Annotated in this window: 62 protein-coding genes and 3 tRNA genes (1 of these 65 running past the window's edge); 47 read left to right on the forward strand and 18 right to left on the reverse strand. The window is 67.8% G+C overall.

Annotation, left to right across the window (positions count from 1 at the left end):
• The 7 genes from KBY66_RS10155 to KBY66_RS10185 form a co-directional block, all read left to right on the forward strand.
• Window positions 1–368 (forward strand): phycocyanin subunit alpha (locus KBY66_RS10155; RefSeq protein ID WP_255089283.1); only part of this gene is annotated, 368 nt, incomplete at its 5' end.
• 233 nt (window positions 369–601) lie between these two features.
• Window positions 602–1516 (forward strand): phycobilisome rod-core linker polypeptide, encoded by a 915-nt coding sequence (locus KBY66_RS10160; protein ID WP_255089393.1) that lies wholly within the window; start codon window positions 602–604, stop codon window positions 1514–1516.
• Between the two features lie 164 nt (window positions 1517–1680).
• The gene (locus KBY66_RS10165; protein WP_255089285.1) at window positions 1681–1857 is read left to right on the forward strand and encodes a hypothetical protein; all 177 of its coding nucleotides are present in this window, start codon (window positions 1681–1683) and stop codon (window positions 1855–1857) included.
• Between the two features lie 132 nt (window positions 1858–1989).
• On the forward strand, window positions 1990–3126 hold the full coding sequence (locus KBY66_RS10170; protein WP_255089287.1) for an FAD-dependent oxidoreductase: 1137 nt from the start codon (window positions 1990–1992) through the stop codon (window positions 3124–3126).
• 202 nt (window positions 3127–3328) lie between these two features.
• Window positions 3329–4186: a HEAT repeat domain-containing protein gene (locus KBY66_RS10175; RefSeq protein ID WP_255089289.1), complete on the forward strand. Its 858-nt coding sequence runs from the start codon at window positions 3329–3331 to the stop codon at window positions 4184–4186.
• A 30-nt stretch (window positions 4187–4216) separates the two neighbouring features.
• On the forward strand, window positions 4217–4855 hold the full coding sequence (locus KBY66_RS10180; protein ID WP_255089291.1) for a HEAT repeat domain-containing protein: 639 nt from the start codon (window positions 4217–4219) through the stop codon (window positions 4853–4855).
• Window positions 4852–5337 (forward strand): low molecular weight protein-tyrosine-phosphatase, encoded by a 486-nt coding sequence (locus KBY66_RS10185; protein WP_255089292.1) that lies wholly within the window; start codon window positions 4852–4854, stop codon window positions 5335–5337. The genes KBY66_RS10180 and KBY66_RS10185 overlap by 4 nt, the downstream gene beginning before the upstream one ends.
• On the opposite strand, the gene KBY66_RS10190 is transcribed toward KBY66_RS10185, so the two are convergent.
• Window positions 5334–6929, reverse strand: a complete 1596-nt coding sequence (locus KBY66_RS10190) for a bifunctional pantoate--beta-alanine ligase/(d)CMP kinase (protein ID WP_255089293.1) — start codon at window positions 6927–6929, stop codon at window positions 5334–5336. The two genes, KBY66_RS10185 and KBY66_RS10190, sit on opposite strands and share 4 nt — an antisense overlap.
• 45 nt (window positions 6930–6974) lie before the next feature.
• The gene (locus tag KBY66_RS10195) at window positions 6975–7529 is read right to left on the reverse strand and encodes a septal ring lytic transglycosylase RlpA family protein (protein WP_255089294.1); all 555 of its coding nucleotides are present in this window, start codon (window positions 7527–7529) and stop codon (window positions 6975–6977) included.
• A 426-nt stretch (window positions 7530–7955) separates the two neighbouring features.
• Between KBY66_RS10195 and purM the strand changes: the two genes are divergently transcribed.
• Both purM and KBY66_RS10205 read left to right on the forward strand, forming a co-directional pair.
• Entirely contained in the window at window positions 7956–9035 is a 1080-nt protein-coding gene (purM, locus tag KBY66_RS10200; protein WP_255089296.1) for a phosphoribosylformylglycinamidine cyclo-ligase, read from the forward strand.
• A gap of 71 nt (window positions 9036–9106) precedes the next feature.
• A complete protein-coding gene (locus tag KBY66_RS10205) occupies window positions 9107–9772 on the forward strand; it encodes a hypothetical protein (RefSeq protein WP_255089298.1) in 666 nt (221 codons plus the stop codon).
• A gap of 1 nt (window position 9773) precedes the next feature.
• On the opposite strand, the gene KBY66_RS10210 is transcribed toward KBY66_RS10205, so the two are convergent.
• Complete coding sequence (locus KBY66_RS10210) at window positions 9774–9899, reverse strand: hypothetical protein (protein ID WP_255089299.1); 126 nt, start codon at window positions 9897–9899, stop codon at window positions 9774–9776.
• Window positions 9900–10222: 323 nt separating this feature from the next.
• Here KBY66_RS10210 and KBY66_RS10215 point away from each other — a divergent pair, with 323 nt between their 5' ends.
• Window positions 10223–10732, forward strand: coding sequence for a hypothetical protein (locus tag KBY66_RS10215; protein WP_255089301.1), 510 nt, complete (start codon window positions 10223–10225; stop codon window positions 10730–10732).
• A 26-nt stretch (window positions 10733–10758) separates the two neighbouring features.
• Here the strand turns inward: KBY66_RS10215 and KBY66_RS10220 are convergent.
• Window positions 10759–10829, reverse strand: a tRNA-Cys gene (locus KBY66_RS10220).
• Window positions 10830–10872: 43 nt separating this feature from the next.
• Here KBY66_RS10220 and KBY66_RS10225 point away from each other — a divergent pair.
• Both KBY66_RS10225 and KBY66_RS10230 read left to right on the forward strand, forming a co-directional pair.
• Window positions 10873–12117, forward strand: coding sequence for a lipid-A-disaccharide synthase-related protein (locus KBY66_RS10225; protein WP_255089302.1), 1245 nt, complete (start codon window positions 10873–10875; stop codon window positions 12115–12117).
• A 27-nt stretch (window positions 12118–12144) separates the two neighbouring features.
• Window positions 12145–12402, forward strand: a complete 258-nt coding sequence (locus KBY66_RS10230) for a hypothetical protein (protein WP_255089304.1) — start codon at window positions 12145–12147, stop codon at window positions 12400–12402.
• Window positions 12403–12465: 63 nt separating this feature from the next.
• On the opposite strand, the gene KBY66_RS10235 is transcribed toward KBY66_RS10230, so the two are convergent.
• Window positions 12466–13137, reverse strand: coding sequence for a ribonuclease D (locus KBY66_RS10235; RefSeq protein WP_399225262.1), 672 nt, complete (start codon window positions 13135–13137; stop codon window positions 12466–12468).
• A gap of 52 nt (window positions 13138–13189) precedes the next feature.
• Between KBY66_RS10235 and KBY66_RS10240 the strand changes: the two genes are divergently transcribed.
• Together KBY66_RS10240 and KBY66_RS10245 are read left to right on the forward strand one after the other, a co-directional pair.
• A complete protein-coding gene (locus tag KBY66_RS10240; protein WP_255089306.1) occupies window positions 13190–13744 on the forward strand; it encodes a cofactor assembly of complex C subunit B in 555 nt (184 codons plus the stop codon).
• A 12-nt stretch (window positions 13745–13756) separates the two neighbouring features.
• Complete coding sequence (locus KBY66_RS10245; RefSeq protein ID WP_255089307.1) at window positions 13757–14671, forward strand: dehydrogenase; 915 nt, start codon at window positions 13757–13759, stop codon at window positions 14669–14671.
• Here the strand turns inward: KBY66_RS10245 and hemF are convergent.
• Window positions 14598–15656 carry an oxygen-dependent coproporphyrinogen oxidase gene (hemF, locus tag KBY66_RS10250; protein ID WP_315855503.1) on the reverse strand — a complete coding sequence of 353 codons (1059 nt, stop codon included), beginning with the start codon at window positions 15654–15656 and terminating at the stop codon, window positions 14598–14600. The genes KBY66_RS10245 and hemF overlap by 74 nt on opposite strands.
• Window positions 15657–15819: 163 nt before the next feature.
• Between hemF and KBY66_RS10255 the strand changes: the two genes are divergently transcribed.
• From KBY66_RS10255 to KBY66_RS10290, 8 genes are all read left to right on the forward strand, one after another.
• Entirely contained in the window at window positions 15820–16902 is a 1083-nt protein-coding gene (locus KBY66_RS10255; RefSeq protein ID WP_255089308.1) for an Mrp/NBP35 family ATP-binding protein, read from the forward strand.
• Between the two features lie 5 nt (window positions 16903–16907).
• A complete protein-coding gene (gene rodA / locus KBY66_RS10260) occupies window positions 16908–18185 on the forward strand; it encodes a rod shape-determining protein RodA (RefSeq protein ID WP_255089309.1) in 1278 nt (425 codons plus the stop codon).
• A complete protein-coding gene (locus KBY66_RS10265; protein ID WP_255089310.1) occupies window positions 18179–19582 on the forward strand; it encodes a sensor histidine kinase in 1404 nt (467 codons plus the stop codon). The genes rodA and KBY66_RS10265 overlap by 7 nt, the downstream gene beginning before the upstream one ends.
• Window positions 19583–19731: 149 nt before the next feature.
• Complete coding sequence (locus KBY66_RS10270; protein WP_255089312.1) at window positions 19732–20163, forward strand: photosystem I reaction center subunit II PsaD; 432 nt, start codon at window positions 19732–19734, stop codon at window positions 20161–20163.
• A gap of 89 nt (window positions 20164–20252) precedes the next feature.
• The gene (locus KBY66_RS10275; protein ID WP_255089314.1) at window positions 20253–21776 is read left to right on the forward strand and encodes an anthranilate synthase component I family protein; all 1524 of its coding nucleotides are present in this window, start codon (window positions 20253–20255) and stop codon (window positions 21774–21776) included.
• Entirely contained in the window at window positions 21773–22927 is a 1155-nt protein-coding gene (gshA, locus tag KBY66_RS10280; RefSeq protein WP_255089316.1) for a glutamate--cysteine ligase, read from the forward strand. The genes KBY66_RS10275 and gshA overlap by 4 nt, the downstream gene beginning before the upstream one ends.
• Window positions 22924–25965, forward strand: a complete 3042-nt coding sequence (gene ppc, locus KBY66_RS10285; protein ID WP_255089318.1) for a phosphoenolpyruvate carboxylase — start codon at window positions 22924–22926, stop codon at window positions 25963–25965. Before gshA ends, ppc begins: the two co-directional genes overlap by 4 nt.
• A gap of 7 nt (window positions 25966–25972) precedes the next feature.
• Window positions 25973–26449 carry an N-acetyltransferase gene (locus tag KBY66_RS10290; RefSeq protein ID WP_255089320.1) on the forward strand — a complete coding sequence of 159 codons (477 nt, stop codon included), beginning with the start codon at window positions 25973–25975 and terminating at the stop codon, window positions 26447–26449.
• Window positions 26450–26451: 2 nt separating this feature from the next.
• Here the strand turns inward: KBY66_RS10290 and KBY66_RS10295 are convergent.
• Window positions 26452–26525: transfer RNA gene (locus KBY66_RS10295), tRNA-Arg, on the reverse strand.
• 81 nt (window positions 26526–26606) lie between these two features.
• Between KBY66_RS10295 and recF the strand changes: the two genes are divergently transcribed.
• Both recF and speD read left to right on the forward strand, forming a co-directional pair.
• A complete protein-coding gene (recF, locus tag KBY66_RS10300; protein ID WP_255089321.1) occupies window positions 26607–27764 on the forward strand; it encodes a DNA replication/repair protein RecF in 1158 nt (385 codons plus the stop codon).
• A 26-nt stretch (window positions 27765–27790) separates the two neighbouring features.
• The gene (gene speD / locus KBY66_RS10305) at window positions 27791–28273 is read left to right on the forward strand and encodes an adenosylmethionine decarboxylase (protein ID WP_255089322.1); all 483 of its coding nucleotides are present in this window, start codon (window positions 27791–27793) and stop codon (window positions 28271–28273) included.
• A 28-nt stretch (window positions 28274–28301) separates the two neighbouring features.
• Here speD and larE read toward each other — a convergent pair whose 3' ends face one another.
• Window positions 28302–29198, reverse strand: coding sequence for an ATP-dependent sacrificial sulfur transferase LarE (gene larE / locus KBY66_RS10310; protein ID WP_255089323.1), 897 nt, complete (start codon window positions 29196–29198; stop codon window positions 28302–28304).
• Window positions 29199–29243: 45 nt separating this feature from the next.
• Between larE and KBY66_RS10315 the strand changes: the two genes are divergently transcribed.
• Entirely contained in the window at window positions 29244–30395 is a 1152-nt protein-coding gene (locus KBY66_RS10315; RefSeq protein WP_255089325.1) for a cob(I)yrinic acid a,c-diamide adenosyltransferase, read from the forward strand.
• Window positions 30396–30420: 25 nt separating this feature from the next.
• Here the strand turns inward: KBY66_RS10315 and moeB are convergent, their stop codons facing one another.
• Together moeB and KBY66_RS10325 are read right to left on the reverse strand one after the other, a co-directional pair.
• Window positions 30421–31593 carry a molybdopterin-synthase adenylyltransferase MoeB gene (gene moeB / locus KBY66_RS10320; protein ID WP_255089327.1) on the reverse strand — a complete coding sequence of 391 codons (1173 nt, stop codon included), beginning with the start codon at window positions 31591–31593 and terminating at the stop codon, window positions 30421–30423.
• 47 nt (window positions 31594–31640) lie between these two features.
• The gene (locus tag KBY66_RS10325; protein ID WP_255089329.1) at window positions 31641–32150 is read right to left on the reverse strand and encodes a M67 family metallopeptidase; all 510 of its coding nucleotides are present in this window, start codon (window positions 32148–32150) and stop codon (window positions 31641–31643) included.
• Between the two features lie 101 nt (window positions 32151–32251).
• Here KBY66_RS10325 and KBY66_RS10330 point away from each other — a divergent pair, with 101 nt between their 5' ends.
• Window positions 32252–32599, forward strand: coding sequence for a CAAD domain-containing protein (locus KBY66_RS10330; protein ID WP_399225260.1), 348 nt, complete (start codon window positions 32252–32254; stop codon window positions 32597–32599).
• 28 nt (window positions 32600–32627) lie between these two features.
• On the opposite strand, the gene KBY66_RS10335 is transcribed toward KBY66_RS10330, so the two are convergent.
• Window positions 32628–33542 carry a fructosamine kinase family protein gene (locus KBY66_RS10335; protein ID WP_255089331.1) on the reverse strand — a complete coding sequence of 305 codons (915 nt, stop codon included), beginning with the start codon at window positions 33540–33542 and terminating at the stop codon, window positions 32628–32630.
• Between the two features lie 96 nt (window positions 33543–33638).
• Here KBY66_RS10335 and crtD point away from each other — a divergent pair, with 96 nt between their 5' ends.
• Window positions 33639–35117, forward strand: coding sequence for a C-3',4' desaturase CrtD (gene crtD / locus KBY66_RS10340; RefSeq protein WP_315855502.1), 1479 nt, complete (start codon window positions 33639–33641; stop codon window positions 35115–35117).
• A gap of 45 nt (window positions 35118–35162) precedes the next feature.
• Here crtD and KBY66_RS10345 read toward each other — a convergent pair whose 3' ends face one another.
• Window positions 35163–36029, reverse strand: coding sequence for a prephenate/arogenate dehydrogenase (locus tag KBY66_RS10345; protein WP_255089332.1), 867 nt, complete (start codon window positions 36027–36029; stop codon window positions 35163–35165).
• 42 nt (window positions 36030–36071) lie between these two features.
• Between KBY66_RS10345 and KBY66_RS10350 the strand changes: the two genes are divergently transcribed.
• The 3 genes from KBY66_RS10350 to KBY66_RS10360 all read left to right on the forward strand — a co-directional run bounded on the left by KBY66_RS10350 (window position 36072) and on the right by KBY66_RS10360 (window position 38212).
• On the forward strand, window positions 36072–37502 hold the full coding sequence (locus tag KBY66_RS10350; protein ID WP_255089333.1) for a helicase: 1431 nt from the start codon (window positions 36072–36074) through the stop codon (window positions 37500–37502).
• 29 nt (window positions 37503–37531) lie between these two features.
• Window positions 37532–37780, forward strand: a complete 249-nt coding sequence (locus KBY66_RS10355; protein ID WP_255089334.1) for a DUF2839 domain-containing protein — start codon at window positions 37532–37534, stop codon at window positions 37778–37780.
• Window positions 37781–37864: 84 nt separating this feature from the next.
• A complete protein-coding gene (locus tag KBY66_RS10360) occupies window positions 37865–38212 on the forward strand; it encodes a DUF1815 family protein (protein WP_255089335.1) in 348 nt (115 codons plus the stop codon).
• Window positions 38213–38230: 18 nt separating this feature from the next.
• Here KBY66_RS10360 and recA read toward each other — a convergent pair whose 3' ends face one another.
• From recA to KBY66_RS10380, 4 genes are all read right to left on the reverse strand, one after another.
• Entirely contained in the window at window positions 38231–39403 is a 1173-nt protein-coding gene (gene recA / locus KBY66_RS10365) for a recombinase RecA (protein ID WP_255089336.1), read from the reverse strand.
• A 131-nt stretch (window positions 39404–39534) separates the two neighbouring features.
• Complete coding sequence (locus KBY66_RS10370; RefSeq protein WP_255089338.1) at window positions 39535–40284, reverse strand: HAD family hydrolase; 750 nt, start codon at window positions 40282–40284, stop codon at window positions 39535–39537.
• Between the two features lie 25 nt (window positions 40285–40309).
• Window positions 40310–40381: transfer RNA gene (locus KBY66_RS10375), tRNA-Gln, on the reverse strand.
• Between the two features lie 40 nt (window positions 40382–40421).
• Window positions 40422–41837, reverse strand: coding sequence for an AAA family ATPase (locus tag KBY66_RS10380; RefSeq protein WP_255089339.1), 1416 nt, complete (start codon window positions 41835–41837; stop codon window positions 40422–40424).
• Between the two features lie 296 nt (window positions 41838–42133).
• Here KBY66_RS10380 and KBY66_RS10385 point away from each other — a divergent pair, with 296 nt between their 5' ends.
• Entirely contained in the window at window positions 42134–44446 is a 2313-nt protein-coding gene (locus tag KBY66_RS10385; RefSeq protein WP_255089341.1) for a hypothetical protein, read from the forward strand.
• Here the strand turns inward: KBY66_RS10385 and KBY66_RS10390 are convergent.
• Together KBY66_RS10390 and ndhN are read right to left on the reverse strand one after the other, a co-directional pair.
• Window positions 44427–45470: an LdpA C-terminal domain-containing domain gene (locus KBY66_RS10390; RefSeq protein ID WP_255089345.1), complete on the reverse strand. Its 1044-nt coding sequence runs from the start codon at window positions 45468–45470 to the stop codon at window positions 44427–44429. The genes KBY66_RS10385 and KBY66_RS10390 overlap by 20 nt on opposite strands.
• Window positions 45457–45918: an NAD(P)H-quinone oxidoreductase subunit N gene (ndhN, locus tag KBY66_RS10395; protein ID WP_255089347.1), complete on the reverse strand. Its 462-nt coding sequence runs from the start codon at window positions 45916–45918 to the stop codon at window positions 45457–45459. The genes KBY66_RS10390 and ndhN overlap by 14 nt, the downstream gene beginning before the upstream one ends.
• Before the next feature lie 448 nt (window positions 45919–46366).
• Here ndhN and rplC point away from each other — a divergent pair, with 448 nt between their 5' ends.
• The 16 genes from rplC to rplR all read left to right on the forward strand — a co-directional run.
• On the forward strand, window positions 46367–47014 hold the full coding sequence (gene rplC, locus KBY66_RS10400; RefSeq protein WP_255089348.1) for a 50S ribosomal protein L3: 648 nt from the start codon (window positions 46367–46369) through the stop codon (window positions 47012–47014).
• Window positions 47015–47025: 11 nt separating this feature from the next.
• On the forward strand, window positions 47026–47661 hold the full coding sequence (gene rplD, locus KBY66_RS10405; protein WP_255089349.1) for a 50S ribosomal protein L4: 636 nt from the start codon (window positions 47026–47028) through the stop codon (window positions 47659–47661).
• The gene (locus tag KBY66_RS10410; RefSeq protein ID WP_255089351.1) at window positions 47654–47956 is read left to right on the forward strand and encodes a 50S ribosomal protein L23; all 303 of its coding nucleotides are present in this window, start codon (window positions 47654–47656) and stop codon (window positions 47954–47956) included. Before rplD ends, KBY66_RS10410 begins: the two co-directional genes overlap by 8 nt.
• A gap of 15 nt (window positions 47957–47971) precedes the next feature.
• On the forward strand, window positions 47972–48835 hold the full coding sequence (rplB, locus tag KBY66_RS10415; protein WP_255089352.1) for a 50S ribosomal protein L2: 864 nt from the start codon (window positions 47972–47974) through the stop codon (window positions 48833–48835).
• Window positions 48836–48870: 35 nt separating this feature from the next.
• The gene (gene rpsS, locus KBY66_RS10420; protein WP_255089353.1) at window positions 48871–49146 is read left to right on the forward strand and encodes a 30S ribosomal protein S19; all 276 of its coding nucleotides are present in this window, start codon (window positions 48871–48873) and stop codon (window positions 49144–49146) included.
• 13 nt (window positions 49147–49159) lie between these two features.
• Window positions 49160–49522, forward strand: a complete 363-nt coding sequence (rplV, locus tag KBY66_RS10425) for a 50S ribosomal protein L22 (protein WP_255089354.1) — start codon at window positions 49160–49162, stop codon at window positions 49520–49522.
• A 19-nt stretch (window positions 49523–49541) separates the two neighbouring features.
• Complete coding sequence (gene rpsC, locus KBY66_RS10430) at window positions 49542–50270, forward strand: 30S ribosomal protein S3 (RefSeq protein ID WP_255089355.1); 729 nt, start codon at window positions 49542–49544, stop codon at window positions 50268–50270.
• A 16-nt stretch (window positions 50271–50286) separates the two neighbouring features.
• Entirely contained in the window at window positions 50287–50760 is a 474-nt protein-coding gene (rplP, locus tag KBY66_RS10435) for a 50S ribosomal protein L16 (RefSeq protein ID WP_255089356.1), read from the forward strand.
• A 2-nt stretch (window positions 50761–50762) separates the two neighbouring features.
• Complete coding sequence (gene rpmC / locus KBY66_RS10440; RefSeq protein ID WP_255089357.1) at window positions 50763–50978, forward strand: 50S ribosomal protein L29; 216 nt, start codon at window positions 50763–50765, stop codon at window positions 50976–50978.
• A 17-nt stretch (window positions 50979–50995) separates the two neighbouring features.
• Window positions 50996–51247 carry a 30S ribosomal protein S17 gene (gene rpsQ, locus KBY66_RS10445; protein WP_255089359.1) on the forward strand — a complete coding sequence of 84 codons (252 nt, stop codon included), beginning with the start codon at window positions 50996–50998 and terminating at the stop codon, window positions 51245–51247.
• A 12-nt stretch (window positions 51248–51259) separates the two neighbouring features.
• Window positions 51260–51625: a 50S ribosomal protein L14 gene (gene rplN, locus KBY66_RS10450; RefSeq protein WP_255089360.1), complete on the forward strand. Its 366-nt coding sequence runs from the start codon at window positions 51260–51262 to the stop codon at window positions 51623–51625.
• 1 nt (window position 51626) lies between these two features.
• Window positions 51627–51983: a 50S ribosomal protein L24 gene (gene rplX, locus KBY66_RS10455; protein ID WP_255089361.1), complete on the forward strand. Its 357-nt coding sequence runs from the start codon at window positions 51627–51629 to the stop codon at window positions 51981–51983.
• A gap of 101 nt (window positions 51984–52084) precedes the next feature.
• Window positions 52085–52624: a 50S ribosomal protein L5 gene (gene rplE / locus KBY66_RS10460; protein ID WP_255089362.1), complete on the forward strand. Its 540-nt coding sequence runs from the start codon at window positions 52085–52087 to the stop codon at window positions 52622–52624.
• An 18-nt stretch (window positions 52625–52642) separates the two neighbouring features.
• Window positions 52643–53044 carry a 30S ribosomal protein S8 gene (gene rpsH / locus KBY66_RS10465; RefSeq protein WP_255089364.1) on the forward strand — a complete coding sequence of 134 codons (402 nt, stop codon included), beginning with the start codon at window positions 52643–52645 and terminating at the stop codon, window positions 53042–53044.
• Between the two features lie 13 nt (window positions 53045–53057).
• Entirely contained in the window at window positions 53058–53597 is a 540-nt protein-coding gene (rplF, locus tag KBY66_RS10470) for a 50S ribosomal protein L6 (RefSeq protein ID WP_255089365.1), read from the forward strand.
• A gap of 32 nt (window positions 53598–53629) precedes the next feature.
• On the forward strand, window positions 53630–53651 hold the 5' portion of the coding sequence (gene rplR, locus KBY66_RS10475; protein WP_255089366.1) for a 50S ribosomal protein L18. 344 nt of this gene lie beyond the right edge of the window; the window shows 22 of its 366 coding nt (coding positions 1–22); it begins with the start codon at window positions 53630–53632; the stop codon falls past the right edge of the window.

Raw genomic sequence — 53651 nt, forward strand, 5'->3', positions numbered from 1 at the left:
CCAAGGCCCTCACCGCCAACGCTGACGCCCTCGTCAACGGCGCCGCCCAGGCCGTCTACAACAAGTTCCCCTACACCACCCAGCAGCAGGGCCCCAACTACGCCTCCACCCCGGAAGGCAAGGCCAAATGCTCCCGTGACATCGGCTACTACCTCCGGCACATCACCTACTCCCTGGTGGCTGGTGGCACCGGCCCCCTCGACGAGTACCTGATCGCCGGTCTCGATGAGATCAACCGCGCCTTCGAGCTCTCCCCCTCCTGGTATGTGGAAGCCCTGAAGTACATCAAGGCCAACCACGGTGTCTCCGGTGACCCCGGTGTGATCGCCAACAACTACATCGACTACGCCATCAACGCCCTCGTCTGAGCCCCTCGGGGAACCAGATCGCCGTTCGGCAGCCAGGGGCCCCATCAGGGGCCCTTTTTTGTGGCGCGCCCTGGTTGGCCATGGGCGGGAGATTGCTGGGCAATCACCTGAGCTTCCCCGCCATCACGAATCATGGATCTCAGGGAATCCTGACGAAGCTGCTGATTAGCGTGGATGCTCCACGGCTCCGCTGAGCGAGATCCGTGGCACGTTCCTTTCTCCACGCCCACCCCATGGCATTACTTCAAGCGCCTTATCTTGGCATTGAGCGATTCGCCAATGACCGTGACAAGGAAAACTGGGCCAATGCCTCTGAACAGGATAAAAACACCATCATTCGCTCCGTGTATCGCCAGGTACTCGGACAGCAGTATCTCATGGACAATGAACGGCTCAGCGGAGCCGAATCGCTGTTTCGGAACAACTACCTCACAGTCAGTGAACTTGTTCGCACGGTTGCAAAGAGTGGCCTGTATCGCTCGCGGTTCTTTGAGAACTGCAACGCATACCGTTTCATCGAGCTCAACCACAAGCATCTCCTTGGCAGGGCTCCCCAGAACAAAGCCGAGATGCTGCATCATTTCACCATTCTGCAGGACCAAGGCTACGACGCAGAAATCGATTCCTACATCGACAGCTCCGAGTACCAGAACCGCTTCGGCCCGGATGGAGTTCCCTATCTTCATGGCTGGGACTATTCGATCGGCCACGAGGGGCGCCAGTTCTCCTGGCTGATGCAACTCGCCCGGGGTGCCGGGGCCTCCGTGCGGGGTGATGCCGCCGGCAATCAGTTCCGGCTCGGCAATGCCCTTCATCAGGATCGTGCCGTGTCGGTGGTAGGTCCGAATGCTTCCGGAGGTTCCTTCCGCGCCAGGATTGGCTCAGGTTCGGGTGATGGAGACATCGGCACCCCCCGCCGCTCCCCTTCCCAAGCCCATCGCCAGGAGGGGCTCTGTGGTGCTTCCGGCAGCCGTGGCACCAGCGATGGAAGCCGGAGGATCGTGACGATCTCGGTGAGCGGACTGGCGTGCAACGACGTTGTCCGCAGCGCTGATTATGTGATGCGCGTGCCCTACACCCGCATGAATGAGGCCCTGCGGCGGGTCAACCGGATGGGTGGGACGGTAAGAAACGTCACAGTCAACTAACCCTCTGGCCGGTGTGATCAAACCATGGGGCAGGGCCTCCTGCTCCATGGTTCCCACCTTGGGACTGGGTCCAGTGGGATCAAGTCCCTCGCGATGGCGGCTCTCAAGGGACTTGCGACCCACCTGGCATCATTCCAACCACTCAAGGGGACGTAAACCACACCATGATCGTGGCCGCAGATCCAGGCAACGAAGCCAGTGGCAGCGAGGCTCCGGTGGCCGGGCAGCGCCGTTACGTGGCCTACCGCGCCCAGAAGGATCCGGCCCGCGGCATGCTCAGCCGGTTCCATGACAAGGAGTGGACCGAGGCCTACATCCACGGGGTGCTCTTCGACCTCTGAGGTTCAGCCGGGTTCGCTGGCAGCCCCCTCGCTCGCCCCTATGCCGTGATCACCGGGAAGGGCGGTGTCAACCCTGACGTTTGTTGACGTTTTGTTTCGTTACGGTTGATTTCCATCGGCTTCGCGACGCGCATGACTGCCGCTCCACCCCTGCGCATCGCCATCGCCGGCGCCGGCAGCTCGGGCATGCTCCTGGCCATCCTGTTGGAGCGCCAGGGCCACCAGGTCAGCCTGTTCGAGCGGGCGGCGGCCCCCCGCACCGAGGGCTGCGGGATTCTGCTGGTGAGCGCTGGTGTCCGGGCGGTGGCCGAGGCAGGTGTGCCCGGCCTTGCCGAGCGCCTGATCGCCGCCGGCCAGCCTGTGCGCAGCTATCACTTCCGCAACCTGCTGGGCGGCACGATCAATGTGGCGGAAGCGGACCAGGCCCCTCACGAATTGCCCAGCCTGTTGATCCACCGCACCGCCATCCTCGAAACCCTTTGGGGTGAGCTCGGTCCTGGCCTCTTCCATGGCGGTTGCGCCGTGGAATCCTGCCATCAAGACGGAGCTGGGGTGCGGCTGGGACTCGCCGATGGCCTTGGCTGGGAGGGTGATCTGTTGATCGGTGCCGATGGGATTTTCTCCCAGGCGGCAGCCGCGGCGGTGGCTCCCGAGCGGCACCTGAACTATCTGGGGGATCGGGTGTGGCGCGGCGTGGTGCCCGACGACGGGTTCTGCCAGGAAGGGGAGTTTTTCGTCTACGCCCGGGGCAGGGGCATCTATGCCAACTTCTTCCACCTGGGCCCTGACGCGGAAGGCGTCGCCCGCACCCACTGGGGGTTCTTCAACGAGGAGGAGTTGCCGGTGGATCGCGGCGAGCAGCGCCGTCTCCTGCAGGAGCCGATTCCAGCCGAAGCCCTCGCCAAGTTATCGGCCCAGGCCGCTGCCGTGATTGCCTCCACCCCGCCGGAGCGGGTGGTGGCCAACTGGTCCTTCGACCTCGATCCCTTGCCCCGCCTTGTCAAGGGCCGGATCGGGCTGATCGGCGATGCGGCCCATGCGATGAGTTCATCCCAGGCCCGGGGCATGACGGCGGGCCTGGAAGATGCGGTGTACCTCGCCCGGGCTCTCGCCAACACGCCGGGCGACCCGACGGAAGCCCTGCGGGTCTACGGCGCCGAGCGGCTGCCTGTGGTGCACGACTACCAGTTCCGCAGCCGCGAGGTGAGCAACAGGATCGGTCGAAGCCGCCGCCCCCACAATCAGCGCCCGGAGCCCGTGGCGGTCTGAGGGCGGCACGCCGCGATCATCGAGGTTCAACGTGGGAACCGCCGTGCAGCACGAACCGAGAGGCCCAGCATCTTGACCCGCGTCCATGGCGAATTGGCTCCAACGGATTTCGGTGGCTGCTGATTTGTCCTCCCTTCCTGCTGGCTGAGCGCCTCGGGGCCCTTTCGATGGCAGCATCGACACCACCTTGAGAACAGCGGCCATGGTCGTCGCCGGAGATCCAGCCAGCAGCCCCGTTGCGGGTGGAGCGCCGATCACGGAGGAGGAGGCCCTCGTCCGCCTGCGGCAGACGGACGACCAGTCGCTGCAGTACTACGCCGCCTGGTGGCTTGGCAAGATGCGCAGCCGCCACCCCGACACCCTTCCCTTGCTCTGTGCCGCCCTGGGCCAGCGACAGCCCCGTGAGCCGGCGGCGGGGGTGGAGCACAACGCCGTGGCCCGCAATGCGGCCCGCGCCCTCGGCAAACTGGGGGAAGCTTCTGCCGTGCCAGCCCTGCTCGCGGCCCTCGAAGACGAGGACGACGGCCTGCGGGAAGCGGCTGCCCGAGCCCTGGGAGATCTGGGGGCGGCTTCAGCGATCGCACCGCTCTGCAGAAGGCTGGCCAGCGGCCCTGCTGGAGCAGGAGCCCTAAGAACCGGCAACAGCCGGCTTGAGGAGCCCTGTGAGGCCATGCTGGAAGCCCTCGGGGAGATCGGCCAGGCCCACCCCGAGGTGATCGCGGTGATCAGGCCCTTCGTGGCCCACGAGCGCCCCCTGATCCGCAGTGCGGCCTGCCGGGCCCTGCTCCAGTTGACCGGGGATCCCCTCTGGGGCGACCAGCTGCTCGAACTGTTGGAGCATCCCCAGCTGCAGGTGCGCCGCGCCTCCCTGATGGATCTCGGCGCAGCAGGCTGGCGCCCGGCCCTGCAGCCCATCTGTCGCACCCTCGCCGAGAACAGTCTGAAGTTGATCGCCCTCAGGGGCCTGGTTGAAGCCAGAGCCAGCTGCGAGCAAGGCCACCCTGGAGACCCGGACCCATCCATCGCCGACATCCTGGCGGCGATGGATGATCTGCTCTGATCCCCCTGGCCGGCCCTTCGGCGATGCTTGATGGCCTCTCCTGATCACCCGGGCTTGCTGATCGAGGCTCTGCAGCGGGCCGACAGTCCCGAGCGCCTGCTGGAAGCCACAGAAAACCTGGCCGCGGCCTGCCATCCTGGCGCCGCCCTCGCCCTGGTGGAGGTTCTCGGTTTCAACAACCCCGGCGCCGCCGTCGCCGCCGTGGACGGGCTGATCGCGCTGGGGCCGCTGGCGGTGGAGCCGCTGCTCTCCAACCTGGATGGCCACAACTACGGCGCCCGGGCCTGGGCCGTGCGGGCCCTGGCCGGCATCGGCGATGTGCGGGGCGTTCAGGTGCTGGAGCGGGCGTTGGCCTCCGATATCGGCCCCAGCGTGCGGCGGGCCGCCGCCAGGGGCCTAGGTCGGATCAACCTGGAGCCCCTGGAGGCCAGCGAGCGGGTCGCCCTGCGGCTGCATTGCCTCGACGCCCTGCTGGCCGCCTGTGAAGACGCGGAGTGGGTGGTGCGCTATGCCGTGGCCGTTGGCCTGGAGACGCTGCTGAGCCAGCTGTCGGCACCTGCCGACCAACGGCAGCGCGGCCTCGCCGGGCTCAGCGGCCTCGCCGCCGCCAGCGAAGACACCCCGGTGGTGCGCCTGCGCGCCGCCCTGGCCCTCGAGAGGCTGGCATGAGCGCTCCCCAACGTCTGCTGTTCGTCTGCCTGGGCAACATCTGCCGTTCCCCCGCCGCCGAAGGGGTGTTCCTGCATCTGCTGGCCCAGCACGGGCTTGAGCACGCCTTCCAGGTGGATTCGGCCGGCACCGGCGGCTGGCACCGGGGCCAACCGGCCGATGTCCGCATGCGTGCCGCCGCCGCCCGCCGGGACATCACCCTGCCCAGCCGGGCCCGCCAGATCGAGACGGCGGATCTGCTCCGCTTCGATCGGATTCTCACCATGGACGACGAGAACCTGGCGGCCGTTCAAGCCCTGGCCAGGGGCGTGGAGCATCGGGCCAGGATCGAGCCGATCACCGGCTACTGCCCCCAGCTCCAGATCACCGCGGTGCCCGATCCCTACTACGGCGGCGCCAGGGGTTTCGAGCAGGTGCTGGATCTGCTGGAGCAGGCCTGCGCCGGCCTGCTGGCCCAGCTCCGACCCCCTGCCGAGCCTTAGCCAACGGGGCCTGGCTCCGGCCAGGCCTCCTCCGGGATGCGTTGGCGAAACAATCTCACCAGCTCAGCGATCACCGCCTCGACTCCCATGCCGTCGGTGACCAGCTCCACCGCATCGGGGGCCTGGAGCAGCGGTGCCACAGGCCGGGTCGAATCCAGGTGGTCCCGCTCGGCGATCTGGCCTTCCAGCTCGGCCAGCTCGGGAACCCCATAGCCCCGCTCGCGGAGGTCTTGGGCCCGCCGCCGGGCCCGCTCCGCCACCGTGGCGGTGAGAAACACCTTGAGATCAGCGTCAGGGAAAACAGCCGTGCCGATGTCGCGCCCTTCCGCCACCAGCCCACCCTTCTCACCCATCGCCTGCTGCTGGCGGGTCAGGGCCGCCCGCACACAGGCATGGGCCGCCACCGCCGACACCTGGGCCGTCACCGACGGATCGCGAATGGCCGCCGTCACGTCGTGGCCGTTGACATGCACCCGCAGCTCGCCAGCTCCGGCGTTCTCCAGGCTGAGGTCGAGACCAGCCAGCAGGGGTTCGATCGCGGCGGCATCGGCTGGATCCGCCCCCTGCCGCCGCACCCACCAGGTGACGGCCCGGTACATGGCCCCGGTATCGAGATAGATCAGCCCGAGCTGCCGGGCGAAGGCGCGGGTCACCGTGCTCTTGCCGGCGCCGGCCGGACCATCGATGGCAACGATTGGGGAGCGAGGCATCAGCACGATGTGGTCGATCAGGCGCGTGGAGCCGCAACGCACGGCCACCGCCAGCAGGGCGAGTCCGGATCCAGTCGGGAGCGTAGGCAGGGGCTGGAGGCTGAAGGGATGCACCAGCTCGGCGTACTCCACCAGCAGCCCAGCCTGCTCCAGCTCGCTCCGGAATGCCCTAAGCAAGGTTTCGAGAGGGCGTACTCCACCGGCCAACCAGGCCCGCGCCGAATCCAGGGCCGCTGGTAAGGCGGCCGCTTGGCGGCGTTCCTGGGCGGAGAGATAGCGGTTGCGGGAGCTGCCGGCCAGCCCATCGGCCTCCCGCCAGGTCCGGCAGCCCCGCACCTCAACAGGCAAGCCCAGATCGGCCACCAACCGGCGAAGGATCACCAGTTGCTGCCAATCCTTCTCGCCGAGTAGCAGGCAGTCGGGGCGGATCAGGCCCAGCAGGCGGGCCACCACGGTGGCCACCCCCTCGAAATGGCCAGGACGATGGCGCCCGCAGAGGGCATGGACCAGGGCCGGAGGCGGGATCACCCGGGTGAGCTCGGCATCCCCCCCCGGGAACAGCTCCTGCTCGCTCGGGGCGAACAGGGCATCGGCTCCAGCCGCTTCGGCCAGGCGGCAGTCGGCGTCCTCATCCCTGGGGTAGGTCTGGAAGTCTTCCTGCGGGCCGAACTGAAGGCGGTTGACGAACAGGCTGACCAGAACCCGGGGACGGATCGGTTCAGCTGTGGAGCCAGGAGTGGTGGGCTGGTGGGCCCGCTCAATCAAACCGAGATGGCCGGGATGGAGCGCCCCCATGGTGGGGACGTAATGCAGGGGCCGTGGACGTCGTCCGACAGCCCCGCACCAGCGTTGCAGCTCACAGCAGGTTCTCAGCAGCAGCACAGGCGGAAAGGAACGGAGCCGATCCTGCACATTGCCGCAGGGAACCTACTGGAGAACCTCAAGGCGAACCTGGGCGATACCGCTGGCGGTCAGGCCCAACCGCTGGGCGGCGCCATGGGCCAGATCGATGATGCGGTTGCCGTGGAACGGCCCTCGATCGTTGATGCGGACCTCGGTGCTGCGGCCATTCCAGAGATTGGTCACCCTGACCTTGGTCCCGAAGGGCAAGGTGCGATGGGCGGCAGTGAGGGTGCCGGGGCGGAACACTTCGCCGTTGGCGGTGCGATTGCCGAAGAAGCCGGGTCCATACCAGCTGGCTTCACCGCTGCTCACCTGCTTGACCCGGCGAGGCTGGGGCACAGGAGCGATCGGTTGGGGGACCACCTGGCGAGGCTGGGGAACCAGGTCGAGCTCAGGCTGAACCTCCCGGATGGCGACATCGCCTTTGAGCTCAGGAGCCGGATCGGTGGTCTCAGCCTCCCTGACCATGGCGATCAAGGGGCTGGAGGCGGACTGGCCGGGATCCGCGAAGGCCGGGATGGCCAGGCCGCTGGCAGAGAGCAGGAGCGCAAGGGCTCCGAGGGAAAATGTGGAGGGCATAACAAGCGGAACGCGCTGTCAACAACAGCAACGACTGAAGAATCAGAGGTCCAGCAACGATCAATTCCTCCCAATTGGAAAGCGGGGGAGAAGTCAACCGAAGAATGGAGTTCCTGGCAAAAACAACGACGAGTGGAACTTAACGGCATTGCTGAGATCCAGGACGCCGCAAATCCGATGGACCTGATGATCAGAAATCGTCATCAGCGCCGAGATCGCCCGCGAGCACTGGGCTCAGCCAGCCCGGCAATCGTCACCGCCCATCAGCGAATCGGATGCAAGGCATCAGCAGGCCTGATGGAGTTGAGTACCAATTTCAAAGTCGTCCACTGCCGAAGCGGATTTTTTCCTGCCGCCGCGCTGGACCGTGCCGCCTCTCACCGGAGCATCACCGCGTCGCAGAGTGGTTACCACGCACCTGAAGCCATGGACTACCGCACAGCAGGAGTGGATGTGGTCGCCGGCCGGGCCTTTATCGAGCGGATCCGCGCCAGTGTCGAGTCCACCCGCCGCCCCGAGGTGCTGGGCGGCCTGGGGGGATTCGGTGGCCTCTGCCGCCTGCCGGCCGGCCTGCGCAAACCCCTGCTGGTGGCGGGAACCGATGGGGTGGGAACCAAGCTGGAGCTGGCCCAGGCCCATGGCCGCCACCATGCGGTGGGCATCGACCTGGTGGCGATGTGCGTCAACGACGTGATCACCAGTGGCGCCGATCCCCTCTTCTTCCTCGACTACATCGCCACCGGCAAGCTCACGCCGGCCGCCATGGCCGCCGTGGTGGAGGGGATCGCCGAGGGCTGCCGCCTGAGCGGGTGCGCCCTGCTGGGGGGCGAAACGGCGGAGATGCCGGGGTTCTACGCGCCGGGGCGCTACGACCTGGCCGGCTTCTGCGTGGCGGTCGTGGAAGAAGACGAGATCATCGACGGCCGCAGGGTGCGCCCCGGCAATCCCATCCTGGCTCTGGCCAGCAGCGGCGTCCACAGCAACGGCTTCAGCCTGGTGCGCCGCATTCTCGAAACCACCGCAGTTTCACCGGCCTGCACCCTGCCCGGCGGCAGCGAAACGGTGATCGATGCCCTGCTGCGCCCCACCCGCCTCTATGGAGCCGTGGTGAAAGCCCTCAGGGGCGCAGGGATTCCCCTGCATGCCATGGCCCACATCACCGGCGGCGGCCTGCCGGAGAACCTGCCCCGCTGCCTGCCGGAGGGTCTGCACGGCCGCATCGATCCCACCAGCTGGGAGCGGCCCGCCCTGTTTCGGTGGCTCCAGGAGCAGGGCGCGGTGCCCGAGGAGGATCTCTGGAACACCTTCAATCTCGGCGTGGGCTACTGCCTCGTGGTGCCTGAGGAAGCGCAGGACCCCGCCATCGCCGTCTGCGCCGAACTGGGTGTGAGCGCCTGGCGCCTGGGGGTGGTCGAGGCGGGGCCCGGCCCATCTGGGGGCCTGGAGGGCTTGCCCCACGCAGCCTCCCGGGCGCCAGCCACGGAGAGTCCTGCTGACGGTGGATGATGGGTTGAAGACCATGGGGTGCGGTTGTGCCCTGGTTGACCGTCCATGACTGGCTGGAGAACTGATATCCGATGACATCAACCAATGGACGCCTGATCCGGCGGCGAAGCTCCGCAGGCCCCTTGCCGCCCAATCCCCCCCGCCGGCCGCGGGAGGCCACCACCCCAACCAATCACCCCGCCCGCGCCACCTTCCTGGCCCTCCGGGACCACGGCAAGGTGTACGTGTCCGACCTGCCCCGCCTCTCCCAGGGCCAGCTCAACCTGATGGGCCAGGAGGCCCGCGAGGTGCTCGACAGCCTGACCCGGCGTCTGCAGGAGCTGGAGCAGCAGATCGGCCTTTCCCCCCTGGAGCAGGAAACCCGGATCCGGGCCACCACCAAACGGGATGTCACCGAGCGGTTCATCCGCGCGATCGAGGAGGAGCAGGAGCAACGACGCAACAACCCGGCCCTGCGGGCCGAGGCCGGCGAATCGATCGCCCGCACCTTTCTGGCCCTGGCCCGTCACCGGCTGCCCGGCACCACCTTCGATGCGCTGATGCAGGAAACCCTCGCCACCTGTGGCGACCGTGGCGAGGCCGGCCTTGACAACGGCGATGGGGAGGGCGACAGCGCCAGCGAGCCGATCCGACCGATCGCCCCACCGCCAAGACCGGCGCTGGTCAACCTGCCACGGCCCGCCTCCCTGCCAGTCGTGCTGAGCCCCGATCCCTCACCGCCACGGGCGGTGGGCTAACTCAAGCGGCCTGAAACGGATTGGCCGGCATCCGCTCGGGCTGGTACCCCCAGAGAAACTGATTGCCCCAGGCCCAGGTGCCCACGCCGATCGAGGGTTGGTCCGCATCAGGCAGCGGCTTAGGCATGGAAGGGTCAGGAATGGGAACAAGAGCAGCAGCCACCACACCGCACCGGCCGGCCGTTCATGGCCATGATCATCGTTTCCGCTCTCCAACCCCCTGAATCCGCCCTCGCCTGCCGCCGGGCCCCAGCCGGAAGCCATCAGCCCTCGCCAGCCGGCCGTCGTTGCGCCTGGGCCAGCCGCCGAAGCGGTGCTCTGCCAGCACTGCGGCCGGAGTGCCACCAATGGGCGTCGTTGCCAGGGTTTCTGCGTGGCCGACGCCGACGCCTGAACCGGGACTCACCCACAGTGGATGACAGCTGCACCCATCGCCAGGTGGTTGGTTCCTTGCTTCCATCCCGTCTGCAGATCCACTTGCTGAGCCTGCTGGTCGGAGGCCTGGCGGCTGCCTCAGCTTCCCTCGCCCAGCCGCGAGCCACCCCGACCGACACGATCGGCCGATTGCAGAGCGTGGCCCGGAGCTGCAGCAGCAACCTGGCGGCAGCGGCCCAGGCTCCCTGCACATCGGTTCAATTCGAGCAACAGGACGGCCTGTTGAACGTTCGCTTCATCAGCCCCGGCCAACGGGGCGGGGAGAGCGACCAACTCAGCTTCGTGGGAACGCTGCAGCCGGGCAGCGTTCCGATGGCATGCCAACAGGGCCGCTGCCAGTTCCAGGGGGCGATCAGCACCGCGATCGCCAGTGTGAGTGAGCGGAGCTTCGACAGCCGCGGCCTGGTCAAGGCCTTGCCGAAAGCCTGGCCGGCCAACGGCAGCTGCCGGATCGATCAACGCCAAGTGCGCTGCGAGGCCAAGGCCCTCAGCCGCGAACTCTGGAGCGCCACAGCCACGTTCTGACCTCCGGGCAGCGACCATCAAAAAAGAGGCGGCACCCAGATTCGAACTGGGGGTAAAGGATTTGCAATCCTCTGCCTTACCACTTGGCCATGCCGCCAGTCGGGAGCAAACTCCCAGAACCGGATCGTATCAGCCATGGCATGCCCTCCCGTCTGCTGGTCCTGAGCAACGGCCACGGGGAGGATCTGATCGCCCTGCGGGTGATTAGGGCCCTGCGACTCCGCCAACCCCGGCTCGCCGTGGCGGTTCTGCCCCTGGTGGGCGAGGGGCTGGGCTTCTGCGAGGCTGAAACGAACGGAGAGCTGGAGCGGATCGGTCCAAGGCGGGAGCTGCCCAGCGGCGGTTTCAGCAACCAGAGCCTGACGGGGTTGCTGGGGGACCTCTCAGCAGGACTGCCGCTGATCAGCTGGCAGCAGCTCCGGATCGTGCGCCGCTGGGGCCGCCGGGGCCTGCCGGTGCTGGCGATCGGCGACCTGCTCCCCCTTCTGCTGGCCTGGGCCAGCGGTGCCCCCTATGGCTTCATCGGCACCCCGAAAAGCGATTACACCTGGCGGAGTGGGCCGGGCCGCGATCGAGTCGCCGATGGCTATCACCGCTGCAAGGGAAGCGAATGGGACCCGTGGGAGTGGCTTCTGATGCGCCAGCGGCGTTGCCGCCTGGTGGCGGTGCGGGACGCCCTCACGGCCCGGGGGCTGCGTCGCCATGGCGTGCGGGCCCTGGCACCGGGAAACCCGATGATGGATGGCCTCGATGCGCTGCCGCTGCCAGCGGCCCTGGCCCACCGCCGACGGTTGGTGCTGCTCTGCGGCAGCAGGATGCCTGAAGCCCTCACCAACCTGCGGCGGCTGCTGGAGGCCCTCCACACGCTCCGCCCAAGGGGGGAGCCGCTGGTGGTGCTCTGTCCCACCGGCTCCAGGCCCACGGCCGGCCAACTCGAACCGCTGTTGCGAGCCAAGCACTTCACCCCGGCCACCCCTCCCGAGGGCTGCGGCGCCACCAGCGCCTGGCAGCGCGGCAGCCTGTCGCTGCTGATCGGCAACGGTGCCTTTCGCCGCTGGGCGGCCTGGGGGGAGGTGGGGCTGGCCACGGCCGGCACCGCCACCGAACAACTGGTGGGGCTGGGCATTCCGGCCCTTTCCCTGCCGGGTCCCGGGCCCCAGTTCAAGGCAGGGTTCGCCCGGCGCCAGAGCCGGCTGCTGGGTGGGGCGGTGCGGGTCTGCCCCGCCCCGGAGGCCCTCGCCGCAGCGCTGGGCGACCTGCTGGCCAACCGCAGCGAGTGCGGGGCCCTGGCGCGGATCGGCCGGCGAAGAATGGGGGCAGCCGGGGGCAGCGAGCGACTGGCCGCCCTTCTGGAGAAGGATCTGCTCGGCCAGGGGCAAGGATGATGAACCAACCTCCCCGTCACCCCGCCGATGCCCGCCCCCACTGACCGGGCCTACGCCGCCGTCACCGGAAGCCTGGCCAGCCTGCTGGGCATCAGCATCGCCTCGGCGCGCCGACGGGTGGATCAGCAGGCCGCCCGGGAGGAGGTCCGCGATGCCGGCGGGCGGGTGGCCATCGCCGAGCGGATGATCGAGCTGGCGCGGGGCTCCACCCAGGAGCAAACCCGATTGCTGGATTCGCTGCTCACCGCCGAAAGCGACGAGGCGAATTACCTCGACGAAGACTGAGCCGACGAAGTCCGACTCCACGACGACCGAGCCATCGCGGCGCCCTCCCCGGGCACCCCGACTTCAGTGCTCGAAAACCGAGCCGAAGCGGCGGCGATCCAGTTCGGAGAACACGGGGATGCAGGCGAAGCAGCGGCGGGCCAGCTCAAGCCGTTCTTCCCGCTCCAGGATCGTGGTCAAGCGCTCGTAGGCCGGCAGCAGGTAGCGCACGTCGTTGGCGGCATACAGCAGCTGCGCTTCGCCCAGATCCTCGACCCGGCCCCAGTCGCTGCTCTGGGCCTGCTTGTCGAGCTCCACCCCCACCAGTTCCTGCACCACCTCCTTGAGCCCGTGCCGGGAGCTGTAGGTGCGGGCCAGGCGGCTGGCCACCTTGGTGCAGAACAGCGGCTGCACGGCGATCCCCAGGCCCTCACCCAGGGCCGCCACATCGAAGCGGGCGAAGTGGAACACCTTCTCGATCGCGGGGTTCTCCAGCAGCTGCTGGAGCAGCGGGGCGGCGCTCTGGCCCCGGGCGATGCGGATGCAGCAGACGTTGTCGAGGCCGTCGGCGATCTGGACCAGGCAGAGGCGATCCCGCCCATGCACCAGCCCCATCGCCTCCGTGTCCACCGCCAGGGCCGGAGCCGCCGAGAGCAAGGCCAGCCACTCCGGATCGAGGTCACCGTCAAACAGCGCAAAGCGAACAGGAGCGGTGGCAGAGGCTTGGGCCATGGACGGGGCAGCAACGGCTGCCATCGTCGCCTCCAGCTCGGCCAGGGTGAGAATGGCCGCACCTGCAGCTCCCGCCATGCCCCTCACCCTGGGCTCCACCCTGCTCCTCACCCTTCTGATGACCGTGGGGCTGGTGTTTTTCCTGCGGGCAGCCAGCAAGGACCGCACCACCGTCGTCGACGTGCATTCCCCCCAGCCCGCCCTCGACGTGCTCGAAGGCCTCAGCCAGTGGCTGCTGCAACGGGGCTGGCAAGCCGAGGCGGGCGACCCGGAGCGGCGCCTGCTGCGGTTCCGCGGCCGGGTGGCCTCTAGCCTGCACCTCGCCCTGCTGTTGTCGCTGCTTGGTGGCGTGGGCGGCGCCTGTCTTGGCCTGGTGCTCCGGCAACTCTCCACCGGCCTGGGCTGGTGGCCGCTGCTGCTTACCCTGCTCGGTCCCGTGGCGGGCTGGGTCTACCGGCGCCGGGCCGCTCGCCAGGAGGAGGTGGAACTCCGCCTGATCAGCGAGGACGAGGCGCCCTGCAGCAGCCTGCGCCTACGGGCCCACCGGGATGAGCTGATCGCCCTGGAACAGGAGCTGGCCCCCCGGCTCCAGCTCTCCAGTGACGGCTCCCTGCTCAGCTCACCGATCTGAGGAATGTCCACGATGCGCCCACCCGTCCGCTCTGCCCTTCTGCTCGCGGCCCTGTTCAGCGCCGGCGGCGGAAGTTCTGCCCTCGCCAATGAGATCGCTCCTCGATCGGGCACCAGCCTGGCCAGCGGCGCGGCCGGAGCCGCCTCCCTGGGAGCCCCGCCCGCCACGAACGACTACGACCCCCTCACCGGCCCGCGCAGCCGGCTTGCCAAGGACTGGATCGGCCTGCGGGCCCTGTCGGCCGACACCCCCATCCTGGTGATGGCCGGCCACGCCGATTCCCAGAACATCGGCGGATCGGGCACCCATGGAGCCGCCGTCGCCCTGGCCCGGGACAGCCCGATGTTCCCGGGCATCACCGACGAGCTCTACTGGAACATCGTGATCGCCCAGGCGGTGGTGCAACTCGGTCAGCAGCGGGGGCTGCAGATTCGCTACCACGAACCGCCGTTCCGCACCATCGTCAACGGGGATGCCCCCGGAACGAACTGGAGTGCGGGCCGTGAGCACAGCGCAATCGGCGGCTACGCCCTGGAGATCCACTTCGACGCCTACGGCCCGGACGGCATCGGCTCAGGACTGATCCCGGCGATCAACCAGCCGTTCAGCCGCCTCGACGAAAGCCTGGCGGCGGCCTTCGGCGCCTACCCGATGGCCTTCCGCGGCGGGCTCGGTGGACCGAAGCGAGGCATCGCCCTGCTGGAGATCGGCAAGCTGGAAGGGACGCTCGAGGCGAATCTGAGGGATCCGGCCCGCCGTCCGGCCACGGTGCAGGCGATTGCCGAGCGGGTGGTCGTCGCCCTTCAGCAAGGGCTTGGCCAGCCGGCGTTGGACGCTCCGGGGCTCACCCAGCTCAATCCACCGCCAGGTGGGGTTGGCAGCGCTCCTCCAGGGAGGGGTCGGTCAGCCAGTCCTGGGGCCTGGTGAACACCTCCGTGAGCAGGGCCTCACGGCTGCCGGGCTCCGGGGTGTAGCCATACTCCCAGCGCACCAGCGGCGGCAGCGACATCAGAATGGATTCCGTGCGCCCGTTGGTCTGCAGACCGAAGATCGTGCCGCGATCGAACACGAGGTTGAACTCCACGTAGCGGCCGCGGCGATAGAGCTGGAACTGGCGCTCCCGCTCGCCATAGGGGGTGTCGTGGCGCTTGGTCACGATCGGCGCGTAGCTGGGCAGGAAGCCATGCCCACAGGCCTGGGCCAGTTGAAACAACTGCTCCCAGCTCTGCTGTTGCGCGCCGGCGGTGGCGGCGCGTTCAGCGGCGGGACCCGCCGGGTCCTGGCCCTTGTAAAGGGTGCCGGCCGGATCCTGGTAGTCGTAGAAGATGCCGCCGATGCCGCGGGTTTCGCCGCGGTGCTTCAGGAAGAAGTAGTCGTCGCACCAGGCCTTGAACACCGGGTAGTAGGCGGGATTGACGCTGTCGCAGGCGCCCTTCAAGGTGCGATGGAAGTGAATGGCATCGGAGAGGAACGGATAGAAGGGGGTCAGGTCGGCCCCGCCTCCGAACCACCAGACCGGGCCCGCTTCGAAGTAGCGGTAGTTGAGATGCACCGTGGGCACGTAGGGGTTGCGGGGGTGCAACACCATCGAGGTCCCGGTGGCAAACCAGGCCTGCCCCTCCGCCTCGGGCCGCTGGCTGAGGATGGAGGGGGGGAGGCGGTCGCCCTCCACCTCGGAGAAGTTCACGCCTCCCTGCTCGAAGACGCGGCCGGCCGTCATCACCCGGGAGCGGCCGCCGCCGCCCTCCGCCCGCTCCCAGCTCTCCTCCTGGAAGGTGGCTTCGCCATCGAGGGCCTCGAGACCGGCGCAGATGCTGTCCTGCAGACCCATCAGCAGGCCCCTGGCCCGGGCCCTTGAATCGGATGGCGGTGCCGCGAGGGCCGTCGGATTCGCTTCGATCTGCTGGGCCACGCCGTTCTGCCTCCCTGGTTGTTCCGCCACTCAACAGCAAGCCCCGGCTGGGGCGTTGAAATCCTGCCCACCTTTCCAGGTCGCCGCCCCCCTCCACAATCTTTCGAGAGCCTCTGTCACGGGCACGCCGCCTAGGATCAACTTTCGAATGACTGCCGATGGGATGGCCACCGCTGATCAAGCGCTCGAGGCCTTGAAGCCTCTCTGTGACGCGGGAAGTGGCCGTACCCTCCTGGACCTGGCCTGGATCAGCCAGGTGCGGATCCAGGCCAACCGGGCCGTGTTCCGCCTCGCCCTGCCCGGTTATGCCACCAGCCAGCGGGAACGGATCGCCGCCGATGCCCGCGCCGCCCTGCTGGGTCTTGAGGGGATCGAGGACGTGCAGGTTGAGCTGTCCCAACCCGAACCAGCCGATTCCGGCCACAGCCATGGCCCCGCCGCCGGCTCCTTGCCGGCCCAGAAGGGCATCCCCGGCGTCAAGCGGGTGATCGCCGTGAGCAGTGGCAAGGGGGGGGTGGGCAAGAGCACCGTGGCGGTGAACCTGGCCTGCGCCATGGCTCGCCAGGGCCTGAAGGTGGGCCTGCTCGACGCCGACATCTACGGGCCCAACGTTCCCACCATGCTGGGGGTGGCCGATCGCACCCCACAGGTGCGCGGCAGCGGCGAGCAGCAGATTCTCACGCCGATCGAGGTCTGCGGCGTTGCGATGGTGTCGATGGGGCTGCTGATTCAGGAGAACCAGCCGGTGGTCTGGCGGGGGCCGATGCTGAACGGCATCATCCGCCAGTTTCTGTACCAGGTGGAGTGGGGCGAGCGCGATGTGCTCGTGGTTGACCTGCCGCCCGGCACCGGCGATGCCCAGCTCACCCTCGCCCAGGCCGTTCCGATGGCCGGCGTGGTGATCGTCACCACACCTCAGAAGGTGTCGCTCCAGGATGCCAGGCGGGGCCTGGCGATGTTTCTGCAGATGGGGGTGACCGTGCTCGGGGTGATCGAGAACATGAGCGTGTTCATCCCCCCCGATCGGCCCGAGGCGCGCTACGCCATTTTCGGCTCCGGTGGCGGCGCCGAACTGGCGGCCGAGGCCGATGTGCCGCTGCTGGCCCAGCTGCCCCTGGAGATGGGGGTGGTCGAGGGGGGTGACCGGGGCCTGCCGGTGGTGGTGGCCCAGCCGGAATCCCCCACGGCCCAGGCCTTCCTGGCGCTGGCCGACGCACTTCTGCTGCCGAGCCTGAGCCCCGCCTGAACGCCATGGCCACACTGAGCGGGCGGAGGCGGGGCGTGCTCACCAAAGCGCGCCCGGCCCGGCGCCACCTGCTGCACGGCGTGGACCTGGTTCTCTGGGGCATCCCCCTGGCGATGACCTTTCTGGCCGGGATCCTGATCGCCAGCACCCAGCGCCAGGCCGATTACGCCGACTGGTACCAGCACTGGATCACCGGAATGGTGGGGTTGGGCCTGGCCCTGCTGCTGGCCAGGCTGCCCCTGCAGCGCCTCAACGCCCTGCTGCTGCCGCTCTATGGCCTCACCGTGGCCAGCCTGATCAGCGTGCGCTTCATCGGCACCTACGCCCTCGGTGCCCAGCGCTGGGTGAACATCGCCGGCTTTCACGTCCAGCCGTCGGAGTTTGCCAAGCTCGGCGCCATCCTGCTGCTGGCGGGCGTTCTGTCCCGCTATCCCATCGAGCGGCCCGTCGACCTGATCAGGCCGACGGGGGTGTTCCTGGTCCCCTGGGTGCTGGTGTTCATCGAGCCCAACCTGGGCACCTCCCTGGTCTTCGGCGCCGTGCTGCTGGTGATGCTGTTCTGGGCCGGCATGCCCCTGGCCTGGGTGGTCCTGCTGCTCTCGCCGCTGGCCTCGGCGATCCTGGCCGGCACCGTTCCATGGGCGCTGCTGGTGTTGATTCCGCTGATCGGCGTGCTCGCCTACCGCTCCCTGCCCTGGAAACGCACCGGCCTGGCCATCGTGCTGGCGGTCCAGGGCCTGGCCTCCGTGCTCACCCCCTACCTCTGGCAGCACGGCCTGAAGGCCTATCAGCGCGACCGGCTGGTGATGTTTCTCGACCCCTCCAAGGATCCGCTCGGTGGGGGCTATCACCTCCTGCAAAGCAAGATCGGGATCGGATCCGGCGAGCTGTGGGGGACCGGCTTGATGCACGGACAGCTGACCAAGCTTCGGTTCATCCCCGAGCAGCACACCGATTTCATCTTCAGCGCCCTCGGGGAGGAAACGGGCTTCATCGGTTCGATGCTGGTGGTGATCGGCTTCGTCGCGCTGATGTGGCGGCTGCTGCAGATCGCCGGCAAGGCCCGCTCCGACTTCGAGTCCCTGGTGGTGGTGGGCATCGGCGCCATGGTGATGTTCCAGGTGGTGGTCAACATCTTCATGACGATCGGGCTGGGTCCCGTCACCGGCATCCCCCTGCCCTGGATGAGCTATGGCCGTTCCTCCATGCTGGTGAACTTCATCGCCCTCGGCCTCTGCGCCTCGGTTCATCGGCGCAGCCGCTCCAGCCAGGGGGGGTGGTGAGCGGCACGACCCTGCATCAGCTGAGGCAGCAGCTGGCCGAGGGGGTCCCCCCAGGACGGGGAGACGAAGACAGCGTTCGGCGCCAGTGGTGGGCGGCCCTCGCCACCCTCCAGGAAGACTTCCTGCTGCCGCTCCAACCGCTCACGGGGGTATGGATCGCCTCGCCCCTGCCGGCTCTCTACGAACCCGAGCTGTTGCGGCAACTGCAAGGGTGGGTGTGGACACCGGCCGAGGTCGGCACTTTGCTGGAGCATCCAGCTCCGCTGCTGCCCGGAGGCCTCGGTGGCACCGCCAGGCCCGCCGCGGCAAGCCCCTCCCATTTCGAGCGGCTGATCCTCGAGCCGGACGACGGCACCGATCCGTTCCTGCTGCTGTTCACGCCCCAGCTCCAGCTCGCCATGGCCCTGGAAGGGGAGCCCCAGCGGCGGCGCTTGGTCCTGCGCTTCGACCCCGCCACCCTGACGGAAGCCCTGCGGCTGGTCGATGAACGCCTGCAGAGCCGCAGTCCCGAGGCGGCCAGGCGCCTGCGTGGCGCCCTGCAGGGGTTGGGGGCGTTGCGCAGTGAGGAGAAGACGGCCCTGACCTTCTGGCCCCGGCTGGGGGAACGGCTGGCGGCGATGGCGCCCAGCGTCACCCTGCAGCCGGTGGTCCGGGCTGACACACGCCGGGATGGGGAGCGGGAGGCCGAGCCCAGCAGCGAACAGGCCCGGGGGGAACTGGCCCTGCTCGAAGCGCTCACCCATGAGGTGCGCACGCCGTTGGCCACGATCCGGACCCTGATTCGCCTGCTGTTGCGCCGCAGTGACTTGCCCGAGGCGGTGCGGCAACGGCTGGAGCAGATCGACGGTGAATGCAGCGAACAGATCGACCGGTTCGGTCTGATCTTCCATGCCGCCGAACTGCAGCGGCGGCCCCGCCCCCGCCAGGACCTGGCCCGCACCGATCTCGCCGCGCTGCTGTCCCAGCTCCAGCCCCTCTGGGAGCGGCAGCTGGGGCGACGGGGCCTGCTTCTGCGCCTGGAGATCGAACCCCAGTTACCGCCGGTGATGAGCGATCCCAGCTTGCTGGAAACCATGCTCGGCGGATTGATCGATCGGTTCACCCGCAGCCTCCCCTCCGGAGCTGCCGTGTTGATCCGCCTGCAGCCCGCCGGGTCGCGGCTGAAACTGCAGCTCAGCTGTGTCGACCCTCCCAACGAAGAGGTCGCCGCCCAACCCGCCCAGGCCGCCGTGGGGCCGGTGCTGAGCTGGGATCCGCTGACCGGAAGCCTTCAGCTCAGCCATCGCGCCACCCAGCGGCTCTTCCACAGCCTGGGTGGCCGCCTGACCGAGCGGGCCGGGCAGGGCCTCACGGTGTTCTTCCCGCTGGCCAGTGCCACGGCCTGGCCCGAGGCCTGAGGCTGAGGCCAAACTCCGATGCCCTGGTTTGTTGACGGGTGTGAAGAGAGGGCGGATGCGCCGAAAAGCCCAGGAATCACGGTGCTAACTTCCAGCCGAAATGGTCCTGCGGCCCTTCGGGGAACGCCAACTCACCTCCCAACACAGCCATGACAGCAACGGCGCTGAGCGGTCAACTCCCCAAGTACATCGGCAGCACGGGCGGCCTGCTCAATTCCGCTGAAACCGAGGAGAAGTACGCCATCACCTGGACGAGCGGCAAGCCCCAGGCCTTTGAGCTTCCCACCGGTGGGGCCGCTGAAATGAACGAGGGCGAAAACATCATGTACTTCGCCCGCAAGGAGCAGTGCCTCGCCCTCGGCACCCAGTTGCGCACCAAATTCAAACCACGCATCGAGGACTACAAGATCTACCGGATCTTCCCCGGTGGCGACACCGAGTATCTCCACCCGAAGGATGGGGTGTTCCCCGAGAAGGCGAACGAAGGCCGGCCGATGGTGGGCCACAACCCCCGCCGCATCGGTGAAAACACCAATCCCTCCACGATCAAGTTCACCGGCCGCAACACCTTCGACACCTGAGGCTCCAAATCCCGTCCTGGAGCGGGAACCCTCAACCTTTAGAAAGGCGGGGCCAGGTGCCCCGTTTTTTTTGCCTGGATGCAGCCGTGATGCCCTCTCCCGATCACGCCGGCTTCGCTGAGCTTGTGGCTGCCGGCAGCACCTTCATCCCGGTCTGGAAGCGCTGGCCCGCCGACCTGGAAACGCCTCTCACCACCTGGCTGAAGGTGGGGGCCAGCAGTCGCCATGGTGTGCTGCTGGAATCCGTCGAGGGGGGCGAGCGGCTGGGGCGCTGGAGCTTTGTGGTGGCCGACCCGCTCTGGACCCTCACGGTTCGGGGGGAGCGGGCCCTGCAGTGCTGGCGGGATGGGCGGCGGGCGGAGCATCGCGGCAACCCGTTCCAGCTGCTGCCCCAGTGCCTGGAGGGCCTTCGTTCGGCACCGGTGCCGGGGCTGCCGCCGGTGGGGCAGCTGTTCGGTTTCTGGGGCTATGAACTGATCCGCTGGATCGAGCCCACCGTGCCCGTCCACCCCAATGATTCCGGTGGACCGCCGGAAGGCTGCTGGATGCTGGCGGACAGCCTGCTGGTGTTCGACCAGGTGAAACGCCAGCTCACCGCCGTGGCCTATGCCGATCTCAGCGACGGCACCAACCCGCAGGACGCCTACGCCAGGGCCGAAGCCCGCATCGGCGAGCTGGAGCAGCGCATGCAGGGGCCCCTGCCGAGCGGGGTGAAACCGCTGCAATGGACGGCGGAACCCCTTCAGCAGCTGATCACCAGGAGCAACCGCAGCCAGGCCAATTACGAGGCGGCCGTTGCCTCGGCCAGGGAGCACATCGCCGCCGGCGACGTGTTCCAGCTGGTGATCAGCCAGCGGCTCGAAACCAAGATGGGGAGGGATCCCTTCGAGATCTACCGCAGCCTGCGGATGGTGAACCCCTCTCCTTACATGGCGTTCTTCAATTTCGGGGGCTGGTACCTGATCGGCTCGAGCCCCGAGGTGATGGTGAAGGCCGAGCCGGTCGAGCGGGGGATCCGCGCCTCGCTGCGACCGATTGCCGGGACCCGGCACCGGGGGGCCAGTGAAACGGAGGATCAACGCCTGGAGGAGGAGTTGCTCGCCGACCCCAAGGAGCGGGCGGAGCATGTGATGCTGGTGGATCTGGGTCGCAACGACCTCGGACGGGTCTGCCAGCCCGGCAGTGTCGCCGTCACGGAGCTGATGGTGATCGAGCGCTACTCCCACGTCATGCACATCGTCAGCCAGGTCGAAGGACTGCTCGCCCCAGGCCAGGACATCTGGAACCTGCTGCAGGCCTCCTTTCCGGCAGGCACAGTGAGCGGAGCGCCCAAGATCAGAGCCATGCAGCTGATCCACGAGCTTGAGCCCGATGCGCGCGGCCCTTACTCCGGGGTCTACGGCGCCGTCGACCTGGGGGGCGCCCTCAACACCGCCATCACGATTCGCACCATGGTGGTGCTGCCGGACCCGGAGGGGGGCTGGCGGGTGCAGGTGCAGGCGGGCGCCGGGCTGGTGGCCGATTCCATCCCCAGCTCCGAGTACGCGGAGACCCTCAACAAGGCCCGGGGCCTGCTCAAGGCCCTGGCCTGCCTGGAGGATGGAACGCCGTGAGCGGCCCCTTGCTCCTGAAGGGCTTCGAGGTGGAACTGTTCACCGGCCGGGGCGACGGCACGGTGGTCGGCGTCGCCGAGGAGGTGGCCGCAACCCTGCCGGGCTTCGTGACCGAACCGGATCACCGCAACCTCGAATACATCACCCACCCGGATGCCAACTACACCGATCAGCTGACCATGCTGCAGGAGCCGCGGCGGCGGTTGCGGCAGTGGCTGCAGGACCGGCAACTCACCCTGCTGCCCGGCAGCACCCTCAGCCTGGGTGACAGCCATCGCTTCGAGCGATCCGATCCCGCCAACGCCTACCACGGCTTCATCGAAGCCACCTACGGCACCCGGGTGGTCACCGCCAGCGTCCACATCAACCTGGGGATCACCGCCATGGGGCCCCTCTTCGCCGCCTGCCGGCTGATGCGCTGCGAAGCGGCCCTGCTTCTGGCGCTCAGCGCCAGTTCCCCCTTCCTCGATGGCACCCCCACCGGCGCCCATTCCCAGCGCTGGCTCCAGTTCCCGCTCACCCCGGCCAAGGTGCCGCTCTTCCTCGATCACCCGCACTACACCCACTGGATGGAAGCGCAACTGCAGGCCGGCACGATGCAGAACGTGCGCCATCTCTGGACCTCCGTGCGCCCCAACGGCGAGAATCGGCCCCACGACCTGAATCGGCTGGAGATCCGCATCTGCGATCTGATCAGCGATCCCCGGGTTCTGCTGGCCGTCACCGCCTTTGCCGAGTTGCGCCTGCTGCAACTGAGCCGGGATCCCTCCTCCCACGATCCCCTGCTTGCCAGCCGGCTCAGCCCCGCCGAACTGGCTGAGCTCGCCGACAGCAATGACCAGGCAGCCGCCCGCGGCAGCCTGGAGGCCGATCTGCTCGACTGGCGCAGCGGCGAGCGCCTTGGGGCCCGGGCCTGGATCGAGCGGGAGTTGGTGGCGATACGGCCCCTGGCCCAGCAGCTGGGCCTCGATCCCTGGCTCGTCCCCCTGACCGTGGTGCTGGAGCGCGGCAATGAGGCGATGCGCTGGCTGGCCATGCACCGTCAGGGGGCCAGCATTGCCGCGATCCTCACCAACGCGATCGGGGAAATGGCGGAGGGCGAAGGTCAAGCGGCACCACGCAACACAGCGGCCCTGAACCCTTTGGGATGATCATGGTGCCTCCCTTCGCTGAGCCGGCTCCCATGAGGCAGTCTCTGACCGCCCAATCAGCCGCCTTGGACGATCCATCGGCACTGGATCCAACGCAGCCGGCCCCGCGGGTGACCCGGCTGCTGGGGGAGCGGCTTGAGTTGGTGGAGGATCTCTGGAAAACGGTTCTGCGCAGTGAGTGCCCCCCCGAGCAGGCCAAGCGGTTGCTGCGGCTGAAGGAGCTCAGCGAGCCGAGCGAGGCCCCCGATGGGATTGACAGCATCACCCCGATCGTTCAGCTGATTCGGGAGATGGACCTGGCTGAGGCGATTGCCGCGGCCCGGGCTTTTTCCCTTTACTTCCAGCTGGTCAACATCCTCGAGCAACACATCGAGGAGGACAGCTATCTGGCCAGCCTCAAGGACGGCTTGCCGCCCCCGAGCCCGGACCCCTTCGCCCCCCCCCTGGCCAGCCAGACCGATCCAGCCACCTTCAAGGAGCTGTTCACCCGCCTGCGGGGGCTGAACGTGCCCCCGGCCCAGCTGGAAACGCTGCTGCGGGAACTCGACATCCGCCTCGTTTTCACGGCCCATCCCACCGAAATCGTGCGGCACACGGTGCGACACAAACAGAGACGGGTCGCCTCCCTGATCCAGAAGCTGCAGCAGGACAGCCCGGCCGAACTGCATGACGAGCGCAACCTGAGGCTCCAGCTCGAGGAGGAGATTCGCCTCTGGTGGCGCACCGATGAACTGCACCAGTTCAAGCCGTCGGTGCTCGATGAGGTGGATTACGCCCTCCACTACTTCCAGCAGGTGCTCTTCGATGCCCTGCCCCTGCTGCGCCTGCGCATCCACAGCGCCCTGACCGGCAGCTATCCGGATGTGGAGCCTCCCCCCGATGCGTTCTGCACCTTCGGCTCCTGGGTTGGTGCCGACCGGGATGGCAACCCTTCCGTCACCCCGGACATCACCTGGCGCACCGCCTGCTATCAGCGTCAGATGATGATCGAGCGCTACATCAGCGCGGTGCAGGATCTGCGCGATCAACTCAGCATCTCGATGCAATGGAGCCAGGTGAGCGCTCCGCTGCTCGAATCCCTGGAGGTCGATCGGCTGCGCTTCCCGGACATCTACGAAGAGCGCGCCGCACGCTATCGCCTTGAACCCTACCGGCTCAAGCTCAGCTACACCCTGGAGCGGTTGCAGCTGACCCACCAGCGCAACCAGCAGCTGGCCGACGCCGGCTGGGAGTCGCCCTGCGACGGACCCAGCAACCCGGTCGGCCTGTCGATCGGCACTGGGCTGGTGTCATCCCCGGCCGAGGAACTCCATTACGGCTCCGTGGATGAGCTGCGAACCGATCTGGAGCTGCTCCGCGACAGCCTCGAGAACACCGGCCTGAGCTGTGAGCCGCTGCGCAAGCTGCTCTCTCAGGTGCACATCTTCGGCTTCAGCCTCGCCACCCTCGACATCCGCCAGGAGAGCACCCGGCACAGTGACGCCCTGGATGAACTCAGCCGGTATCTGCAACTCCCCGTTCCCTATGGAGAGATGGAGGAGGAGCAGCGGATCGTCTGGCTGCTCGACGAGCTGCAGACCCGCCGTCCCCTCCTGCCGCCGGCGGCGGCCTGGAGCGCGCCCACGGCCGAGACCTTCGGGGTGTTCCGCATGCTGGAGCGGCTGCAGCGGGAGTTCGGCACCCGAATCTGCAACAGCTACGTGATCTCGATGTCCCACACGGTGTCGGATCTGCTGGAGGTGATGCTGCTGGCCAAGGAGGTTGGCCTGGTCGATCCCAGGGCCGTGAGCACCCAGTTGCTGGTGGTGCCACTGTTTGAAACCGTCGAAGACCTGCAGCGCGCCCCGGCCGTGATGGAGCGGCTGTTCGCCGAACCCTTCTACCTCCGGTTGCTGGCCAGCAGTGGCGAAGCCGAAAAGCCCCTGCAGGAGGTGATGCTGGGCTACTCCGACAGCAACAAGGATTCCGGCTTCCTTTCCAGCAACTGGGAAATCCACAAGGCCCAGATCTCCCTGCAGCACCTGGCCAGCCAGCACGACGTGGCCCTGAGGATCTTCCACGGGCGCGGGGGCTCGGTGGGACGCGGTGGCGGGCCCGCCTACCAGGCGATCCTTGCCCAACCCAGCGGCACGATGAACGGGCGCATCAAGATAACCGAGCAGGGTGAGGTGCTGGCCTCGAAGTATTCCCTGCCCGAGCTGGCGCTCTACAACCTCGAAACGATGACCACCGCCGTGCTCCAGAACAGCCTGGTGAGCAGCAGGCTCGACGACACCCCCAGCTGGAATGCCTTGATGGCGCGCCTGGGGGCCAGCTCACGCCGCCATTACCGCAAGCTGGTCCACGAAAACCCCGACCTGGTGGCCTTCTTCCAGCAGGTCACCCCGATCGAGGAGATCAGCAAGCTGCAGATCTCCAGCCGCCCCGCCCGGCGCAAGAGCGGCGCCAAGGATCTCTCCAGCCTGCGGGCTATTCCCTGGGTGTTCGGCTGGACCCAGAGCCGCTTTCTGCTGCCCAGCTGGTTTGGCGTCGGGGCGGCGCTGCAGGAGGAGCTGGAGCAGGATCCCGGCCAGCTGGAGCTGCTCAGGCTGCTCTACCAGCGCTGGCCGTTCTTCCGCATGCTGATTTCCAAGGTGGAGATGACCCTCTCGAAGGTGGACCTGGACCTGGCCCACCACTACGTGCAGGCCCTTGGACGGCCGGAGAACCGGGTGGCGTTCGAGCAGATCTTCGAGGTGATCGCCTCCGAGTTCACCCTGACCCGCGACTTCGTCCTGCAGATCTCCGGCCACCAGAGGCTTCTCGATGGCGATCCGGCCCTGCAGCTCTCGGTGGACCTGCGCAACCGCACGATCATTCCCCTCGGGTTTCTCCAGGTGGCCCTGCTGCGCCGGCTGCGCGATCAGAACCGTCAACCACCCATGAGCGAAGCGAGCGGTGAGCGGCCCGACGGGCGCACCTACAGCCGAAGCGAGCTGCTGCGGGGCGCCCTGCTCACCATCAACGGAATCGCCGCCGGCATGCGCAACACGGGCTGAGACGCGATTGATTCCCTTTCGCAGCCAACCCACCGCCCCTCGGCTGCCCGAGGGTTATGCCCTGCTCACCGACGATCGCCCTGAACCCTCAGAGCTCAACGAGCTCCTGGTGTCCTGTGGCGAGAACCGGCGGAGCGAGACGCGACTCCTCCAGGGGCTCAAACGGAGTGCCTGGCACCTGAGCGTGCGGGATCCCTCCGGCCATCTGGTTGGTTTTGTGCGGGCCACCAGCGACCAGGCTCTCAACGCCAATCTCTGGGATCTGGCCGCCTCCCCGGCGGAGCACGGCCAGCAGATCGTGCTGTCCGTGCTGGTGCACACCGCCCTGGCACGGCTCAAAAAGGAGCTGAGCGGCTGCAGCATCTCCGTAGCCGCGGCGCCCGAGGCCTTGCAGGCGTTGCAGCGCCATGGCTTCCTGGTGGACCCGGGGGGGATCCGTGCCATGGGTCTCGCCCTCGGAGCTCCGGTGTCGAGGGTGGAGTGAAGCGAGCATGGAGGGATTCGAACCCCCGACCCTCAGAACCGGAATCTGATGCTCTATCCAGCTGAGCTACATGCCCGTGTCGCGGCCCAGGGCCGCACAGGCCCCGGCCATCGCCTGTCCTGATGGGGGTACCTTAACCGCACGCCGCCCCGGACCCATGCGGCTGAACCGCCTGGAGCTGCATCACTTCCGCAACTATGCGCATCTGGCGCTCGACCTGGAGGCTCCGCGACTGCTGGTGATCGGCGCCAACGGCGCAGGCAAGTCGAACCTGCTCGAAGCGGTCGAACTGCTGGGCAGCCTCCGCTCCCACCGCACCGCCAGCGACCAGGACCTGATCCTGCACGGCCAACCGGTGGCCAGAATCGTCGCCCACTGCGGTGAGGGGTCCCAGCCCGGCCCCGGGGCAAGCCGCCCCGACGAGGACCGGCTGGAGCTGGAGCTGCGGCGGCGCGGCGGCCGACTGGCCCGCCGCAACGGCAAGGCGCTTGAGCGCCAGCACGATCTGATCGGACCGTTGCGAGTGGTGGGCTTCAGCGCCCTGGACCTGGACCTGGTGCGCGGCGAACCGGCCCTGCGGCGCCAGTGGCTGGACCGGGTGGTGCTGCAGCTTGAGCCGGTCTACAGCGAGCTGCTGCGCCGCTATGGACGCCTGCTGCGCCAGCGCACCCACCTGCTCAAACGCGGCGGCGGCGGGGGCCACCAACCTGGCCTGCTGGATGCCTTCGACCAGCAGATGGCCCTGGTGGGCACCCGGCTGCACCGGCGACGCCAGAGGGCCCTGGGGCGGCTGGCGCCCTTGGCCACCGGCTGGCAGCAGCGCCTCAGCGGCGGTCGGGAGGCTCTGGAGCTGGCCTACCAGGCCGGCAGCCGTCTAGAGGGCGCCGAGGAGGAGGCACCCTGGCGAGAAGCCCTGGCCGAACAACTGCGGCAGCAGCGGGATGAGGAGCTGCGCCTGGGCCATTGCCTGGTGGGCCCCCATCGCGACGAGATCGGCTTCCTGCTGGGCGGGCAACCGGCGCGGCGCTACGGCTCGGCCGGCCAGCAGCGCACCCTGGTGCTGGCCCTCAAGCTCGCCGAACTGGAGCTGGTGCGGCAGCTCTGGGGCCAGCCGCCCCTGCTCCTGCTTGATGATGTGCTCGCGGAACTCGATGCCCAGCGCCAACAGCTTCTGCTCGAGGCTATTGGGGAGGGCCATCAATGCCTGATCAGCGCCACCCATGTCGAAGCGTTCAGTGCCGGCTGGGCGGCGCGATCCCAGCGGGTGAGGGTGGTGGAGGGAGCGTTGATCCCCATCCCCGCAAGGGATGCCTAGGATGGGTTGCTGTTCGATCAACTTCGATGACCCAGACCCTGCCCTGCCTCCACCCCAACCCGGGATGGAGTGGAGCCCTCAGCCCCGCCGCTTCCAAGCCCCACACCCCCAGTGCCACCGAAATGGTGGGAAAACACTGCATCCTCGAGCTCTACGACTGTGACTCCGCCAAGCTCGACGACGAAGCTTTTCTCAGGAGCGCCATCACCAACGCAGCAAAGCGTGCTGGCGCCACTCTCCTGAATCTCATCACCCATCGGTTCAAACCGCAGGGGGTGACAGGGCTGGCCCTTCTGGCTGAATCCCACATCTCGATCCACACCTGGCCCGAATCGGGCTACGCCGCCGTCGACGTGTTCACCTGCGGCGACCACACCATGCCGGAGCGGGCCTGTCAGGTGCTGAGCGAGGAACTCACGGCAGGCCACCACAAGCTCAAGAGCTTCCGGCGCGAAACGCCGCTGGCCACCACCAGCGAGATCCGCCTGCCGATCGTGCTGGCGGCCTGAGCCACCCACCCCGTTAGGAGGAAGCCTCCTATCCGGCTCCCCAGCCCCGGCCCGACGATTCCTCCGTCGGGCTTTTTTGTGTGGCCTGGCGATTGAGCTTGCCACTCACCAACCCTTCGAGATCGAGGCTCACGGCGGTGAAGCCGAGCTGGCGGAACGCCGCCACCAGCTCCTGGCGGGGCAGGGACCAGAGCACCCTGTCCAAGTCCTCGGCGGGAACCTCGATCCGGGCTGTCTCCCCCTGGCTGCGCACCCGCAGCTCGCGGATTCCCCGCTGGCGCAACCAGGCTTCAGCGGCGGCCACCCGGGCCAGCCGCCCGGCGCTGATCGGCTCCCCGTAGGGAAACCGCGAGGCCAGGCAGGGCTGGGCCGGCTTGTCCCACCAAGGGAACCCCAGGGCCCGGGAGATCTGGCGGACGGCGGCTTTGTCGATGCCCAGCTCCGCCAGGGGGGACGCCACACCGCGCTCGATCGCCGCCTGGATGCCGGGGCGGTGATCACCCAGATCATCCACGTTCACCCCATCGAGCACCCGGGCGCCGCCCGCCTCGGCGGCCACCACGGCGAGCAGGCCATGCAGCTCCCGCTTGCAGGCGTAGCAACGCTGGATGGGGTTGGCCGCATAGGCGGGATCGTCCAGTTCAGCTGTGGCGATCTCCCGGTGACGAATCCCCATCCAGGCGGCCTGAAGCCGGGCCTCCTGGAGCAGATGGGGCGCGAGGGCCGGGGAAACACCGGTTATCGCCAGGGCCGACTCCCCGAGCTGCTCGGCGGCGATCGCCGCCACCAGGGCACTGTCGACCCCACCGGAATACGCCACGAGGACCGAGCCTGGCCTGGCGATGTGCTGCCGCAGGCTGCGCAACTGGCCCTGGAGACGCTCCGGCAGGGCTTCCACCAGGGGATGTTGACCCGAAGACGGCATGGCCCCAGGCTCGGCTCGTTAGGATCCAACCGTAGAAGGCTGGCGATGACAGCGACTTCAAGCGGAACCGGCCGCGGCATCGGCATCCGCACCGCCGCCGGCAGCAGTGAGCGCATCCACGGCCAGCTGCACGTCTACGACGGCGAAGGAAAGGGCAAGAGCCAGGCGGCCCTGGGGGTGGTGCTGCGAACGATCGGGCTGGGCATCTGTGAACGCAAGCGCACCCGGGTGTTGTTGCTGCGTTTCCTGAAGGGGCCCGGCCGCTCTTACGACGAGGACGCGGCGATCGAAGCCCTGCAGCAGGGCTTCCCCCACCTGATCGATCAGGTGCGCACTGGCCGCGGTGACTACTTCACCGCCGAGGAAGCCAGTCGTTTCGACCGTCAGGAAGCGCAGCGGGGCTGGGACATCGCAAAGGGGGCCATCGCCAGCGCCCTCTACTCCGTAGTGGTTCTCGACGAGCTCAATCCCGTGCTGGATCTTGGCCTGCTCGACACCGCGGACGTGGTGCGAACCCTGGCCGCCAAACCGGAGGGCATGGAGGTGATCGTGACCGGCCGCGGCGCCCCGCAGCCCCTGGTGCAGCTGGCCGATCTCCACTCGGAGATGCGGGCCCACCACCACCCCCAGGCCGGGGCCGCAGGTCTGGCCGGCATCGAGATCTACACCGGTGATGGCAAGGGCAAATCCACCAGCGCCCTGGGCAAGGCGCTGCAGGCGATCGGCCGGGGCATCAGCCAGGACAAGAGCCACCGCGTGCTGATTCTGCAGTGGCTCAAGGGCGGCAGCGGCTACACCGAAGACGCGGCGATCGCCGCCCTGCGCGAAAGCTTCCCCCATCTGGTCGATCACCTGCGCTCCGGGCGCGACGCGATCGTCTGGCGGGGCCAGCAACTGCCGATCGATTACGTGGAAGCGGAGCGCGCCTGGGAGATCGCCCGCGCCGCCATCGCCAGCGGGCTCTACAAGACGGTGATCCTCGATGAACTCAATCCCACCGTGGACCTGGAGCTGCTGCCGGTGGAGCCGATCGTGCAGACCCTGCTGCGCAAGCCCGCCGAAACGGAGGTGATCATCACGGGCCGCTGCAAGAACCCCCCCGCCTACTTCGATCTGGCCAGCGTGCACTCCGAAATGGTCTGCCACAAGCACTACGCCGAGCGGGGGGTCGACCTCAAGCGCGGCGTCGACTACTGATCCAGCTCACTGCGACTGAACGGGCTCAATAGAGCGGCACGGCGGGATCCACCTCCCGGCTCCAGGCGTTGATGCCGCCGTCCACATTGACGCCCTCGATGCCATGGCGCTGAAGGGCGAGCAGGGCCTTGGCGGAGCGCCCGCCCATCTTGCAGTGAACGTAGAGGTGCTTGCCGGCGGCCAGACGCCGCACCTCCTCCACCGCCTCGCCGCTCTCGATCCGATCGAGGGGGATCAGCACTGCGCCGGGAATCACGGCAATGTCGGCCTCGGGCGGGTTGCGCACGTCGAGCAGCAGCAGGTCGGCCGGTTGGCGATCCAGCATCGCCTGGAGATCCGTGACCGAGATGCTCTCCATCGCTCCAGCCTCCTCCGTTCCCGGCGCCGAGCCGCCGACACCGCAGAACTCCTGATAATCGATCAGTCTGTCGATCACCGGCCGCTCCAGGCTGGGGCGCAGCTTCAGCTCCCGGAAGGCCATCTTGAGGGCATCGAAGAGCAGCAACCGGCCGCTCAGGCTGGTGCCGATGCCGGTGATGATCTTGACGGTCTCAGTGGCCTGAATCATGCCGATGATGCCGGGCAGCACCCCCACCACGCCGCCCTCGGCGCAGGAAGGCACCATGCCCGGCGGCGGCGGCTCAGGGAACAGGTCGCGGTAGTTGGGGCTCTCGGCGTCGAGGTTGAACACCGTGGCCTGGCCCTCGAAGCGGAAGATCGAGCCATACACGTTCGGCTTGCCCAGCAGCACGCAGGCGTCGTTGACCAGGTATCGGGTGGGGAAGTTGTCGGTGCCGTCGCAGACGAGGTCGTAGGGCTCGATGATCGCCATCGCGTTCTCCGCGGTGAGCGCCGTTTCGTAGAGATCCACCTGGCAATGGGGGTTGATCTCGTGGATGCGGTGTTTCGCCGATTCGATCTTGGGCTTGCCCACCCAGCTGGTGCCGTGGATCACCTGGCGCTGCAGATTGCTGTGGTCCACCACGTCGAAATCGACGATGCCGAGCCGACCCACGCCGGCGGCGGCCAGATAGAGCAGCAGGGGCGAACCGAGTCCGCCGGTGCCGACGCACAGCACCGAGGCCGCCTTGAGCCGCTTCTGACCCTCCATGCCGATCTCCGGCAGGATCAGGTGGCGGGAGAAGCGCACCACCTCATCGGGGCTGAGCTGGACGGCGCTGGTGTCGGGAGGAAGCATGGGCAGAAGGCCTTGGCCATGGGCAGCCGCCTGGCGCGGCCATCGCCCTAGTGTCCCAAATCCCCGATCCGCATGGCCAGCGGCCGCATGAGCGCCAGCGCAGGCTCCGGAACTCCCGCAGGGGCAAGCCACCAGGCCCGGATGGGCGTTGCCACCGAGGCAGGCCCCAGCTCGGCTGTGGCCCCGGCGATCAGCATCAAGGTGGGCGGGAAGGCCAGGCTCCGGTCCAGCTCCGACGGCACCGCCACGCCGCCCGGATGGGAATGGGCCGTGCCGATCAGCTGCCAGCCATGCAGACGCCCCCACTTCTGGGCCAGCAGCTGCTCGCGGGGATCAACGGCGAAGCGCCGGGGGCGCTCGGCCGGGGGATCCCACACGTTCAGGCAGGGCCAGATCGCCTCGATCCGCAGACCGACCTCCCGGCAAGGCTGGGGACCGGACCAGGGTCCCAGCAGGAGGGCGCAGCTTTCACGGGGGGTCTCCGCGACCAGAATGGCCTCGAGCAGGGTCAGCTGATCCCGACCAATGCGCAGCAGCTCTGGCCAGGGTTGTCCCATGCCGATACGTTATGGGGTTGAATCCCTGATCCTTTGCCTCTCCGTTGATGAGCGACGCCAGCACCGAGCAGCAGGATCAGACCGTGCCAGCAGAGCCGACCATGACCGGAGCATCTCCAGAGCCAGCGGCCACCGATTCCGGTGTGAACTTCACCGAGCGCTACAGCGAAATTCTCGGCAAGATCAACCAGAGCCTGGATCAGGTGGACTGGAGCCAGGCCAGCCGGATCGGCAAGGGGGCCGGTGTGGTCCTGGCTGTGATCGTGGCCCAGATCCTGATCAAGGGGGTGCTTGACACGATCAACCTGCTGCCGGTGATCCCCGGGCTGCTGGAGTTGCTGGGACTGGTGGTGGTGGGCCAGTGGAGCTGGCACAACCTCACCACCAGCGAGAAGCGCTCCGCCGTGGTCAGCAAGCTCCAGGGCCTGCGCGAGGAGTACCTGGGCTGAGTCTGCTGATGTCTGAGTGCCCCGGCGTTCAAGCCGCTGCTGCGGGCACCACAGCCAGAAGCTCTCGAGCGCAGCGTTCCACTTGGTCACCATAGCCGCCTCCAAACAGGTTGGCATGGTTCAGGAGGTGATACAGGTTGTACAAAGTCGCCCGCTCCTCGTGCCCTGCCGGCAGCGGCCATTCGTCCCCGTAGCCGAGGAAGAAGGGTTCCGGGAAGCCACCGAACAGCCGCGCCATCGCCAGATCCACCTCCCGATCGCCCCAGTGCACTGCGGGATCGAACAGGGCCGCCCGATCCCCCGCCAGCAAGGAGGCATTGCCGCTCCACAGATCGCCGTGCACCAGGCTGGGCCTGGCCCCATGGCGATCGAGCCAGCCAGGTACCCGCATCAGGAGCTGGCCGATCGGCGCCGCCAGCCGGGCCGCGAGGTTGCTGTTTCGCTCCTGCAGCCGCTGGAGTTGGGGCCCGAGGCGGCGCTCGGCGAAAAAGCGTCCCCACTCCGAGTCCCATCCGTTGACCTGAACGCCAGCCCCGATGAAGTTGTCGTGGTTCCAGCCGAACTGGGCCTGACCTTGGTCAAGGCTGCGGCGATGCAGCCGGGCAAGGGCCGCCCCCAGGCGCCGCCAACGATCCTGTGGGCCGCCCGGGGCGAGCTCCAGCCACTCCATCACCAGCAGGGCCCGCCCCTGCTCCAGGCCACAGAACAGCGGCGCCGGAACCACCAGCTCGCCATCCGCCAGCGGCGCCAGCGCCCGGAGGCCTTCGGCTTCGGCGGCCAGCACCGGCAGGGCGGCGGCGCTGTTGGTCTTGGCGAACAGGCGCCGGCCATCGTCCAGCTCCAGGGCCCAGGCGCTGTGAATGCAGCCGCCCGCCACGGCGCGGCAGTTGCTCAAGGAGGTGGCCAGCTCCCGTTGGACCCAAGGGGCCAGTGGTTCAGCCATCGAAGACCCCGCCTGGCTGCCAGCATGCCGGCTCCTTGCCGCTGAGGTCGCCTGGCCCCAAGCCGATTACCCCTTGAGGCCCATTGCGATGGGGCAGTGATCGGCGCCGGCATCGCCGGGCTCACGGCCGCCGCCCTGTTGGCCCGCGCCGGGCTGAAGGTGGAGCTGCTGGAGGCCCACCACCAGAGCGGCGGCTGCGCCGGCACCTTCCGGCGCGGCCCCTACACCTTTGATGTGGGCGCCACCCAGGTGGCGGGCCTGGAGCCGGGCGGCATCCACGACCGCCTCCTCCGCCAGCTGGGCGTGGAGCCACCGGCCGCCACGCCGCTCGATCCCGGCTGCGTGGTGGACCTGGCCGACGGCAGTGCGCCGATCCCCCTCTGGCGCGACCCAAGCCAATGGCAAGCGGAGCGGCAGCGGCAGTTCCCGGGCTCGGAGCGGTTCTGGAGCCTGTGCGGGGCGATTCACCAGGCCAACTGGGGCTTTGCCGGCCGTGATCCGGTGCTGCCGCCCCGCAACCTCTGGGACCTAGGCCAGCTGATCCAGGCGTTGCGCCCCGCCAACCTGGCCAGCGGGATGCTGGTGAAAGCCAGCATTGCCGATCTGCTGGGGCTGAGCGGCTGCGGCACCGACCCGCGGCTGCGCCGCTTCCTCGATCTGCAGTTGCGGCTCTATTCCCAGGAACCGGCCAAGCGCACCGCCGCCCTCTACGGCGCCAGCGTGCTGGCAATGGCCCAGGAGCCCCTGGGGCTGTGGCACCTGGAAGGCTCGATGCAAACCCTGAGCACCGCCCTGGAGCAGGGGCTCAAGTTGGCGGGCGGCACCCTGCGGCTGCGCCACCGGGTGGAGCGGCTGCGGCCCACGCCCGGAGGCGGCTGGGAGCTGGGGGGCAAGGGCCCCGGCGGCCAACCCTTCCGCCTGGACTGCGCAGAGCTGGTGTGCACCCTGCCGCCCCAGGCGCTGCCGGCGTTGCTGGGGGATGCCCTGCCGGCCGGGTACCGCCGCCGGCTGGAGGGCTTCGAGGATCCCAGTGGTGCCCTGGTGCTCTACGCGGCGGTGGCCCGCGATGCCCTGCCAAAGGGTTGCCCCGCCCACCTCCAGCTCGACTGGGGCGATCCGGGCTCCCTGTTCGTGTCGGTGAGCCGGGAGGGGGATGGCCGGGCGCCGGCGGGGGAGGCCACCGTGATCGCCAGTGTGTTCACCCCTGCGCGGCCCTGGTTCGAGGGCGACGCGCCCGCCTATCAGGCGGCCAAGCAGGCGGCACTGACGGGGATCCAGTCGGGGCTCCACAATCTGCTCGGACTGGAGCCGCTGCACTACCACCACGCCGAACTCGCCACACCACGGGGCTTCGCCCACTGGACCGCGAGACCGTTCGGTTTCGTGGGCGGCCTGGGCCAGAGCCCCTCCCGCTTCGGGCCGTTTGGCCTGGCCAGCCGCACGCCGCTGCCGGGTTTCTGGCTGTGCGGCGATTCCATTTACCCCGGCGAAGGGACTGCCGGGGTAAGCCTTTCGGCGTTGATGGTGAGCCGACAACTGCTGGCGGGGCGGGGGATGGGGCTGGGGGTGGCCTGAGCAGAGCGGAAGCCCAGCGGGACGAAAGGGCCCTGAACAGACGCCTCAGACAAAAGGCGGCCGCAACTGGCGGCACCGGTCCAGCTCCGCCTCCATCTCTCGCCAACGTTGCTGCTCCACCAACTGCTCCAGATCCTCCAGTGCGCTGCGGTAGTGGGCCATACCCTGCAGCACCGCCTCCCGGTTGCAGCGGGCCATCAGGGTGCCCAGTTCCGGGTTGCCGGCCCCCACCCGGGTGGTGTCGGCGAAGCCGCTGGAGGCCAGGGCCCGCGCCAGCGCGGGAACGGCGCCTGCTGCGGCGGCGGCGCCCCGGTCTGCCGCCTGAAGCAGGGCGGCGCTCACAAGCACCGGCAGATGCGAGATCAGCGCCACCGCCTGGTCATGGTCAGCGGCGGCGCACTCCAGCCAATCGGCCCCCAGTGCCGTGGCCAGCTCCCGCACCACCGCCAGGGCTGCGGGGTCGGTGTCCGCCACCGGAGTGGCCACCCAGGGGCGGCCGCGGAACAGATCCCGCTGGCCGGCCTCCACACCGGCTTCCGCTGTGCCCGTCATCGGATGGCTGGCCACGAAGCGGGGCACCCGCCCCTGCCACACCCGCAGCACCGGCGCCTTCACCGAGCCCACATCGGTGATCACCGCGCCGGCAGGCAAGGCCGCGATCAGCTCCGCTGGTGGCTCCAGCAACCGATCCAGCGGCAGAGCCAGCACCAGCAGGCCACAGCCCGCCAGCACATCCGGATCGGTGCTGATGCGCGAGGCCAGGCCCCGCTGCCGGGCCCGCTCCGCAGTGGCCGGCCGGTGCACCAGGGCCCGCACCTCCAGGCCCCGGGCCACCAGATCAAGACCGAGCGAGCCGCCGATCAACCCCAGCCCCACCAGCCCCACCGGTTGCTGTTGCCACTGGCTTGTCATCACCGGTACGGCCTGCTGGGCCCAGCTTCCTACGATTCGCCGATGTTGGAAGCCCGGGCCCACCACCAGCTCAAGCATCTGCTTCGGCAGGAAGGCGGTGGCGGCTGGCCCCATCACCTCACCCTCTGCCGACTGGTGGGGCGCAGCCTGCGCCGCGGCGACCACAGCCTGATCCGCCTAGCCCCCGGCAGCGCTCCCGACTGGCTGGTGGGCCTGCTGGTCCCCCTGGCGATGGCCGAGATTCCCGTCGCTCTGGTGGCGAGCGAACCCCTGCGCCGCAGGTTGCTGCAGGTGGAGCTTCCCCGGCTGCGGGCGGCCGGCCTTGGCCTGGCCTGCTGGGAGGGGGAGCGCGCGCCTGAGCAGGCACGGCTGTGGCTCCTGAGTCACCAGGGCCTGGTGGCGGCCTGGCGCAGCGGCGCCCTGGGATCCCGCCAGCTGGTCATCCCGGAGGCCGAGCTGCTGGAACCCTTGCTGCGGCAGGCCCTGGAAGTGCGCCTGGAGAACAGCCACTGGGAGCAGCTACGCCGTGGCCTGCCGGCAGCCGATTCCAGCCTGCTCGGCCTGCACGAACGGCTCAGCCGCCGCATCCTGGCCCACGCCCCCAGCCCCTCATCCCAGGTGGCCCTGGGCCCGGAGGAGGAGGCCCCCCTGCGCCAACTGCTCAACCTGCTGGGCCCCCTGCCCGAACCCTGGCCCGCCTGGCTGGCCTCCGGAGGTCCCCAGTGGACCAGCTGGGCGACGGTGGATCGCCCCCACCTGCACTGGCAACTGCACCGCCAGCCGCTCGAACCCCTGAAGGTGATGGGGGGGCTGCTGGAGGAGCGGGGTGCCGTGGTGGTCGGCCTGCTGGGCAAGGGGGCGAAGCTGGCCGGGATCACCCCGAAGGTGGTGGTGGATTTCGCGGAGCCCCTCCTCGCCGATCCCCTCCCCGTCTATGTGCCGTTGCGGCAACCGCTGCCCAACAGTCCTCACTACGGCCTCCACCTGCTCGACCACAGCCGCCGCCTGGTGCTGGGCCAGGCGGGCCTGACCATCGTGCTTGTGGAGGATGCTTCCCTGCGGTTGAGCCTGGCCAGTGGCCTTGCCGCCGAGTTCGGCAGCCGGGTGGGCCATCAGTGCACGGCTCCCGCCAGCAACGGCGTGATCTGTTGCAGCTGGGCCTGGTGGCTCGACCATCAGACCCGGCTGCCGCTGCCCTGTCAGCTGATCGTGGGGCCCCTGCCGATCAACAGCCTGGAGGACCCCCTGACCGCCGCCCGGGTGGCGGAACTCCGCCAGCAGGGACGGGATTGGTTCCGGGATCTGTTGCTGCCCGAAGCCCTGGGCCAACTGCAACGCGCTTCGGCGAGCCTGCGCCGGGGCTCGGGCCGCCTCGCCCTGCTCGATGGCCGCGTGCGCTGCCGCAGCTGGGGCCAGCAGGTGCTCGCCTGCCTCGAGCCCTGGGTGGAGCTCAGCAGGCTCCTGCCGACCTAACCTTCAGGCCCATTCAGCCGAGCCAAGCGATGGGAGAAGCCAAACGCCGCGTCGCCCAGGGATTGCCCCCCCGCCAGACCAAAGCGAAGGAAGCCGCCAAAGACACCTCCCCGCGCCTCGTTCCCTGGTTCCCCCTCAGCCGCAACCAGGCCGACCGGTTCGTTCAGCTCACCACCCGCGGCGCCTGGGTTGGCATTGCGGCGCTGGTGTTGTTCTGGGTCATGGTACGCTTCATCGGGCCGGCTTTAGGCTGGTGGGATCTGGCCGACGGGCGCTGATCGCCGGCGTCCGCGTGTGAGTATTTTTACCCTCACGAATCGGAAGAAAACATTAGGATCGGACGACTCGGTTCCCGCTCCTCCATGTTTCAACGACTCGCTGAGCAATACCGCTGCCTGGTTCAGGACCTGGTCATGAGCCTGCAGGCCCTCTCCAGCAGCCTGCAATCCAAAGGTCTCGCCGCCACCTGTTACGTCTGCGGCGATGGCCGCGAGGGTCACGGTGCTTCCTTCGTGGCCGATCTCGGTGATGGTCACATGGTTCGCTTCCTGGTTTCCGATTTTGGAATCAGCTGGGTGGAGTCCCGCGACGGCCGGGAGTTGGTGAAGCTGGAGGGAGCCGAGGCGATTCAGGAACTGCAGCGGGTCACCCTCTTTCTCCAGAATCGAGTCGGCCCTGCCGTTGCCGTTCCGCTCGCCCCAGCCGCCTGAACCCCGGGCGGCCTGAGATCAGCTCGCTTCAGCCACGGCAATGACTGCCTCGGTTTCGGGGCCCACTGAGCTGGCTGCCAGCTTTGCGGCCGCTGCGGCCAGCGGTTTCATCGAATTGGCGGTGACATCGGCTCCCTCGGTGAGCTGGCGGCGCACTTCCCGCTCGATCGCGTCCTTCTGCTCGGGGTTCTGCTCCAACCAGGTGATCGTGTTGTCGCGGCCCTGGCCGATGTTGTCGCCCTCGTAGCTGTACCAGGCGCCTTTACGCACCACAACACCGGTTTCCTCCGCCAGATCAAGGACGCAGCCGAGCGTGCTGATGCCGCGGCCAAACAGGATGTCGAACTCGGCGATGCGAAACGGGGGGGCCACCTTGTTCTTGGCCACCTTCACCTTGGCCCGGATGCCATATTCCTCCGTGCCGCGCTTGAGGGTCTGGATGCGGCGGATGTCGAGCCGCACCGATGCATAGAACTTCAGCGCGTTACCGCCCGTGGTGGTTTCGGGATTGCCGTAAGTGACCCCGATCTTCTGGCGCAACTGGTTCAGGAAGATTACCGTGCAGCCGGACTTGCCGATGTTGCCGGTGATCTTGCGCATCGCCTGGCTCATCAGGCGGGCCTGGCTGCCGACGGCCAGATCACCCATTTCTCCCTCGATCTCGGCCCGGGGCGTGAGCGCCGCCACCGAGTCGACCACGACGATGTCGACGGCGGCGGAGCGCACCAGCTGGTCGACGATCTCCAGGGCCATCTCGCCCGTGTCGGGCTGAGACACCAGCAGATTTTCGATGTCGACGCCGAGGGCGGCGGCATAGACCGGATCCAGGGCATGCTCGGCGTCGACGAAGGCCGCCACGCCGCCGCGGCGCTGGGCCTCGGCGATCGCATGCAGGGTGAGGGTGGTTTTACCGGAACTCTCCGGCCCGTAGACCTCCACCACCCGGCCCTTGGGATAGCCGCCACCGAGGGCCAGATCCAGGGTGAGGGCTCCGGTGGACACGGTTTCGACCCGCATGCGAGAGGCATCTCCCAGCCGCATGATCGAGCCCTTGCCGAAGTTGCGCTCGATCTGGCCCAGCACCAGATTCAAGGCCTTGTCCCGCTCCGAGGTGGCGGCGGCACTGGGACCGGCGGCGGCGGAGCGGGGATGGGCAAGCCTGAGGTCGGTGGTCTTGGGATCGGCGGACATGGCGGGGGCAGTGAAGGGACAGGGGGCGGAGAGACGAAACCGACAGGGGAGTTCCGGCGACCTCAGGGAACAGGTGCCACCAAAGGCGGCGGACGTATCAAACCAGATTAGTACAGGCGTACGCTAGCGGTTCAGGGCCAGATCGCCAAGGGGGCCCCGAAGCCATCGGGCTCCAAAAGGGCGATCCCCGCCGGCAGGCCGAGGCGATCCTCGGGCCCCAGATACCCCCACGCGGCCAGAAAGCAGCGCACCGACTCCAGCCCCGGCGTGGCCCGAACCGTCTCCAGGGTGGGGCGCCGGTCCTCGATGAACCACAGCGGGCGCTGCAGCTCCCGCAACTTGAGCAGCACAGTGGGCTTGCTGCCCTGCTCATGGCCGAACAGGAGCAAGGGCTTGAGCGCCGCGGCGGCGAGCAGTTCGGCGGCAAAGGCCGCTCCCTTGGTGGTAAGAACGGCCCAGTCGGCCCCTTCGGCAGCCAGGGAACGCAACCGCTCAGGCACGCCCGGGTAGGGCCGATGCAGGGCCAGCCAGCCAAGCCGGTCGGTGGCGATCGCCTCGCGGCGCACCTCCTCCAGAACGGCCTGCAAGGACTGGGGCTGCCAACCGGATCGCGCCAGCGCCCTGCCCAGGGTTCCGGCGTAATCGGCCTCCAGTGCGGCCCCCTCGCCACCGGGGCGAGCGAGTTCGGCCGCCACCAGGACCATCTCCCAGCCCTGGTGGATCCGGGGCCGCAGCCGGGCGAACGCCTCAGGCGCCAGCTCCGACACCACCAGAGCTGGATCCAGCCGGTGAACGGCCTGCCGGGAACTCCACCAGTATTCCGCCATGCCATCGACCAGAACGCCGTCGAAATCGAAGACCAGCAGGGGTCCGGAAGACAAGGAAGCGGAAGCGAAGACGGAAAAACTGGGCCGCTAGGATTCGAACCTAGGAATGGCGGGACCAAAACCCGCTGCCTTACCACTTGGCGACGGCCCAATGACCGGTGGAGCCGAACGTCTCGGGACCGGTTGCTTTGCTAGTTACCCACAGCGGGCCGACCTTCGTCAATCTCCAGGCGCAGGGCCAGGGCTGGCGAAGTTTCCCGGCTGCGGCGCAACAACCGCTCCACCCCCCGCAGGATCTGGGGAAGGGTGTCGGCCTTGATCACCAGGATCGGCACCTGCTGCTGCTGAGCCCGGCGGCGCACCTCCGGATCCCTACCCAGGTGCCGGCGCAGGCTGAGCACCGCGTCAGCCTGCTCCAGGGTGTTCACCCGCTCAACGGGGAGCTGGCGGCTGCGCACCGCCTGGTCAAGCAACGGGCCACTGACGCCACAGCAGTAGAGGGCCAGGCGGTCGGGGCTGGCTGGAACCTCCAGCGGGCGATGGGGGGGTGGCAGAGCTGGATCCGGCAGGGGCGCAGGGGCGAGGGCAGGGCGCCCGGACCACGCCGCGCGGTGCCGCTCCCGCAGGGACTGCAGAGCCCGGGGAGCCACCGGAGTCTCAAGCCGCACCCGGCCTTGCCCGTCGAGCTCCCGGACCTGGGGGCGGGTGGGCTCACCCCGCAGCCGGGCATCAACGGTGCGGGCCACCTCGGTGTGCACCAGCCAGCGGCTGCGGCTGTGGATCTCCACCGCCAGCGGAAAGGTGGGTTCGGCGCAGCGCTCCAGCACGGTTTTCTGGGAGCCGCGCCGCCGTGCCTCCTCATCCCCGAGGGTCACCGACTGGATGCCGCCGACCAGATCGCAGAGGGTGGGATTCTTGATCAGGTTGGCCAGCTCGTTGCCGTGGGCGGTGGCCACCAGCTGCACACCCCGCTCGGCGATCGTGCGGGCGGCCCGGGCCTCCCGTTCGGTGCCGATCTCATCGATCACGATCACCTCCGGCATGTGGTTCTCCACCGCCTCGATCATCACCTGGTGCTGCAGCTCCGGGCGGGCCACCTGCATGCGGCGGGCGCGGCCGATGGCGGGGTGGGGGATGTCGCCGTCACCGGCGATCTCGTTGCTGGTGTCGATCACAACCACGCGGCGCTCCAGGTCGTCGGCCAGCACCCGGGCGATCTCGCGCAGGGCGGTGGTCTTGCCGATGCCGGGTGGGCCCATCAGCAACAGCGACTGGCCTGAATCCAGAAGGTCGCGCACCATCGCCACCGTTCCGTAGACGGCGCGACCCACCCGGCAGGTGAGGCCCACCACCTCACCGCCGCGGTTGCGGATGGCGCTGATCCGGTGCAGGGTGCGCTCGATGCCGGCGCGGTTGTCGCCGCCGAAGGCTCCGAGTCGCTGCACGACCGCCGCGAGGTCGGCCCGTTCGATCGGCCGCTCCTCCAGCAGGGTGGCCCTGCCGGGATAGCGCGCCTCCGGCGGCCGCCCGAGATCTAGAACCACCTCGAGCAGCTGCTCACGCCGTTCAGGTCCCGCCAGGGCCCGCTGAACCGGCAGCGGCAGCACCTCCAGCAGTCGATCGAGATCGTCCGTGATGCGTTGGACAGGGGGAACGGCAGGCGGCGGTTGCTGCAGGGCTGGATCGAGGACGAACGTCTGTCGGTTCTAGCCGAGATCAGAGGGAGGGGAGGGGAGCACCCCAGTCCGGAGCCGCCCGTTTCGCCTTCGCCACCGCCTCTAGCGCCCCCCCTGTTCGCCAACTTCCTGCGGCGACCAGTGGCCTTAGGGTTCCGCTGGCCATGCCGGACAAGCCGCAGTCCGCCGAACAACTCATGAACGGATCCGCATCCTCACCGGCTGCCATGGGTGTCTCCCAGGCCGTGGGATCAAAAGGAATGCGGCGCCTGATGGTGGCGTTCTTCTGCTCTGGCTTCGCCGCCCTTCTCTGCCAGATCATCTGGCAGAGAATGCTGGGGATCTTCGCCGGGTCCGACACCGTCAGCGCCGCCCTGGTGGTGGGGGCCTTCCTGACCGGCCTCGGGATCGGCTCGATGCTCGGGGCCAAGGTGGCCGACCGCCTCTCTCCGAGCCAGGCCCTCACCTGGTTCGCCCTGTGCGAACTCGGCGTGGCCCTTTGCGCCCTGCTCTCCAAGCCCTTCCTCTACGACTGGCTGGCCATGGGCATGGCTGGCAGGGTCGACAGTCAGCTGGCCGTGTTCGGCCTCTGTTTCGTGGGCCTGGCCATCCCCACCACGCTGATGGGCGCCTCGTTGCCGCTGCTTTCTAGGGCGGTGGCGAGTTCCCTCGACACGGTGGCGGAGCGCATCTCCCTGCTCTACGGGCTCAACACCCTGGGGGCCGGGCTCGGGGCCCTGCTCGGCGGCTTCTTCATCGTCGGCCGCACGGGCTTCGTGGGAGCCCTCGGGCTCGCGGCCTGCCTGGATCTGCTGGCGGGAGTCCTGGCCCTCAGCCTGCGGAGGGGCCTGCGCCGGGCAGAGGCCGGCAGGAGTTTCTCGAGGGTGGCCGCAGACACCGGCGAGGCTCAGCCGGTGTCCGGGCGGCGGCCTGAACCCTTCGGCGGCCTGAAGCTTTGGTGCCTGCTGGTGTTCCTCTCCGGATACGTGATCGTGGCGCTGGAGATTGTCTGGCTGCGCCTGCTGGGCACCGCAGGCCAGTACCACGCCTACCTGTTCCCGACCGTGCTGGGCATCTTCCTGATCGCAGATGGCTTCGGCATGGCCGTGGCGGCGCGGATGGTGCGCCGGATGCACGACCCTCGACCGGCCTTCTTCATCACCCAGGGGGCCGGCTTCGTCCTGGCGATCGTTCTGATCGGCTGGCTGTGGCTGGCCCTGCCCTACCCACCGATCAACGGGATCCTCCCCAGTGGCTTCTCCGTGATCACTCCGGATCAGATGCTGCCGAGGTTTCTGGTCGCCCTGGTGATCGTCGGACCGCCGGCCTTCCTGATCGGCATGACCTTCCCCTTCGTGCAGCGGGCCGTTCAGCAGGACCTCAGCGACGTGGGAGCCAGGGTGGGCTGGGTGCAGCTGGCCAACATCGCCGGGAACGCGGCAGGCTCGGTCTTCACCGGACTGGTGACGCTGCACGTGCTGGGCACGGCGGGCACGCTGAAGCTGCTGGCAGCGCTGACGCTGGCCCTGCTGCTGGGCTGGTTGTGGCGCGGCGGTCGTGGTCGCTGGCCCGAGATGGCCCTGGCTGCTGGGGCAGCCGCCGCCCTGTTCATCCCGGACAACGGCACCTTCTGGAGACAGGTCCACCGTCCGACTCCGGGCACCTTCGATCTCTGGTCCGAAGATCGCAGCGGCGTCACCTACTTCCGCGGGTACCCCGGCCATCAGGTCGATGGGGCAGGCGACTTCGTCATCCAGGGCTTCACCCAGGGCTCGGTGCCCTTCACCCCGATGCACATCCTGCTCGGCAGCATCGGCCCGCTGGTTCATCCCCATCCGAAGGAGGTGCTGCTGATCGGTGTCGGCAGCGGTGGCACCCCCTGGGGGGCCCTGACCTCCCCCAAGACAGAGGATGTGCGGGGGATCGAACTGGTCAAGCCTGTGCTGTTGACACTCGAAAAGCTCGCCGCCGCGAGGCCCGACGGACCGGTGGCGGCTCTGCTCGCCGATCCGCGCATCCATTTCATCTACGCCGACGGACGCCAGATCCTGGCGCGGGATTCACGCCGCTACGACGTGATCGAGGCCGACGCCGTGCTTCCTCAGACCTCCCATTCCGGCCTCCTCTACAGCGATGAGTTCATGCGGCAGGTGAGAGCACGGCTGAAGCCCGGCGGCATCTTCGTTCAGTGGGCTCCCTCCGGGCGCGTCGTACAGACCTTCATGAACGTTTTCCCCTATGGCGTGATGGTGGATCCGGTCAATATCCTGATCGGCAGCAACGAACCCATCCGCCTCGACGAGAACCGCCTGCTGGATCAGGTGCGCTCACCCGGCGTCATGAATCACATGCGACGGGGCAACTCCGGGATCACGCTCGAGCAAGCGACCAAGGCCCTGAGCGGTGATCACATCCACTGGAATCCCTCGACACCGAGGAGCGGCAGCGTCCTCACCGACCTGTTCCCGCGAGACGAGTTCTTCCTCAACCATCCCGTGGTTCCCGTCAGCGCGGCTTCCCTCAAAGCGAAGCCGCGCTGACGGAAGCGGCGCAAGCCCCCCGCTGCAACCACGGCAGCACCAGACCCTCGGCTCGAGCCCTGGCCCGCGGCCAGAGTTCGGGATCGTCGAGCAGCCGACGGCCACGCCGCTGGGCCTCCTGCAGCAGAGGCAGCAACAGCTTGCGGGCCGCACCCCCGAAGGCCACACCGGCCACAGCGGTGGGCAGGTCCCGTTCCAGCAGGGCGATCGTGCGCTCATTGGTACCGCCGGACAGCTGCAGCGGTCCAGGCGGTGCCAGTGGGCCCACCCTCTTCAGCAGGCGCACGGCCGCATGGGCTGTGCCCGCACCCACGTCGCCGCTCATCGGCCGGCCATCGAGTTGCCAGAGCGGCCTTAAGCCCGCCTGACGCAGCAGGGCAAAGCGCCGCCAGAGTTCGGCGGCCAGCTCCGCGCCCGCCCCCGCCTCCAGGCCACAGCTCACGGCCAGGCGCCGCAGCGGCACGCCCGACGCCACAACCTGGTCCAGACGCCGGGCGAAAGCATCGCCCCGCTCCGGCCGGGTGTGGAGTTCCACGGCATCCGGGCGCAGGCGGGCCAACAGAGGCCCCACCGCCTCGGCAGCGAGCAGGTGCCCGCGCTCCTCGATCAGACCGTGGGGACAGGCGGGCAGGCAGCGGCCGCAGCCATAGCACCGCTCAGCCAGCACCCCCTCCCCCTCCGGGATCGCCTGCGCCGGACAGACCCGCGCGCAGGGACGGGGGCAATCGGGCGGGCAGCTGCGCGGATCGAACCAGGCCTTGCGGAAGTGCGGATCAGCGCCGTCGCTGAGGCTCAGCATCAGCCAGGGCGGTGGCCGATCAGCCGCCTGCCGCTCCCGGGCCCAGGCGATGCCACGGCGCGCCGCCGCCGCCACAGCGGGATCTGCAGCCACATCGATGCAATGCACGCCCGCCAGTGCGTAGATGCCGCAGAGATCCTCGATCGAGACCAGATCCTGGTTGCTGGCTCCGCAGATCAGCTTGACCCAGTGCCCGTCGAGCAGGGCCTGCTCAGGCGGCGACACACAGCTCCAGGGGCTCCCAGCGCAATTGGCGAGAGCCGCCCATCTCGGCCACGATCTTGAGGCGCGGTTCCTTCCGGGTGAGGGAGCAGAGCGAGTCCCGCTCGGCCGCGGATAGCACCTGGGCCTCGAGCAGCCAGAGCAGGATGGGCTGGCCTCCCTCAAGCAGGGATCCAAGCTGGGGCATCACCCGCTGCACGGTGCCGACGGCGGCATCCCGGCCGACGCTGTGGTGACCGAGGTGGGGAGGGCGGATGCCGTGGAGCTCGAACAGAAAGGCTTCGGGGTCACCCAGCCCCCGGGCCGAGGTCATCTGGGCCCGGTAGCCGGCCGCCCGCAGGCGACGCATCAGACGGGTTTCGGCGCCGCCTTCCAGCGGTGCGAAGAGGGCAAGGGCTCCTGCCTGCTCCAGGTCGGCACGGAAGCGGCGGCCAGTGAGCAACAAGGGCATGGGAAGCTCCGATTCGTCGCCGGCAAGTCTGGCAGGAGAACGCCAGGGGAGGGGGGAAGTGGTGAGGTATGTTGAATGGCTGTGCAACTGATCTGCGCCCGTCCGCTAGCCGGGCCTCCGGATCACTGTGCGGAGTCATCGCTGGCGATGACTCCTTGAGGCCAGTCCAGACCACTCACCCGGATCCGTTTCACTGAATCCAATTCACTGAAATCAGAGAAGGGAATGAGAGCCTGGCGGGAAACTGTCGTTCGATTTCGATCGAGCGGGAAAGTCCCAGCCTGCTGTGTCGCCAACCGCTAGCTCAACCGGTGGTGCCCTGGATCTCAGGACATCGTCGGGGTCAGGCCTTGCCCGACCAAGCGCGTCTCATCGATTCAGCTCCACGCCCTTTCGGCTCGCCCAGAGCCGGAAAGGCGCTCGTTCTCGCTGGCGTCCATCCCATCCCATGTCCATCGGCATTCTCGGGAAGAAACTGGGCATGTCCCAGTTCTTCACTGCGGAAGGCAAATCCATCCCGGTCACCTTGATCGAGGCGGGTCCCTGCCGCATCACCCAACTCAAAACCCCAGCCAGCGACGGCTACACCGCCGTCCAGGTGGGCTTTGGCGAGATTCGCGAGAAACTCGTCAACAGGCCCGCCGCAGGCCACCTGGCCAAATCCGGTGCCGACCCCCTGCGCCACCTCACCGAATACCGCCTCAACTCCGTTGAAGGCCTGGAACTCGGCGAGGCGATCACGCTGGAGCGCTTCGAGGCCGGCCAGAAGGTCGACGTCAGCGGCGACACCATGGGGCGCGGCTTCACTGGTTATCAGAAGCGCCATGGCTTCAGCCGTGGTCCGATGAGCCACGGCTCGAAGAACCATCGCCAGCCGGGCTCCACCGGAGCCGGCACCACACCGGGCCGGGTCTACCCCGGCAAGCGCATGGCCGGCCGCTACGGCGGCAAACAAACCACCACGCGGGGCCTCACGATCCTCAAGATCGACAGCGAGCGCAACCTCCTGGTGGTGAAGGGTTCGGTGCCGGGCAAGCCTGGGGCCCTGCTCAACATCCGCCCCGCCAAGCGGGTCGGTGACAAGGAGGCGACCTGAGGATGTCCACCATGATTCAATGCGTCGTTCGTGATTGGCAGGGCCAGGAAGCTGGTGAAGCCTCTCTGAGCCTGAAGGTGGCGAAGGAATCTTCCGCAGCCGGTCTGGTTCATCGCGCCGTTGTCCGCCAGTTGGCCAATGCCCGCCAGGGCACCGCCAGCAGCCTCACCCGCGCCGAAGTTCGCGGTGGCGGTCGCAAGCCCTACAAGCAGAAAGGCACCGGTCGGGCCCGTCAGGGTTCGATCCGCACCCCCCTCCGCCCCGGTGGTGGTGTGGTGTTCGGCCCCAAGCCCCGCTCCTACGCGGTGGCGATGAACCGCAAGGAGCGGCGCCTCGCCCTGCGCACCGCGCTGATCAGCCGGGCCGACGACATCACGGTGGTCAAGGGATTCGCCACCGATCTGGAGGCTCCCAGAACCAGGGAAATCGTGGCCGCCCTCCAGCGCTGGGACATCCCTGCAACCGCCAAGGTGCTGCTGATTCTCGACGCCCCCTCGGATGTGGTGCGTCTCTCGGTGCGCAATCTCGAGAGGGTCAAGCTGATCGCCGCCGATCAGCTGAACATGTTTGATCTGCTAAATGCCAAGCGGTTGGTGCTGAGCGAAGAGGCACTGGCCAAGATTCAGGAGGTCTACGGCGATGACTGAACGTTTTGCAGGCCGGCTGGCGGACGTGATCCGCAAGCCGCTGATCACCGAGAAGGCAACCAGAGCCCTCGAACTCAACCAGTACACCTTCGAGGTGGACCACCGCGCCGCCAAGCCGGACATCAAGGCCGCCGTTGAGCAGCTGTTCGATGTGCGGGTGATCGGAGTGAGCACGATGAACCCACCCCGCCGCTCCCGGCGGGTGGGCCGGTTCGCGGGCAAACGGGCCCAAGTGAAAAAAGCGGTGGTGCGTCTTGCCGAAGGCAACGCCATCCAGCTGTTCCCAGAGGCCTGAGGGATCTGAATCGTTATGGCAATTCGCAACTACCGTCCTTACACTCCCGGCACCCGCGGCCGCGCCGCCAGTGACTTCAGTGAAGTCACCGAGCGCAAGCCGGAGCGCAGCTTGGTCATGGCCAAGCACCGCAGCAAGGGTCGCAACAACCGGGGCGTGATCACCTGTCGCCACCGCGGCGGCGGTCACAAGCGGCTTTACCGCATGGTCGACTTCCGCCGGGACAAGCACGGCGTGGTGGCCCGGGTGGCCGCCATCCACTACGACCCTCACCGCAACGCGCGCCTGGCCCTGCTCTTCTACACCGACGGTGAGAAGCGTTACATCCTCGCTCCCGCCGGGATCGAAATCGGCCAGACCGTGGTTGCCGGCCCCGAGTCACCGATTGAAACCGGCAATGCCTTGCCCCTCTCCTCCATTCCGCTGGGTTCCGCCGTCCACAACGTTGAGCTCTATGCCGGCCGCGGTGGCCAGATGGTTCGCACCGCCGGCGCCAGTGCCCAGGTGATGGCCAAGGAGGGCGACTATGTCGCCCTCAAGCTTCCCTCCACTGAGGTGCGGCTGGTGCGGCGTGAGTGTTACGCCACCCTGGGCGAAGTGGGCAACGCCGAGGTCCGGAACACCAGCCTCGGCAAGGCCGGCCGCAAGCGTTGGCTGGGTCGCCGCCCAGAGGTTCGCGGCAGTGTGATGAACCCCTGCGACCACCCCCACGGTGGTGGTGAGGGCCGGGCACCGATCGGCCGCTCCGGACCGGTCACCCCCTGGGGCAAGCCGGCCCTGGGCCTGAAAACCCGTAAGCGGAACAAGCCGAGCAACCGGTTTGTGCTGCGGAAACGTCGCCGCACCTCCAAGCGGAGCCGTGGCGGACGGGATTCGTGATGGTCAACCCCGTTTTGCACTCTGCTTAATCCGCCATGGGACGTTCACTCAAAAAAGGACCATTCGTTGCCGATCATCTGTTGCGTAAGGTCGAAACGCAGAACAGCGCCGGTGACAAATCCGTGATCAAGACCTGGTCGCGGGCCTCCACGATCCTGCCGATGATGATCGGCCACACGATCGCGGTTCACAACGGCAAGAGCCATGTGCCCGTCTACGTGACGGAGCAGATGGTGGGCCACAAGCTGGGGGAGTTCGCCCCCACCCGCACCTTCCGCGGCCACATCAAGGACAAAAAAGGTGCCCGTTAAGGAGCGAAACACCATGGTCAACCCAACCTCCCCCAGCCCCGAAGCCCGTGCCCACGGCCGCTACATCCGCGGATCCGTGTCCAAGGTTCGCCGGGTTCTCGACCAGATCCGCGGCCGCTCCTACCGCGAGGCGCTGATCCTGCTCGAGTTCATGCCCTACCGCTCCACCGGACCGATCACCAAGGTGCTCCGCTCCGCGGTCGCCAATGCGGAGCACAACCTGGGCCTGGATCCTTCCTCCCTGGTGATCAGCACGGCCATCGCCGACATGGGTCCATCCCTGAAACGATTCCGTCCCCGCGCCCAGGGGCGGGCCTTCGCGATCAAAAAACAAACCTGCCACATCAGCATTGCTGTGGCAGCACCCACCCCCTGACTCCCGAGGACACCGACCGATGGGACACAAGATCCATCCAACCGGCCTGCGCCTGGGGATCACCCAGGAACACCGCTCGCGCTGGTATGCCCCCAGCAAGACCTATCCCCTCCTGCTTCAGGAGGATGATCGGATCCGCAAGTTCATCCACAAGAAGTACGCCAGCGCCGGCATCAGTGACGTGTTGATCGCCCGCAAGGCAGATCAGCTCGAAGTTGAGCTCAAAACGGCGCGTCCCGGCGTGCTCGTCGGCCGCCAGGGCAGCGGCATCGAAGATCTCCGCACCGGCATCCAGGCCACCCTCGGCGATCGCCACCGTCAGGTACGCATCAACGTGGTGGAAGTCGAGCGGGTCGACGCCGATGCCTTCCTTCTGGCCGAGTACATCGCCCAGCAACTCGAAAAGCGTGTGGCCTTTCGCCGCGTGATGCGCATGACCGTGCAGCGTGCCCAGCGTGCCGGTGTGCTGGGATTGAAGATCCAGGTGAGCGGTCGCCTCAACGGCGCCGAAATCGCCCGCACGGAGTGGACCCGCGAGGGTCGCGTGCCCCTGCACACCCTCCGCGCCGACATCGATTACGCCACGAAGGTGGCCACCACCACCTACGGGGTTCTTGGGATCAAGGTGTGGGTGTTCAAAGGGGAAGTGCTGCCTGGGCAGAAGGAGCAACTGCCTGCGGATGGAGCCGCCCGACGCCGCACAAGCCGGCGTCCCCAAGATTTCGAAGACCGCTCCAACAAGGAGTGATCAGGAGGCCTGAACCATGCTGAGTCCACGACGCGTCAAATTCCGCAAACAGCAGCGAGGCCGCATGTGCGGCACCGCTACCCGGGGCAACACGATTGCCTTTGGTCAGTTTGCTTTGCAGGCCCAGGAATGTGGCTGGATCACCTCCCGCCAGATCGAAGCCAGCCGCAGGGCCATGACCCGCCATGTCAAGCGGGGAGGAAAGATCTGGATTCGGATCTTCCCTGACAAGCCCGTCACCATGCGCCCCGCCGAAACCCGGATGGGCTCCGGCAAGGGCAACCCGGAGTTCTGGGTGGCCGTCATCAAGCCCGGTCGCATTCTCTTTGAGATGGGCGGTCCTGAAATCACCGAAACCATCGCCAAGGAGGCCATGCGCCTGGCCCAGTACAAACTGCCGGTCAAAACCAAGTTTCTGGCCCTGGATGACCAGGCGCCAGCACCCAAAGCGGATTCCGTTCTGGAACCCGTCCTCCCTGGGGACTTCTGACCATGGCCCGTCCTGACATCACCGCGGTGCGCACCCTCACCGACGCCGAAATCGAGGAACAGATCAGTGGCTGCCGCCGCGAACTGTTCGACCTCCGCTTCCAGCAGGCCACCCGCCGCCTGGAGCAACCGCACCGCTTCAAGCAGAGCCGCATCAAGCTGGCCCATCTGCTGACGGTGCAGAAGGAGCGGCAGCGCTCCGCCCTGTCCGCCTCCTGATCCCCTTCACACCAACCATGGCACTCAAGGAAAGGGTCGGCACCGTCGTCAGCGACAAGATGGACAAAACGGTGGTGGTGGCGGTCGAAAACCGCTTCCCCCATCCCATCTATCAAAAGACCGTCAGCCGCACCACCCGTTACAAGGCCCACGACGAGGAGAACCGCTGTCAGGTGGGGGATCGGGTTCGCATCACGGAAACCCGGCCGCTCAGTCGCACCAAGCGCTGGGCCGTGGCCGAGGTTCTCAATCCATCCGGCGCGAGCTGAGAAGAACCCACCATGATTCAGCAAGAAACCTTCCTCAATGTCGCTGACAACAGCGGCGCCAAGCGCATCCAGTGCATCCGGGTGCTCGGCACCAACCGTCGCTATGCCCACGTGGGCGATGTGATCGTGGCCGCCGTCAAGGACGCCATGCCCAACATGGGGGTGAAGAAGTCGGATGTGGTGAAAGCCGTGGTGGTGCGCACCCGTGCCACCCTGCGCCGCGACACCGGCAACTCGATCCGCTTCGATGACAACGCCGCCGTGATCCTCGGCACCGACAACAACCCGAAGGGCACCCGGGTGTTCGGGCCCGTCGCCCGTGAATTGCGGGAGCGGAATTTCACCAAGATCGTGTCACTCGCCCCGGAGGTGATCTGAGATGGCCACCGCAACACCCAAACCCAAACCAGCTGAGCGCATCAAGATGCGCATCCGCAAAGGGGACACCGTCAAGGTGATCGCCGGCAAGGACAAGGGCAAGACCGGCGAGGTCCTGCGCACCCTTCCCAATGAGAATCGGGCGGTGGTGCAGGGAATCAACCTGCGCACCCGTCACATCAAGCCCAGCCAGGAAGGGGAGAGCGGCCGCATCTCCACCGAGGAAGCCTCCGTGCATGCCTCCAACCTGATGCTGTATTCCACCAGCGCGGCCGTGGCCAGCCGGGTGGAGATCGCGATCCAGGCCGACGGCTCCAAGAAACGCCGGCTCAAGAAAACCGGTGAGCTGATCGACTGATCCGCTCAACCACCACCCGCCCTCCCGTCTACTCCACTCCGCTCCCTTCCTTCCCTCTTCGCTCTCTGACCACGCCCAGAAGCGCAAACACCCTGCTCGCCATGTCACTCAAACAGCGCTACCGGGAGACGATCCAGCCCAAGCTGCTCAAGGATCTGAACCTCAGCAACGTGCACGAAGTTCCCAAGGTGGTGAAAGTCACCCTCAACCGGGGCCTCGGCGAAGCCGCCCAGAACGCCAAGGCCCTGGAGGCATCGATCACGGAGCTGGCCACCATCACCGGCCAGAAAGTGGTGGTGACCCGGGCCAAGAAGGCGATCGCCGCCTTCAAGATCCGGGAAGGGATGCCGATCGGCGTGGCCGTCACCCTCCGGGGTGAGCGGATGTACGCCTTCCTGGAGCGTCTGATCAACCTGGCCCTGCCCCGCATCCGTGATTTCCGGGGCGTCAGCCCCAAGAGCTTTGACGGGCGCGGCAACTACACCCTCGGGGTGCGCGAACAGATCATCTTTCCCGAGATCTCCTACGACAAGATCGACGCCATCCGCGGCATGGACATCACCATCGTGACCAGTGCCCGTACCGACGAAGAGGGCCGGGCCCTCCTCCGCGAGATGGGAATGCCGTTCCGCAGCAACTGAGCCCTCTTCGGACCCACCATGGCCAACCACGACCCGATTTCAGACATGCTCACCCGCATCCGCAATGCGAGTGAGAAAAAGCACCAGTCCACCAAAGTTCCAGCTTCACGCCTCTCCCACAGCATCGCCAAGGTGCTCCAGAAGGAGGGCTTCATCGCTGAGATCAGCGAGGAAGGCGAAGGGGTGTTGAAGCACCTCGTGCTCGAGCTGAAGTACAGCGGCAAGCACCGCCAGCCCACGATTCGCTCGGTGCAGCGGGTCAGCAAGCCCGGTCTGCGCATCTACAAGAACACCCGCCAGTTGCCCAAGGTTCTCGGCGGCCTGGGTGTGGCGATCATCTCCACCTCCAGGGGTGTGATGAGCGACCGTGACGCGCGCAAGCAGGGCGTCGGCGGTGAAGTGCTCTGCTACATCTACTGATTCGAGGTCATCCATGTCACGCATAGGTAAAGCACCGATCCCCATCCCCGACAAGGTGACCATCACCCTGAACGGGCTCGCCGTGGCGGTCAAGGGACCCAAGGGTGAGCTCAGTCGCACCCTCCCCGAGGGGGTCGTGGTCAGCGAGGAGAACGGCATCGTCCTCGTCGCTGCCGCCGACGGAACCCGCCGGTCACGGGAGCGCCACGGCCTCTGCCGCACCCTTGTGGCCAACATGGTCGAAGGGGTCAGCAAGGGCTTCACCCGCAAGCTCGAAATCATCGGGGTCGGCTACCGGGCCCAGGTCCAGGGCCGCAAACTGCTGGTGAGCGCTGGCTACAGCCACCCCGTTGAGGTGGTTCCTCCCGAAGGAATCAGCTTCCAGGTGGAGAACAACACCCAGGTGCTGATCTCCGGCTCCGACAAGGAGCTGGTGGGCAATGAAGCCGCCAAGATCCGCGCCATTCGTCCGCCGGAGCCCTACAAGGGCAAGGGCATCAAGTTCGAAGGCGAACGCATCCTGCGCAAAGCCGGCAAAACCGGCAAGAAATGAGGACGGCCTGAGCCTCCCTACCCCTACCCGCCATGTCCACCGTTTCCCGCAAAC

It is taken from the genome of Synechococcus sp. Tobar12-5m-g, assembly GCF_024345415.1.
GTDB lineage: Bacteria > Cyanobacteriota > Cyanobacteriia > PCC-6307 > Cyanobiaceae > Regnicoccus.

Coding starts and splice junctions, on each gene's coding strand:
- KBY66_RS10160 (WP_255089393.1), top strand. CDS start 602: ATGGCATTACTTCAAGCGCCTTATCTTGGCATTGAGCGATTCGCCAAT.
- KBY66_RS10165 (WP_255089285.1), top strand. CDS start 1,681: ATGATCGTGGCCGCAGATCCAGGCAACGAAGCCAGTGGCAGCGAGGCT.
- KBY66_RS10170 (WP_255089287.1), top strand. CDS start 1,990: ATGACTGCCGCTCCACCCCTGCGCATCGCCATCGCCGGCGCCGGCAGC.
- KBY66_RS10175 (WP_255089289.1), top strand. CDS start 3,329: ATGGTCGTCGCCGGAGATCCAGCCAGCAGCCCCGTTGCGGGTGGAGCG.
- KBY66_RS10180 (WP_255089291.1), top strand. CDS start 4,217: ATGGCCTCTCCTGATCACCCGGGCTTGCTGATCGAGGCTCTGCAGCGG.
- KBY66_RS10185 (WP_255089292.1), top strand. CDS start 4,852: ATGAGCGCTCCCCAACGTCTGCTGTTCGTCTGCCTGGGCAACATCTGC.
- KBY66_RS10195 (WP_255089294.1), bottom strand. CDS start 7,529: ATGCCCTCCACATTTTCCCTCGGAGCCCTTGCGCTCCTGCTCTCTGCC.
- purM (WP_255089296.1), top strand. CDS start 7,956: ATGGACTACCGCACAGCAGGAGTGGATGTGGTCGCCGGCCGGGCCTTT.
- KBY66_RS10205 (WP_255089298.1), top strand. CDS start 9,107: ATGACATCAACCAATGGACGCCTGATCCGGCGGCGAAGCTCCGCAGGC.
- KBY66_RS10210 (WP_255089299.1), bottom strand. CDS start 9,899: ATGCCTAAGCCGCTGCCTGATGCGGACCAACCCTCGATCGGCGTGGGC.
- KBY66_RS10225 (WP_255089302.1), top strand. CDS start 10,873: ATGCCCTCCCGTCTGCTGGTCCTGAGCAACGGCCACGGGGAGGATCTG.
- KBY66_RS10230 (WP_255089304.1), top strand. CDS start 12,145: ATGCCCGCCCCCACTGACCGGGCCTACGCCGCCGTCACCGGAAGCCTG.
- KBY66_RS10235 (WP_399225262.1), bottom strand. CDS start 13,137: ATGGCAGCCGTTGCTGCCCCGTCCATGGCCCAAGCCTCTGCCACCGCT.
- KBY66_RS10240 (WP_255089306.1), top strand. CDS start 13,190: ATGCCCCTCACCCTGGGCTCCACCCTGCTCCTCACCCTTCTGATGACC.
- KBY66_RS10245 (WP_255089307.1), top strand. CDS start 13,757: ATGCGCCCACCCGTCCGCTCTGCCCTTCTGCTCGCGGCCCTGTTCAGC.
- KBY66_RS10255 (WP_255089308.1), top strand. CDS start 15,820: ATGGCCACCGCTGATCAAGCGCTCGAGGCCTTGAAGCCTCTCTGTGAC.
- rodA (WP_255089309.1), top strand. CDS start 16,908: ATGGCCACACTGAGCGGGCGGAGGCGGGGCGTGCTCACCAAAGCGCGC.
- KBY66_RS10270 (WP_255089312.1), top strand. CDS start 19,732: ATGACAGCAACGGCGCTGAGCGGTCAACTCCCCAAGTACATCGGCAGC.
- KBY66_RS10275 (WP_255089314.1), top strand. CDS start 20,253: ATGCCCTCTCCCGATCACGCCGGCTTCGCTGAGCTTGTGGCTGCCGGC.
- ppc (WP_255089318.1), top strand. CDS start 22,924: ATGATCATGGTGCCTCCCTTCGCTGAGCCGGCTCCCATGAGGCAGTCT.
- recF (WP_255089321.1), top strand. CDS start 26,607: ATGCGGCTGAACCGCCTGGAGCTGCATCACTTCCGCAACTATGCGCAT.
- speD (WP_255089322.1), top strand. CDS start 27,791: ATGACCCAGACCCTGCCCTGCCTCCACCCCAACCCGGGATGGAGTGGA.
- larE (WP_255089323.1), bottom strand. CDS start 29,198: ATGCCGTCTTCGGGTCAACATCCCCTGGTGGAAGCCCTGCCGGAGCGT.
- KBY66_RS10315 (WP_255089325.1), top strand. CDS start 29,244: ATGACAGCGACTTCAAGCGGAACCGGCCGCGGCATCGGCATCCGCACC.
- moeB (WP_255089327.1), bottom strand. CDS start 31,593: ATGCTTCCTCCCGACACCAGCGCCGTCCAGCTCAGCCCCGATGAGGTG.
- KBY66_RS10325 (WP_255089329.1), bottom strand. CDS start 32,150: ATGGGACAACCCTGGCCAGAGCTGCTGCGCATTGGTCGGGATCAGCTG.
- KBY66_RS10330 (WP_399225260.1), top strand. CDS start 32,252: ATGACCGGAGCATCTCCAGAGCCAGCGGCCACCGATTCCGGTGTGAAC.
- KBY66_RS10335 (WP_255089331.1), bottom strand. CDS start 33,542: ATGGCTGAACCACTGGCCCCTTGGGTCCAACGGGAGCTGGCCACCTCC.
- KBY66_RS10345 (WP_255089332.1), bottom strand. CDS start 36,029: ATGACAAGCCAGTGGCAACAGCAACCGGTGGGGCTGGTGGGGCTGGGG.
- KBY66_RS10350 (WP_255089333.1), top strand. CDS start 36,072: ATGTTGGAAGCCCGGGCCCACCACCAGCTCAAGCATCTGCTTCGGCAG.
- KBY66_RS10355 (WP_255089334.1), top strand. CDS start 37,532: ATGGGAGAAGCCAAACGCCGCGTCGCCCAGGGATTGCCCCCCCGCCAG.
- KBY66_RS10360 (WP_255089335.1), top strand. CDS start 37,865: ATGTTTCAACGACTCGCTGAGCAATACCGCTGCCTGGTTCAGGACCTG.
- recA (WP_255089336.1), bottom strand. CDS start 39,403: ATGTCCGCCGATCCCAAGACCACCGACCTCAGGCTTGCCCATCCCCGC.
- KBY66_RS10385 (WP_255089341.1), top strand. CDS start 42,134: ATGGGTGTCTCCCAGGCCGTGGGATCAAAAGGAATGCGGCGCCTGATG.
- ndhN (WP_255089347.1), bottom strand. CDS start 45,918: ATGCCCTTGTTGCTCACTGGCCGCCGCTTCCGTGCCGACCTGGAGCAG.
- rplC (WP_255089348.1), top strand. CDS start 46,367: ATGTCCATCGGCATTCTCGGGAAGAAACTGGGCATGTCCCAGTTCTTC.
- rplD (WP_255089349.1), top strand. CDS start 47,026: ATGATTCAATGCGTCGTTCGTGATTGGCAGGGCCAGGAAGCTGGTGAA.
- KBY66_RS10410 (WP_255089351.1), top strand. CDS start 47,654: ATGACTGAACGTTTTGCAGGCCGGCTGGCGGACGTGATCCGCAAGCCG.
- rplB (WP_255089352.1), top strand. CDS start 47,972: ATGGCAATTCGCAACTACCGTCCTTACACTCCCGGCACCCGCGGCCGC.
- rpsS (WP_255089353.1), top strand. CDS start 48,871: ATGGGACGTTCACTCAAAAAAGGACCATTCGTTGCCGATCATCTGTTG.
- rplV (WP_255089354.1), top strand. CDS start 49,160: ATGGTCAACCCAACCTCCCCCAGCCCCGAAGCCCGTGCCCACGGCCGC.
- rpsC (WP_255089355.1), top strand. CDS start 49,542: ATGGGACACAAGATCCATCCAACCGGCCTGCGCCTGGGGATCACCCAG.
- rplP (WP_255089356.1), top strand. CDS start 50,287: ATGCTGAGTCCACGACGCGTCAAATTCCGCAAACAGCAGCGAGGCCGC.
- rpmC (WP_255089357.1), top strand. CDS start 50,763: ATGGCCCGTCCTGACATCACCGCGGTGCGCACCCTCACCGACGCCGAA.
- rpsQ (WP_255089359.1), top strand. CDS start 50,996: ATGGCACTCAAGGAAAGGGTCGGCACCGTCGTCAGCGACAAGATGGAC.
- rplN (WP_255089360.1), top strand. CDS start 51,260: ATGATTCAGCAAGAAACCTTCCTCAATGTCGCTGACAACAGCGGCGCC.
- rplX (WP_255089361.1), top strand. CDS start 51,627: ATGGCCACCGCAACACCCAAACCCAAACCAGCTGAGCGCATCAAGATG.
- rplE (WP_255089362.1), top strand. CDS start 52,085: ATGTCACTCAAACAGCGCTACCGGGAGACGATCCAGCCCAAGCTGCTC.
- rpsH (WP_255089364.1), top strand. CDS start 52,643: ATGGCCAACCACGACCCGATTTCAGACATGCTCACCCGCATCCGCAAT.
- rplF (WP_255089365.1), top strand. CDS start 53,058: ATGTCACGCATAGGTAAAGCACCGATCCCCATCCCCGACAAGGTGACC.